Annotated in this window: 46 protein-coding genes and 3 tRNA genes (2 of these 49 running past the window's edge); 17 read left to right on the top strand and 32 right to left on the bottom strand. The window is 70.4% G+C overall.

Translation table 11 applies throughout. The features are described 5' to 3' along the window. Together MRBLMI12_RS11150 and MRBLMI12_RS11145 are read right to left on the bottom strand one after the other, a co-directional pair. A protein-coding gene (locus MRBLMI12_RS11150; RefSeq protein ID WP_414686218.1) for a gamma-glutamyl-gamma-aminobutyrate hydrolase family protein crosses the window boundary here: on the bottom strand, positions 1–895 show its 5' portion. It extends 107 nt beyond the left edge of the window; 895 of the gene's 1,002 nt are visible here — the first part of the coding sequence; the start codon lies at positions 893–895; the stop codon falls past the left edge of the window. Then, positions 876–2,231 (bottom strand): glutamine synthetase family protein, encoded by a 1,356-nt coding sequence (locus MRBLMI12_RS11145; protein WP_363356540.1) that lies wholly within the window; start codon positions 2,229–2,231, stop codon positions 876–878. The genes MRBLMI12_RS11150 and MRBLMI12_RS11145 overlap by 20 nt, the downstream gene beginning before the upstream one ends. Positions 2,232–2,417: 186 nt before the next feature. Between MRBLMI12_RS11145 and MRBLMI12_RS11140 the strand changes: the two genes are divergently transcribed. Continuing rightward, positions 2,418–3,986, top strand: coding sequence for an amino acid permease (locus MRBLMI12_RS11140; protein ID WP_363356539.1), 1,569 nt, complete (start codon positions 2,418–2,420; stop codon positions 3,984–3,986). A 78-nt stretch (positions 3,987–4,064) separates the two neighbouring features. Here the strand turns inward: MRBLMI12_RS11140 and MRBLMI12_RS11135 are convergent, their stop codons facing one another. The 3 genes from MRBLMI12_RS11135 to MRBLMI12_RS11125 all read right to left on the bottom strand — a co-directional run bounded on the left by MRBLMI12_RS11135 (position 4,065) and on the right by MRBLMI12_RS11125 (position 8,117). Then, positions 4,065–4,769 carry a hypothetical protein gene (locus MRBLMI12_RS11135; protein ID WP_363356538.1) on the bottom strand — a complete coding sequence of 235 codons (705 nt, stop codon included), beginning with the start codon at positions 4,767–4,769 and terminating at the stop codon, positions 4,065–4,067. An 87-nt stretch (positions 4,770–4,856) separates the two neighbouring features. Beyond that, positions 4,857–5,360 carry an amino-acid N-acetyltransferase gene (locus MRBLMI12_RS11130; protein ID WP_363356537.1) on the bottom strand — a complete coding sequence of 168 codons (504 nt, stop codon included), beginning with the start codon at positions 5,358–5,360 and terminating at the stop codon, positions 4,857–4,859. A 231-nt stretch (positions 5,361–5,591) separates the two neighbouring features. Next, positions 5,592–8,117, bottom strand: coding sequence for an ATP-dependent Clp protease ATP-binding subunit (locus MRBLMI12_RS11125; RefSeq protein WP_349426032.1), 2,526 nt, complete (start codon positions 8,115–8,117; stop codon positions 5,592–5,594). Positions 8,118–8,327: 210 nt separating this feature from the next. Between MRBLMI12_RS11125 and MRBLMI12_RS11120 the strand changes: the two genes are divergently transcribed. Genes MRBLMI12_RS11120 through MRBLMI12_RS11110 form a run of 3 tightly spaced genes read left to right on the top strand, consistent with a single transcriptional unit; the run spans position 8,328 to position 9,789 of the window. Then, on the top strand, positions 8,328–8,954 hold the full coding sequence (locus MRBLMI12_RS11120; RefSeq protein ID WP_363356536.1) for a hypothetical protein: 627 nt from the start codon (positions 8,328–8,330) through the stop codon (positions 8,952–8,954). After that, the gene (locus MRBLMI12_RS11115; RefSeq protein ID WP_363356534.1) at positions 8,954–9,562 is read left to right on the top strand and encodes a hypothetical protein; all 609 of its coding nucleotides are present in this window, start codon (positions 8,954–8,956) and stop codon (positions 9,560–9,562) included. The genes MRBLMI12_RS11120 and MRBLMI12_RS11115 overlap by 1 nt, the downstream gene beginning before the upstream one ends. Beyond that, positions 9,559–9,789, top strand: coding sequence for a helix-turn-helix domain-containing protein (locus MRBLMI12_RS11110; protein WP_363356533.1), 231 nt, complete (start codon positions 9,559–9,561; stop codon positions 9,787–9,789). Before MRBLMI12_RS11115 ends, MRBLMI12_RS11110 begins: the two co-directional genes overlap by 4 nt. 44 nt (positions 9,790–9,833) lie before the next feature. Here MRBLMI12_RS11110 and MRBLMI12_RS11105 read toward each other — a convergent pair whose 3' ends face one another. From MRBLMI12_RS11105 to MRBLMI12_RS11095, 3 genes are all read right to left on the bottom strand, one after another. After that, a complete protein-coding gene (locus MRBLMI12_RS11105) occupies positions 9,834–10,568 on the bottom strand; it encodes a hypothetical protein (RefSeq protein ID WP_363356532.1) in 735 nt (244 codons plus the stop codon). A 128-nt stretch (positions 10,569–10,696) separates the two neighbouring features. Next, the gene (gene cls / locus MRBLMI12_RS11100) at positions 10,697–12,163 is read right to left on the bottom strand and encodes a cardiolipin synthase (RefSeq protein ID WP_349426027.1); all 1,467 of its coding nucleotides are present in this window, start codon (positions 12,161–12,163) and stop codon (positions 10,697–10,699) included. Positions 12,164–12,345: 182 nt separating this feature from the next. Then, positions 12,346–12,540: a hypothetical protein gene (locus tag MRBLMI12_RS11095; RefSeq protein WP_349426026.1), complete on the bottom strand. Its 195-nt coding sequence runs from the start codon at positions 12,538–12,540 to the stop codon at positions 12,346–12,348. Between the two features lie 191 nt (positions 12,541–12,731). Between MRBLMI12_RS11095 and MRBLMI12_RS11090 the strand changes: the two genes are divergently transcribed. After that, on the top strand, positions 12,732–14,018 hold the full coding sequence (locus MRBLMI12_RS11090; protein WP_363356531.1) for a DUF4192 family protein: 1,287 nt from the start codon (positions 12,732–12,734) through the stop codon (positions 14,016–14,018). Positions 14,019–14,044: 26 nt separating this feature from the next. On the opposite strand, the gene lysS is transcribed toward MRBLMI12_RS11090, so the two are convergent. Then, the gene (gene lysS / locus MRBLMI12_RS11085; RefSeq protein WP_363356530.1) at positions 14,045–15,568 is read right to left on the bottom strand and encodes a lysine--tRNA ligase; all 1,524 of its coding nucleotides are present in this window, start codon (positions 15,566–15,568) and stop codon (positions 14,045–14,047) included. 216 nt (positions 15,569–15,784) lie between these two features. Here lysS and MRBLMI12_RS11080 point away from each other — a divergent pair, with 216 nt between their 5' ends. Continuing rightward, positions 15,785–17,017: an MFS transporter gene (locus MRBLMI12_RS11080; protein ID WP_363356529.1), complete on the top strand. Its 1,233-nt coding sequence runs from the start codon at positions 15,785–15,787 to the stop codon at positions 17,015–17,017. A gap of 60 nt (positions 17,018–17,077) precedes the next feature. Here MRBLMI12_RS11080 and MRBLMI12_RS11075 read toward each other — a convergent pair whose 3' ends face one another. The 16 genes from MRBLMI12_RS11075 to tilS all read right to left on the bottom strand — a co-directional run bounded on the left by MRBLMI12_RS11075 (position 17,078) and on the right by tilS (position 31,118). Further along, positions 17,078–17,872 carry an MBL fold metallo-hydrolase gene (locus MRBLMI12_RS11075; RefSeq protein ID WP_363356528.1) on the bottom strand — a complete coding sequence of 265 codons (795 nt, stop codon included), beginning with the start codon at positions 17,870–17,872 and terminating at the stop codon, positions 17,078–17,080. 27 nt (positions 17,873–17,899) lie between these two features. Next, entirely contained in the window at positions 17,900–18,745 is an 846-nt protein-coding gene (gene panC / locus MRBLMI12_RS11070) for a pantoate--beta-alanine ligase (protein WP_363356527.1), read from the bottom strand. Beyond that, positions 18,742–19,458, bottom strand: a complete 717-nt coding sequence (locus MRBLMI12_RS11065; protein ID WP_363356526.1) for a Rossmann-like and DUF2520 domain-containing protein — start codon at positions 19,456–19,458, stop codon at positions 18,742–18,744. The genes panC and MRBLMI12_RS11065 overlap by 4 nt, the downstream gene beginning before the upstream one ends. Further along, complete coding sequence (locus MRBLMI12_RS11060; RefSeq protein ID WP_363356525.1) at positions 19,455–21,233, bottom strand: PH domain-containing protein; 1,779 nt, start codon at positions 21,231–21,233, stop codon at positions 19,455–19,457. Before MRBLMI12_RS11060 ends, MRBLMI12_RS11065 begins: the two co-directional genes overlap by 4 nt. Further along, the gene (locus MRBLMI12_RS11055; RefSeq protein WP_349426018.1) at positions 21,230–21,811 is read right to left on the bottom strand and encodes a PH domain-containing protein; all 582 of its coding nucleotides are present in this window, start codon (positions 21,809–21,811) and stop codon (positions 21,230–21,232) included. Before MRBLMI12_RS11055 ends, MRBLMI12_RS11060 begins: the two co-directional genes overlap by 4 nt. After that, positions 21,753–22,250, bottom strand: coding sequence for a DUF3180 domain-containing protein (locus MRBLMI12_RS11050; RefSeq protein WP_349426017.1), 498 nt, complete (start codon positions 22,248–22,250; stop codon positions 21,753–21,755). The genes MRBLMI12_RS11055 and MRBLMI12_RS11050 overlap by 59 nt, the downstream gene beginning before the upstream one ends. Then, positions 22,247–22,807 carry a 2-amino-4-hydroxy-6-hydroxymethyldihydropteridine diphosphokinase gene (folK, locus tag MRBLMI12_RS11045; protein WP_363356524.1) on the bottom strand — a complete coding sequence of 187 codons (561 nt, stop codon included), beginning with the start codon at positions 22,805–22,807 and terminating at the stop codon, positions 22,247–22,249. The genes MRBLMI12_RS11050 and folK overlap by 4 nt, the downstream gene beginning before the upstream one ends. Further along, a complete protein-coding gene (gene folB, locus MRBLMI12_RS11040) occupies positions 22,804–23,199 on the bottom strand; it encodes a dihydroneopterin aldolase (RefSeq protein ID WP_363356523.1) in 396 nt (131 codons plus the stop codon). The genes folK and folB overlap by 4 nt, the downstream gene beginning before the upstream one ends. After that, complete coding sequence (gene folP, locus MRBLMI12_RS11035) at positions 23,172–24,005, bottom strand: dihydropteroate synthase (RefSeq protein ID WP_363356522.1); 834 nt, start codon at positions 24,003–24,005, stop codon at positions 23,172–23,174. The genes folB and folP overlap by 28 nt, the downstream gene beginning before the upstream one ends. Then, on the bottom strand, positions 24,002–24,607 hold the full coding sequence (gene folE / locus MRBLMI12_RS11030) for a GTP cyclohydrolase I (protein ID WP_349426011.1): 606 nt from the start codon (positions 24,605–24,607) through the stop codon (positions 24,002–24,004). Before folE ends, folP begins: the two co-directional genes overlap by 4 nt. A gap of 9 nt (positions 24,608–24,616) precedes the next feature. Continuing rightward, the gene (gene ftsH / locus MRBLMI12_RS11025; protein WP_363356520.1) at positions 24,617–26,623 is read right to left on the bottom strand and encodes an ATP-dependent zinc metalloprotease FtsH; all 2,007 of its coding nucleotides are present in this window, start codon (positions 26,621–26,623) and stop codon (positions 24,617–24,619) included. Between the two features lie 146 nt (positions 26,624–26,769). Then, complete coding sequence (gene hpt / locus MRBLMI12_RS11020) at positions 26,770–27,321, bottom strand: hypoxanthine phosphoribosyltransferase (protein ID WP_349426009.1); 552 nt, start codon at positions 27,319–27,321, stop codon at positions 26,770–26,772. A gap of 10 nt (positions 27,322–27,331) precedes the next feature. Next, positions 27,332–27,784 carry a hypothetical protein gene (locus tag MRBLMI12_RS11015; RefSeq protein ID WP_349426008.1) on the bottom strand — a complete coding sequence of 151 codons (453 nt, stop codon included), beginning with the start codon at positions 27,782–27,784 and terminating at the stop codon, positions 27,332–27,334. Positions 27,785–27,850: 66 nt separating this feature from the next. Further along, positions 27,851–29,749 carry an alpha/beta hydrolase gene (locus MRBLMI12_RS11010; RefSeq protein WP_363356518.1) on the bottom strand — a complete coding sequence of 633 codons (1,899 nt, stop codon included), beginning with the start codon at positions 29,747–29,749 and terminating at the stop codon, positions 27,851–27,853. Beyond that, entirely contained in the window at positions 29,746–30,015 is a 270-nt protein-coding gene (locus tag MRBLMI12_RS11005) for a hypothetical protein (RefSeq protein WP_363356517.1), read from the bottom strand. Before MRBLMI12_RS11005 ends, MRBLMI12_RS11010 begins: the two co-directional genes overlap by 4 nt. Positions 30,016–30,122: 107 nt before the next feature. Beyond that, positions 30,123–31,118: a tRNA lysidine(34) synthetase TilS gene (tilS, locus tag MRBLMI12_RS11000; RefSeq protein WP_363356516.1), complete on the bottom strand. Its 996-nt coding sequence runs from the start codon at positions 31,116–31,118 to the stop codon at positions 30,123–30,125. A 260-nt stretch (positions 31,119–31,378) separates the two neighbouring features. On the opposite strand from tilS, the gene MRBLMI12_RS10995 reads away from it, so the two are divergent. Further along, positions 31,379–31,912 carry an inorganic diphosphatase gene (locus MRBLMI12_RS10995; protein WP_308866032.1) on the top strand — a complete coding sequence of 178 codons (534 nt, stop codon included), beginning with the start codon at positions 31,379–31,381 and terminating at the stop codon, positions 31,910–31,912. Positions 31,913–31,979: 67 nt separating this feature from the next. Here the strand turns inward: MRBLMI12_RS10995 and MRBLMI12_RS10990 are convergent, their stop codons facing one another. Beyond that, positions 31,980–33,386, bottom strand: coding sequence for a M23 family metallopeptidase (locus MRBLMI12_RS10990; RefSeq protein WP_363356515.1), 1,407 nt, complete (start codon positions 33,384–33,386; stop codon positions 31,980–31,982). A gap of 217 nt (positions 33,387–33,603) precedes the next feature. On the opposite strand from MRBLMI12_RS10990, the gene MRBLMI12_RS10985 reads away from it, so the two are divergent. From MRBLMI12_RS10985 to MRBLMI12_RS10975, 3 genes are all read left to right on the top strand, one after another. Continuing rightward, positions 33,604–33,676, top strand: a tRNA-Glu gene (locus MRBLMI12_RS10985). Positions 33,677–33,696: 20 nt separating this feature from the next. After that, positions 33,697–33,770: transfer RNA gene (locus MRBLMI12_RS10980), tRNA-Asp, on the top strand. Between the two features lie 77 nt (positions 33,771–33,847). Next, positions 33,848–33,920, top strand: a tRNA-Phe gene (locus MRBLMI12_RS10975). A 39-nt stretch (positions 33,921–33,959) separates the two neighbouring features. Here MRBLMI12_RS10975 and MRBLMI12_RS10970 read toward each other — a convergent pair. Continuing rightward, complete coding sequence (locus MRBLMI12_RS10970) at positions 33,960–34,523, bottom strand: dihydrofolate reductase family protein (RefSeq protein WP_363356514.1); 564 nt, start codon at positions 34,521–34,523, stop codon at positions 33,960–33,962. Positions 34,524–34,665: 142 nt separating this feature from the next. Here MRBLMI12_RS10970 and MRBLMI12_RS10965 point away from each other — a divergent pair, with 142 nt between their 5' ends. The 4 genes from MRBLMI12_RS10965 to MRBLMI12_RS10950 all read left to right on the top strand — a co-directional run bounded on the left by MRBLMI12_RS10965 (position 34,666) and on the right by MRBLMI12_RS10950 (position 41,507). Further along, complete coding sequence (locus MRBLMI12_RS10965) at positions 34,666–35,142, top strand: DUF2975 domain-containing protein (RefSeq protein ID WP_363357046.1); 477 nt, start codon at positions 34,666–34,668, stop codon at positions 35,140–35,142. Next, complete coding sequence (locus MRBLMI12_RS10960) at positions 35,142–35,387, top strand: helix-turn-helix domain-containing protein (RefSeq protein WP_349425929.1); 246 nt, start codon at positions 35,142–35,144, stop codon at positions 35,385–35,387. Before MRBLMI12_RS10965 ends, MRBLMI12_RS10960 begins: the two co-directional genes overlap by 1 nt. Next, positions 35,384–39,364, top strand: coding sequence for an SCO7613 C-terminal domain-containing membrane protein (locus MRBLMI12_RS10955; protein ID WP_363356513.1), 3,981 nt, complete (start codon positions 35,384–35,386; stop codon positions 39,362–39,364). Before MRBLMI12_RS10960 ends, MRBLMI12_RS10955 begins: the two co-directional genes overlap by 4 nt. A gap of 178 nt (positions 39,365–39,542) precedes the next feature. Beyond that, complete coding sequence (locus tag MRBLMI12_RS10950) at positions 39,543–41,507, top strand: phosphatase PAP2 family protein (RefSeq protein WP_363356512.1); 1,965 nt, start codon at positions 39,543–39,545, stop codon at positions 41,505–41,507. Positions 41,508–41,692: 185 nt separating this feature from the next. Here the strand turns inward: MRBLMI12_RS10950 and MRBLMI12_RS10945 are convergent, their stop codons facing one another. Next, positions 41,693–42,205, bottom strand: coding sequence for a glycine cleavage system protein R (locus tag MRBLMI12_RS10945; RefSeq protein WP_349425927.1), 513 nt, complete (start codon positions 42,203–42,205; stop codon positions 41,693–41,695). 85 nt (positions 42,206–42,290) lie between these two features. Then, positions 42,291–42,656, bottom strand: a complete 366-nt coding sequence (locus MRBLMI12_RS10940; protein WP_363356511.1) for a hypothetical protein — start codon at positions 42,654–42,656, stop codon at positions 42,291–42,293. Positions 42,657–42,803: 147 nt separating this feature from the next. Between MRBLMI12_RS10940 and MRBLMI12_RS10935 the strand changes: the two genes are divergently transcribed. After that, entirely contained in the window at positions 42,804–43,964 is a 1,161-nt protein-coding gene (locus MRBLMI12_RS10935) for a polysaccharide deacetylase family protein (protein WP_363356510.1), read from the top strand. A gap of 257 nt (positions 43,965–44,221) precedes the next feature. Beyond that, entirely contained in the window at positions 44,222–45,787 is a 1,566-nt protein-coding gene (locus MRBLMI12_RS10930; RefSeq protein WP_349425923.1) for a sugar transferase, read from the top strand. 226 nt (positions 45,788–46,013) lie between these two features. Here the strand turns inward: MRBLMI12_RS10930 and MRBLMI12_RS10925 are convergent, their stop codons facing one another. Together MRBLMI12_RS10925 and MRBLMI12_RS10920 are read right to left on the bottom strand one after the other, a co-directional pair. Next, positions 46,014–47,501 carry a glycerophosphodiester phosphodiesterase gene (locus tag MRBLMI12_RS10925; protein WP_363356509.1) on the bottom strand — a complete coding sequence of 496 codons (1,488 nt, stop codon included), beginning with the start codon at positions 47,499–47,501 and terminating at the stop codon, positions 46,014–46,016. A gap of 67 nt (positions 47,502–47,568) precedes the next feature. Then, positions 47,569–53,580: a DNRLRE domain-containing protein gene (locus MRBLMI12_RS10920; RefSeq protein ID WP_363356508.1), complete on the bottom strand. Its 6,012-nt coding sequence runs from the start codon at positions 53,578–53,580 to the stop codon at positions 47,569–47,571. A gap of 545 nt (positions 53,581–54,125) precedes the next feature. Here MRBLMI12_RS10920 and MRBLMI12_RS10915 point away from each other — a divergent pair. Next, positions 54,126–55,469: a glycosyltransferase gene (locus tag MRBLMI12_RS10915; protein ID WP_363356507.1), complete on the top strand. Its 1,344-nt coding sequence runs from the start codon at positions 54,126–54,128 to the stop codon at positions 55,467–55,469. 140 nt (positions 55,470–55,609) lie between these two features. Here MRBLMI12_RS10915 and MRBLMI12_RS10910 read toward each other — a convergent pair whose 3' ends face one another. Continuing rightward, positions 55,610–56,640, bottom strand: partial view of a LamG-like jellyroll fold domain-containing protein gene (locus MRBLMI12_RS10910; protein WP_363356506.1) — the 3' portion only. 2,725 nt of this gene lie beyond the right edge of the window; 1,031 of the gene's 3,756 nt are visible here — the last part of the coding sequence; its start codon lies beyond the right edge, outside the window; it ends in the stop codon at positions 55,610–55,612.

Genomic DNA, 56,640 nt, shown 5'->3' with positions numbered 1-56,640 from the left:
TCGTCTCGCTCGTTCCTCGCTCGCTCAACGACCGGGAACCCGGCTGGGCGCGTTTCGTCTCGCTCGTTCCTCGCTCGCTCAACGACCGAGGACCCGACTCGGGGTGTTTCGTCTCGCTCGTACCTCGCTCGCTCAACGACCGCGAACCCGTCACGGCATACACCGACGCCTCGGCCACCAGACCGGCGAAGAGGCGGCGGTCCTCGCGGTTCTCCTCGGGGTGCCACTGCACGCCGAGGACGTACCCCTCGCCGTCGGACTCGAACGCCTGCACGAGGCCGTCGTCGGTGCGAGCGGTGGCGATGAGCCCCGCGCCCAGCTGATCGATGCCCTGGTGGTGGTAGCTGTGCACGTCGAGTCCCCCGGGTCCGACGAGCTCCGCGAGACGCGACCCCTCGTCGACGACGACCTCGTTCGTCGCGAACACACCGCCGCCGACGCGGAACCGCTCGGTGCCGAGCGCCTCGGGCAGGTGCTGGTGCAGCGTGCCGCCGCGCGCGACGTTGACGAGCTGGAGCCCGCGGCAGATCGCGAGCACCGGCATGCGGCGCTGCTCGGCCCCGCGGAACAGAGCCAGCTCCCACGCGTCGCGCTCGGGACGCGCCGGGTCGGTGAGCGGATGCCGCTGGGCGCCGTACAGCGACGGGTCGACGTCGAGCCCCCCGGTGAGGATCAGACCGTCGAGGCCCTCGAGCACCGCCGCCGCTGCGGCATCCGGCTCGGGCTGCGGCGGCAGCAGCACCGCGATGCCGCCCGACGCCGTCACCGAGTCGAAGTACTGCTGCGGCAGGAAGGCGGCGCGGACGTCCCACACCCCCTGCTTCGCCTGCTCGAGGTAGGTCGTCAGGCCGATGACCGGCCGGCGCCCTTCGCCACTAGAGCCGTTCGAAACCACGGACCCTCTCCCAATCGGTCACGGCCGCGTCGTAGGCCTCGATCTCGATGCGCGCCTGGTTCAGGTAGTGGTCGACCATGTCGTCGCCGAAGGCGGCGCGGGCGATGGCCGACTCGTCGAACAGCTGCGCGGCCTCGCGCAGCGTCGTCGGCAGGTGGTCGACGCCGGACGTGTACGCGTTGCCCTCGAGCCGGTCGGGCAGCGGGAGCTCATGCTCGATGCCGTGCAGGCCGCCGGCGATGATCGCCGCGATGCCGAGATACGGGTTGACGTCGCCGCCGGGCACCCGGTTCTCCACCCGGAGCGACTGACCCCGGCCGATGACCCGCAGTGCGCATGTGCGGTTGTCGATCCCCCACGCGATGCCGGTGGGGGCGAACGATCCCTTCGCGAACCGCTTGTACGAGTTGATGTTCGGGGCGAACAGCAGCGTGAACTCCCGCAGGGTGGCGAGGATGCCGGCGATCCAGTGCTCCATGAGCGGGCTGAAGCCGTGCTCGCCGTCGCCTGCCATCACGGGATCGCCGGCGACCGACCGCACCGAGAGGTGGATGTGGCAGCTGTTGCCCTCGCGCTCGTTGAACTTCGCCATGAAGGTCAGCGCCTTGCCGTGATGCTCGGCGATGGCCTTCGCACCGTTCTTGTAGATGGCGTGCTGGTCGGCGGTCTCCTGCACCTCGGCGTAGCGGAACGCGATCTCCTGCTGGCCGAGGTTGCACTCGCCCTTGACGCCCTCGGTGTACAGGCCGGCGCCATCCATCGACAGACGGATGTCGCGCAGCAGCGGCTCGAGACGGCCCGAGGCGAGCAGGTCGTAGTCGACGTTGTAGTCGGTCGACGGGGTGAGCCCGCGGTAGCCCTTGGCCCAGGCATCCCGGTACGTGTCGTCGAAGACGATGAACTCCAGCTCGGTGCCCGAGAATGCCACGAGACCGCGGTCGGCGAGCCGGGTGCGCTGGCGGTTCAGGATGTCGCGGGGCGACTGCACGACGGGCTCGCCGTTGTCCCATGTGAGGTCCGCCATGACCAGCGCCGAGCCCGGGAGCCACGGGATACGGCGGAGCGTCGCGACATCGGGTCGCAGCATCATGTCGCCGTACCCGGTCTCCCAGCTCGACATCGCGTAGCCGTCGACGGTGTTCATGTCGACGTCGACCGACAGGAGGTAGTTGCACGCCTCCGCGCCGTGCGGCAGCACCTCCTCCTGGAAGAGGCGCGCCGAGACGCGCTTGCCGACCAGACGCCCCTGCGCATCGGCGAAGGCGACGACGACGGTGTCGATGTCGCCCGCGGCGATTCCGGTGTTCAGCTGCTCGACCGTGAGGTTGCCCGGCATCCGTTCCTCCTCCTGTGTCGACGTGCGACGAGACTCGTGAGCGCGGTCCCCCGAACCGCGTTCACCCGCACACTCTAACCAAAATCCGTTTCAAAGGTAGACACAGCCCACCAATAGGCGTCACAATCGGCGGAAAGCGCGTCCGCGCACCCGAGCGCACCCCCTTCGCTAATCCTTGGAGGACCGATGTCCCAAGCGAGCAGTGCACCACAGCCGGAGTCACCGGCATCCCACACCGGCAGTTCGTCGAAGGTCGCAGGGGCGACCTATAGGCGAGCCGGTCAGGACTATTTCCAGAAGCGCACCCTGAAGCGCTCGGCCGGCGTCTGGGGCCTGTGGGGCCTCGCCGTCGCCGCCGTCATCTCGGGCGACTTCTCGGGATGGAACTTCGGCATCGGCTTCGCCGGCTTCGGCGGCATGCTCATCGCCTTCGCCATCCTCGTCGTCATGTACTACGGCATGATCTTCTCGATCGGCGAGATGGCGGCCGCGATGCCGCACACCGGCGGCGCGTATTCGTTCGCGCGATCCGCGATGGGGCCGTGGGGCGGCCTGGTCACCGGCGCCGCCGAGACGATCGAGTACGTCGCGACGACCGCGGTCATCGTGTACTTCTCCGCGTCCTACGCGGACGCCATCACCAGCGAGCTGCTGAGCTTCTCGATGCCGACGTGGGTGTGGTGGATCATCCTCTACGCGGCTTTCATCGCGCTGAACGCCGCCGGCGCCGCGATCTCGTTCAAGTTCGCGATCGTCGTGTCGATCATCTCGATCGCCATCATCCTGGTGTTCTCGGTGATGGCGCTCTTCTCCGGCCAGTTCAGCTGGGACAAGCTGTTCGACATCGCACCCGATCCCGGCCAGAGCGCCTTCCTGCCGCACGGCGTGATCCCGATCCTGTTCGCCCTGCCGTACGCGATGTGGTTCTTCCTCGGCATCGAGGAGCTGCCGCTCGCGGCGGAGGAGTCGCACAACCCCGAGCGCGACATCCCGCGTGCCGGCTTCATCGCCCGCACGACCCTCATCGTCACCGGCCTGCTCGTGCTGTTCTTGAATACCGGCGTCGTGGGCGCCGAGGCGACCGGCAGCGCGGGCGAGCCGCTGCTCGACGGCTTCCGGGCGATCGTCGGCGACGAGCTGGCGGCCGTGCTCGCCCTGTTCGCCCTCATCGGCCTGCTCGCCTCGCTGCAGGGCATCATGTTCGCCTACGGGCGCAACATGTACTCGCTGTCCCGGGCGGGCTACTACCCTAAGTTCCTGTCGCTCACCGGCAAGCGCGCGACCCCGTGGGTCGCGCTCGTGGTGGGGGCGGTGATCGGCTTCATCGCCCTCGTGCTCGTCGACTCGCTCGGCGGCACCGGCGGTGTCGCGGGCGCCATCGTGCTGAACATCGCGATCTGGGGAGCGGTCATCGCCTACGCGCTGCAGATGACGTCGTACGTGATCCTGCGCCGCAAGTACCCGAACGCGAACCGTCCGTACCGCAGCCCGTGGGGCATCCCGGGTGCCGTCATCGCGGGCGCCGTCTCGGTGCTGATCTTCTTCGGCTTCTTCATCAACGAGCCGGCGCGGCCCGCCATCGTCGCGATCGCCATCGTCTACGTCGTGATCCTCGTCGGATTCGCGGTCTACTTCCGCCACCGTCTCGTGCTCTCTCCCGAAGAGGAGTACGCCCTCTCGGGCGGGAAGCACGGCGACCCGCAGGCGGAGGGGTACGACGCGATGGAGACCGAGGTGTTCGGCGACAAGCCCTAGCGGAGTTCGGCCAGAACCTCACGTGGGGAAGAGGAGCGGGGCGGTCTGGGGGCCGCCCCGCTTCGTCGTTCGCGCTCCTCAGTACAGGAGGAACTGCTTCGGCTCGGTCGACGCGATGCCGCCGATCTCGACCGAGAGGTGGTACGACGCGCCACCGCCGGGTGCCAGCGGGCGGTTGCCGTCGGCACAGGTGCCGACGGCCGAGCGGGTCCGGTCCCACGTGAGAGGAGCGGCGCTCGACACCGTCTGGCCGGCGGCGATCAGCACCACCATGTCGCTTGGCTCGCTCTGGCAGTCGGTCGAGCGCCACCAGACGTCGTCGCCGCTGGTGACCGTGAACGACTGCGCGGTGGTGCCCACGTTGAGAGTGCAGTCGGCGCCGTTGTTGGTGAGGCTGATCGAGAACTGCGGGTTCCGGTCACCCGCGTAGGTGTCGGCGCTCGTCACGGCCTCGACCGTGATCTCGCTCGCGACGCAGGGCAGCGCTGCCGGGGTCGCACCAGGAGTCGGCGTCGCACCTTCGACCACCGCGCCCTCGACGGCGCCGGTCTCGGTGCCGCCGGTGGTCGCCTGCCCGGATGGCACCGGAAGGGATTCGGCCGTGTTCTGCTGCTGCCCGGGGTCGGGCTTGTCCGACGAGTCCGTCGCGGCGACCGCCCACGGCTGGGCGATGAGGAGCCAGACGACGCCCGCGATCACGAGCAGCGCGATCAGCAGCACGACAAGACGCCGTCGACGGTACACCGCCCGAGAGGGGCGACGTCGCGGAGTGGTGCCGGTCATGCTGACAGGTTAACCGCGGCGCCTGTGTTCTCCGGTCGGCGCGCCCCGCATCCGGCGAGCCGGTGCCTGCCGGCGTTGCGAACAGAGTCAGAGGCGCTTCATCATGCGGGTGTTGCCGAGGGTGTTCGGCTTCACGTGCGCCAGGTCGAGGAACTCGGCGACGCCCTCGTCGGGCGAGCGGATGAGCTGGGAGTACACGTCCGGGTCGACGACCTGCTCGCCGATCGGCTCGAAGCCGCGCCGCGTGAAGAATTCCACCTCGAATGTCAGGCAGAACAGCCGAGACAGGCCGAGGGCTCGGGCGTTCTCCTCGAGCGCCTCGACGATCCCCCGGCCCACGCCGTGGTGCAGCCAGCCGTCCGCGACGATCAGCGTGCGGACCTCGCCCAGGTCCTCCCACATGACGTGCAGCGCGCCGCAGCCGATGAGCTCGCCGTCCGCATCCTCGGCGACGAGGAACTGCTGCGTCGCCTCATAGAGGACGACCAGATCCTTGCCGAGCAGGATGCGCCGCTGCACGAACGGCTCGAGGAGCGCCTGGATGCGGCGGACGTCGCGCGTGCGCGCGGGCCTGACCGTGAACTCTGCCACCCGTCCAGCGTAGATGCCCACCCTCGGTCGTTGAGCGAGGGAGCGCCAGCGACCGAGACGAAACGTCGCTGGCCGGGGTGCGGAGCGTTCGTCTCGCTCGTTCCTCGCTCACTCAACGACCGGAATCGCGGTGCACGCCCCACACCCCGGACGACGAAGAGCGGATGCCGCGGCCTGTGGCCGCGGCATCCGCTCTTCGTGAACCAACCGGTCCCTGAGCTTGTCGAAGGGTTACGCGTTCGCCGCGAGGTCGGGCGTGGCGGTGATCTCGCCGTTGTGGACGACGCCCACAGCGACCTTGTCGCCGCGGGGACCGTGCTCGAAAGCGAACTCGCCGTTCTCGACGTCGACCTTCACGTGGTCACCCGCGTCCAGCTCGCCGTGCAGGATCTTCTCCGACAGGCGGTCCTCCACCTCGCGCTGCATGGCGCGACGCAGCGGACGGGCGCCGAGCGCCGGGTCGAACCCGATCTCGATCAGCTTGTCCTTCGCGGCATCCGACAGCTCGATCGTCATGTCGCGGTCGAGCAGCCGCTCGCCGAGGCGCTTGGTGAACAGACCCACGATCTGGCGCAGCTCATCCTTGTCGAGCTGCGGGAAGACGATGATGTCGTCGACGCGGTTCAGGAACTCGGGCTTGAAGTTGCGCTTGAGCTCTTCGTTGACCTTGCCCTTCATCCGCTCGTAGGTGGTGCCGCTGTTGCCCTCGACCTGGAAGCCGACCGGCCCGCCGGCGATCGCCGACGAACCGAGGTTCGTCGTCATGATGATCACCGTGTTCTTGAAGTCGATCACGCGACCCTGACCGTCGGTCAGGCGACCCTCTTCGAGGATCTGCAGGAGCGAGTTGAAGATGTCGGGGTGGGCCTTCTCGATCTCGTCGAAGAGCACGACCGAGAACGGCTTGCGCCGCACCTTCTCGGTGAGCTGGCCGCCCTCTTCGAATCCGACGAATCCGGGAGGGGCTCCGAACAGGCGCGACACGGTGTGCTTCTCACCGAACTCCGACATGTCGAGCGCGATCAGCGCGTGCTCGTCGTCGAAGAGGAACTCGGCGAGCGCCTTGGCGAGCTCGGTCTTTCCGACGCCCGTGGGGCCGGCGAAGATGAACGAGCCCGACGGACGCTTCGGGTCCTTGAGACCCGCGCGCTGACGGCGGATCGTCTTCGACAGAGCGGCGATCGCCTCCTCCTGGCCGATGACGCGCTGGTGCAGCGCCTTCTCCATGAAGACGAGACGGCTCGACTCCTCCTCGGTCAGCTTGAAGACCGGGATGCCGGTGGCCTGGGCGAGCACCTCGGCGATCAGGCCCTCGTCGACGACCGCGTGGGTCGCGACGTCGCCCGAACGCCACTGCTTCTCGAGGCGCAGGCGCTCGGCGAGGAGGGACTTCTCCTCGTCGCGCAGCGACGCGGCCTTCTCGAAGTCCTGCTCCTCGGAGGCGAGCTCCTTGTCTTCGCGCACCTTGGCGATCTTCTCGTCGAACTCGCGCAGCTCGGGCGGGCTGGACAGGATCGACAGTCGCAGGCGGGCGCCGGCCTCGTCGATCAGGTCGATGGCCTTGTCGGGAAGGAAGCGGTCCGAGATGTAGCGGTCGGCGAGGTTCGCCGCCGCGACGATCGCGCCGTCCGTGATCTGCACCTTGTGGTGCGCCTCGTAGCGGTCGCGCAGCCCCTTGAGGATGTTGATCGCGTGGGGCAGGCTCGGCTCGGCGACCTGGATCGGCTGGAAACGGCGCTCGAGCGCGGCATCCTTCTCGAAGTGCTTGCGGTACTCGTCCAGCGTGGTGGCACCGATGGTCTGGAGCTCGCCACGGGCGAGGAGCGGCTTCAGGATCGACGCGGCGTCGATCGCACCCTCGGCGGCGCCCGCACCCACCAGGGTGTGGATCTCGTCGATGAAGACGATGATGTCGCCGCGCGTGCGGATCTCCTTGGTGACCTTCTTCAGGCGCTCCTCGAAGTCACCGCGGTAGCGGGACCCGGCGATGAGCGAGCCGAGGTCGAGCGAGTAGAGCTGCTTGTCCTTGAGCGTCTCGGGCACGTCGCCCTTGACGATCGCCTGCGCGAGGCCCTCGACGACCGCCGTCTTTCCGACACCGGGCTCGCCGATGAGGACGGGGTTGTTCTTGGAGCGGCGCGACAGGATCTGCATGACGCGCTCGATCTCCTTCTCGCGCCCGATCACCGGGTCGAGCTTGTTGTCGCGCGCGGCCTGCGTGAGGTTGCGGCCGAACTGGTCGAGCACCTGCGAGCCGCCCTGGGTGGTGCCCTGGGTCTGCTCGCCCGCGCCGCTGGCGACGCCCGCGGGCTCCTTGCCCTGGTAGCCCGAGAGCAGCTGGATGACCTGCTGGCGCACCTTGTTGAGGTCGGCGCCGAGCTTGACGAGCACCTGCGCGGCGACGCCCTCGCCCTCGCGGATGAGGCCGAGCAGGATGTGCTCGGTGCCGATGTAGTTGTGGCCGAGCTGCAGCGCTTCGCGCAGAGACAGCTCGAGCACCTTCTTGGCGCGCGGCGTGAACGGGATGTGGCCGGTCGGCTGCTGCTGGCCCTGGCCGATGATGTCCTGCACCTGCTCGCGCACGGCGTCGAGCGAGATGCCGAGGCTCTCGAGGGCCTTGGCGGCGACGCCCTCACCCTCGTGGATGAGACCGAGCAGGATGTGCTCGGTGCCGATGTAGTTGTGGTTCAGCATCTTCGCCTCTTCTTGGGCGAGGACGACGACACGACGGGCACGGTCCGTGAATCTCTCGAACATCATTCACTCCTCCAGGGCGATGCGGGTCTGCTGAGCCCACTTCGCCATACATCGAGGGTAACGACGCGGTCGAGAGTGCATGGCCGTGTTCGCCGTGGGCATAGCGCGCCCCTCCCGACATACGAGACGGCAGGATGCCTTGCGCTGAGGCATTCGTGTGGCATATCGTTTCTCGATAACAACGTTTATCGATATGGAGTGGTGATTCCGATGTCCTCGACAACACGCCCTCACGTCTCGCGCGGCGAAGGCTTCAGCCTCGGCCTCATCGCGACGGGCGCGATCAGCGTCGCGGTGGCGGCCCTGGTGGCCGTCGTCCGCGGCGCCTACGCGATCTTCGGAAGCGCCCCGACGGTCCGGATGCCGGTGACCGGCGGCGACATGCCCGATCTCGCCGGCGTCGCGGAGATCTCCGCTGCGGCGTACGCGTCGGCCGACGTCACATTCACCGCGTTGCCCGGTGCGGTGAGCTGGATGCTGTGGCTGGAGCTCGCCCTGCCCGCGCTCGCCACGATCGGCGTCTGCATCGTCGCCTGGTGGCTGGGCGTCTCGCTCATGCGGGCACGCCCGTTCCGCCGCGCGATGTCGACCGCGATCGGCGTGGTCGCCATCCTCGTCATGGTCGGCGGAGTGCTCGGTCAGGTGCTCGGCGCGTTCGGGCGGGCGCTCCTGGTCGAAGACCTCGCCGCGACCTCGCCGGAGGTGACCGACGTCTTCGGCACGTTCATCCTGGAGCTGAATCTCGCACCCGTCGGCTGGGGCTTCGCCCTGGCGCTCGTCGCCGGGTCGTTCGCCATCGGCGCTCGCCTCCAGCGCGAGACGGAAGGCCTGGTGTGATGCCCGAGACGACGACCAAGGAACGCAACGACATCATCTCGACCCTCGTGGTCGCCGGCGTGGTCGCGGCGATCGTCGTCGTGGCGGCGGTGTTCCGGTGGCTCGAGACGTTCAGCCGCGAAGGAGTCTCGGTCCCGGTGCCCTTCGCCGGCGTACCCGCCGACTTCGCGCCGGGAGACGGCCTGCCCGTGACGACGGTGCGGGTGACGGAAGGCGACGTCATCGCCGTGGGCGTCAACGCGCTGTCCACGGTCTCGATCGGCGCGTCGATCATCGTGGGCACGGTCGCATGGCTCGTGGTGATCGCGCTCTTCGGCACCCTGGCGCTGCGGTTCCTCAGAGGACGCTTCTTCGACCCGACCAATCCGCGCCTGCTCGACACCGCAGGCTGGACGATGTTCGCCGGCGCCCTGGCGGTCTACTTCCTCGACACGCTCGGACGCAACGGCGTCCTCGCCGCCGCGGGACTCAGCGAGTTCCAGCCGAGTTCCTGGGCGATCACGGCGTCGTTCATCCCGATCTGGATCGCCGCGACGGTGCTCGGCCTGATCTCGCTCGCGTTCCGCCGCGGCATCCGCATGCAGCGCGACACGGATGGACTCGTATGAGTCCCGCCGAGGACGAGGGGCCCTCCGGGGTCCATTGCCGGCTCGACGAGCTCCTGCTCGAGCGCGGCATGACGCTCACGCGCCTGTCGGAGCTGGTCGGCGTATCGGTGGTGAACCTGTCGATCCTCAAGAACGACCGGGCCCGCGCCATCCGCTACTCGACGCTGTCGGCGATCTGCCGGGCCCTCGACTGCGAGATCGGCGACCTGCTCGTGCGCGCCGACTGAGGGATCCCGGATGCCGCGGCCCGCGGCATCCGGGATCACTGACGTCAGTTGGGGTAGATGGGGATGCGGACGTTGTCGAACTCGGCGCCGGTGAGGATCGCGAAGATCTCGGCGTCCTCGTCTTCGAGGCCGTTGACCGCCGTGACGACGCCGCGCGGCGCCATATCCATGGTGCAGACCTGGTCGGCGGGCGGGGTCACGAAGGTCACCGTGACCTCGGTGGCGCTCGTCGCCTCGGTGTTCTCGATCGCGGGAGCGCACGAGGATGAGCCCCACGACAGGATCACGAACTGGCCGTCGACGTCCGTCCAGCCGGCGCTCGGCAGGTAGTCGGTCTCACCGCCGACGGCGAGCCCGGGGACGCCTTCGAGGTCGGTGTCGCCGTGCCAGCCATCGCCGGTCACCTCGATCTCGACGCCCTCGGCGGGGTCGACGCCCTCGGGGGTTCCGACGAGGGAGACGCGCGGGACGAGGTCACGCGTGCAGGCGGTGTCGCCCTCGGCGTCGACGAGCGTGACCGTCATCACACCGTTCGCGTAGGTCGCCTCCTCGGCGATGGGCACGCAGGTGGAGCTGCCCTGCGTGACGATGCCGACCATGCGGCCGCCATCGAGCCACGCCGCGTCGACCTCCTGCTCGGTGCTGTCATCGTCCTTGGCGGTCGCGGACGACGACGGCGTTCCGCCGGAGCCGGCGGGCGACGCACAGGCGGTCAGGAGTCCGGCGGCGAGCAGCGCGAGGCCGATTCCGGCGACGAGGGAACGGGAGCGGATGGGCATGCGAGAGCCTCCTCGAGATTCGCGGAGGCCATCACCCGCGGCATCCGTCACCCTTATGGTGTCGCAACCGGGGCGGAAATCTCAGTAACGACGGTCACGCGCCGGTCACGATCCGCCGGGAGAACGCCTCATTGCAGCGCCGAGGTGAGCCGGGCCAGGTTGTCGAGCACGGTCGATCGGAGCGGCTGCTTCTCCCACTCCTCGAGAGTCAGCTCGCGGCTGAGCGAGCGATACATGTCCTCCACAGTCCGCATCTCGCGCACGAATTCCTCGCCGCGCACGAACAGCGAGATCTCCATGTTGAGACCGAAGGAGCGCATGTCCATGTTGCTCGACCCGATGATCGCCACCTCGTCGTCGATGGTGAGGCTCTTCGTGTGCAGAATGTAGGGCTTCTCGTACATCCAGATCTTGACGCCCGCCCGCAGCAGCGCCTCGTAGTAGCTGCGCTGTGCGTGGTAGACGATCGCCTGGTCGCCCTCCTCCGACACGAACAGCTCGACATGGATGCCGCGCTGGCACGCCGTCGTGATCGCGAGCAGCAATGCCTCGTCGGGCACGAAGTACGGGCTGACCACGATGATCTTCCGCTGCGCGGCGTAGAGCAGGCCGGCGAAGAGCTTGAGGTTGTTCTGGAATTCGAAGCCCGGACCCGACGGCACGATCTGGCAGTCGAGGTCTCCCGGCCCGCTCGTCACGTCGAAGAGGTCGATCTGCTCGGTGAGGACCTCGTCGGTCTCGCTGTACCAGTCGCTCAGGAAGACGGCGTTGACCGATGCCACGACCGGGCCCTCGATGCGCGCCATGAGGTCGACCCAGTGCAGACCGCGGCGGATGTTCTTGCGCAGGTTGTACGTGGAGTCGGTCACGTTCTGCGACCCGGTGAACGCGACGCGCCCGTCGACCACGAGCAGCTTGCGGTGGTTGCGCAGATCAGGACGCTGGTACTTGCCGCGCAGCGGCTGCACGGGCAGCATCAGATGCCACTGCGCGCCCATCGCGCTGAGCCGCTTCAGCGTCCGCCGGTAGTGCGGCTTGCCGCGGTTCGCCCAGTGGTCGAGCAGCACGCGCACCGTCACACCGCGTTCGGCCACCTCTTCCATGGCCCGGAAGAAGTTGTCGGTCGCGGCATCCGCCTGGAGGATGTAGAACTCGACGTGGACGAAGCGCTCCGCCTGACGGATCGCGTCGGCCATCGCATCCAGGCTCTCCTGGTAGACGGGGATCAGGTGCGCCGCGTTGTCGCCGGCGAGGGGCATGGCGCCGAGGTTGCGGTTCAGCGTGACCAGCGACGTGAACCAGGACGGGGCGTGCGGGCGCAGCGTGCCGAAGTCGAGCGACGCGCTGGTGTCGTGGATGTAGTCGTTGATGCGCTCCTGCTTGCGCCGCCGCTTGCGCGGCAGTCGTGGGTTGCCGATCAGCAGGAAGAGGAACACGCCCACGATCGGGATGAAGTAGATCGCGAGCAGCCACGCCATCGCGGCCGTCGGACGCCGGTTGCGCGGGACGATGATGATCGCCGTGACACGGATCACGATGTCGACGATGAAGACGAGCACCACCCACCACGTCGCATCGAACGTGATGGTGATCATCGAGCGGGGCCTCTCGGCGAGGGTCGGCGGACCGGATTGATCGAACGGACCGGCGGATCGGACAGTGTGCTCACACTATCGGGGGTGACGGACGCCGCCTCGCACGCGGGAGTGTCGGGCGCCCAGGTGCGGCGGCATGCAGCGTCGTCGCGCGCCGCATGCGGCGCGCGGCGGGGTGCGCGTCAGCCGTCTGCGGAGGTGGAGCCGGAGGCGACCGGCGGGAGTCCGCGCTTGGCGCGCTCCTCGGCCTCGACCTTCGCGTACACGCGCCGTTCGGTGCGGTCGGCGCGGATGATGCTGCGGAGCACGAAGAAGAAGATCAGCGACACGAGGACGGTCGGCAAGAGCGTCCAGAGCGCCGCGACCCAGTAATCCATGCCTCCAGGATACGCGGTGCGGGTATCCCCTTCCTCCCCAGGAGTTGCACGCAGGCGGACGACCGCACGTTCTCCACACACGCGGCTCCCTTCCTCCACAGAAGGCCCCGAGTGAGACGTACTCGCGGGCTTCGACAGCTCGGCCGCATCCGCCTCCCGCGCACGACCCTCATTCGTCAGGCTCGTCACTCATGACCCCCACCGTCGTGAAAGCCGCGGATGCCGCGCAGTTCCTGTCCTTCGTCCCGCGCATGCTGGGCTACCACCCGACCCGGAGCCTCGTGGTCATCCCGTTCCACGGTGCGCGGAGCCTCGGCGCCATGCGGTTCGACCTGCCCGATGGCGACGCCGAGTCGGTCGACAGCGTGGCCGCGACGGTGACCGGCATGGCGTGCCGACTGCCAGAGGCAGATGCCGTCGCCGCGATCGCGTACACCGACGTGCGGTTCCACGGGAGCGGACGGATGCCGCACCGCGAGCTCTTCGCCGCGCTCGAGCGCCGAGCCGACGCCTGCGGTCTGCGGGTCACCGACCTGCTGTGCGTCGCCGCCGACGCGTGGGGCTCGTATCTCGACCACGACTGCCCGCCGGAGGGCAGGCCCCTCGGCGACCTGGCCTGGAACGGACCGAGCGGCGTGCCCGCACCCGCCGGCGATCAGGGGACAGGGGCCGAACTGCCCGAGTGCTCGGCCGAGGAGCGCGCGAGCGTGGCGAAGGCGATGGTCGCGTTCGGCGACGCGGTGGCTGTGCTGTGCGGTCCGGATGCGGGCAGCGGTCCGAATGCGGGCGGGGAGCCGCCCGAACGCGCCGCACGGCGGACGGTGCGGGGCTCCGGGCCCGCACCGACGCGAGCCGCGGTCGGCACCGGCGACCTCGGGCCCGTTCCCGCACCGGTGACCGGCATCGTCGAGAAATCGGCATCCGTCGGCGGTGCCCCCTCGCGGGTCGACCCGCAGGCGCTCGCGGCCGTCTGCCGGCTCGACGATCTGCCGGGGTTCTTCGAGGACGCCCTCTCACGCCCGCTCGACGGTGCGGCCATGTACGACACCGCCGCCCTCGTGTGGTGCCTCGCCCGGCCGTCGCTGCGAGATGTCGCGCTGGTGCAGTGGAGCGGCAACCTCGCGCAGGGCGATGAGGCGTTCGACGCACAGCTGCGCTGGGAATCCGGCGAGGAGTACCCGGCGCATCTCGCGATGCGCATGTGGGGCGAGGGCGATCCGCCGGAGCTGTCCCGGCTCGAGACGGCGCTCGCGCTGTCGCGCCGGGCCGCTGCCGTCGCGCCCCGTGAGGCGCGGCCGGGCGCGCTCGCCATGTGCGCGTGGCTGTCCTGGGCGCTCGGACGCTCGACGCACGCCGCCGCGTACGCCGAGCGGGCGTGCGAGATCGAGGCCGAGCACGGACTGTCGCAGATCGTGCTGTCGTTCGTGCACGCCGGCCACCTGCCCGACTGGGCGTTCCGGCGCGCGGGCGCGCGGTGACGCCCCGCGAGGTGCGCGCGGGCGCGCTACTTGACGAGCGGGAAGAGGATCGTCTCGCGGATGCCGAGACCGGTGACCGCCATGAGCAGACGGTCGATGCCCATGCCCATGCCTCCGGTCGGCGGCATGCCGTGCTCGAGCGCCCGCAGGAACTCCTCGTCGATGCGCATGGCCTCCAGGTCGCCGCGCGCCGCGAGCTTGGCCTGCTCGACGAAACGCTCACGCTGGATCACCGGATCGACGAGCTCGGAGTATCCCGTCGCGAGCTCGAAGCCCCGCACGTAGAGGTCCCACTTCTCCACGACGCCGGCGATCGAGCGGTGCTCGCGCACGAGCGGGCTGGTGTCGAGCGGGAAGTCCATCACGAACGTGGGGCGGGTCAGGCCGGGCTTGACGAAGTGCTCCCACAGCTCCTCGACGAGCTTGCCGTGGATCGCGTGCGGCGGCAGGTCGACACCCTCGGCCTCGGCGAGCGCCACGAGCTCGTCGAACGGCGTCTCGGGCGTGATGGTGCGACCGGCCGCCTCCGACAGCGATCCGTACATCGAGAGGCGGTCCCACTGGCCGCCGAGCTCGTACTCCGTGCCGTCGGCCCAGGTGACGGTGGTCGACCCGGCGACCGCGATCGCGGCGTTCTGGATGAGCTCCTGCGTGAGGTCGGCGATGCCGTTGTAGTCGCTGTACGACTGGTAGGCCTCGAGCATGGCGAACTCGGGGCTGTGGGTGGAGTCGGCGCCCTCGTTGCGGAAGTTGCGGTTGATCTCGAACACGCGGTCGATGCCGCCGACCACCGCGCGCTTGAGGAAGAGCTCGGGCGCGATGCGCAGATAGAGGTCGGCGTCGAAGGCGTTCGCGTGCGTGATGAAGGGACGAGCGGACGCGCCGCCGTGCTGCACCTGCAGCATCGGCGTCTCGACCTCGATGAAGTCGTGCGACGCGAACGTCGACCGCAGGCTCGCGTTCACCTTCGCACGGGCGACGACCGTCTCGCGCGCGCGGTCGCGCACGATGAGGTCGAGGAAGCGGCTGCGGACGCGGCTCTCCTCGCTCAGCTCGCCGTATACGTTCGGGAGCGGCAGCACGGCCTTCGAGGCGATGCGCCAGTCCGTCACCATGATCGACAGCTCGCCGCGACGGCTCGAGATGACCTCACCCGACACGAAGACGTGGTCTCCGAGGTCGACGAGCTCCTTCCAGGCCTGCAGCGACTCCTCGCCGACGGCCGCGAGCGACACCATCGCCTGGATGCGGCTGCCGTCGCCGGCCTGCAGGCTCGCGAAGCAGAGCTTTCCGGTGTTGCGGCTGAAGACGACGCGACCCGCGATCGAGGCGGTCACGCCGGTCTCGGCACCGGCCTCGAGGTCGCCGTAACGCTCACGCAGCGCCGGGATCGTGTCGGTGATCGGCACGCCGACCGGGTACGCCCCGCCCGCGGCATCCGTCCGCTCCGCGATCAGACGCTCGCGCTTGGCCAGCCGCACGGCCTTCTGCTCGAAGACTTCTTCTTCGGTCGGCTCGGCGGTCTCGGCAGGCGAGGTCGTGTCGGTCACGGGATGGGCTCCTCAATGGGGTGTTCGCCGCGGAACGCGGACCCCCAAGTCTATCCGCGAGCGCTTCGCACCTTTCTGAGCGTCCGTCGCCGGGCGATCCCGCACCGCAGGACGCTCCCCCGACCGGACTGGGCACGACTCTTGGCCGGGTGGCCCCCGACGAGTAGGGTCGGGGGCGCTTCTCAGGGTGCTCCCTCGGCCGAACGGATCGAGACCATGTCGCGAGCTCACTCCACGATGTCGGATCGCAGCGGGTTCTGGGCCGTGGCGGCCGCCTTCACGACGGTGACCGCGTATGCGACGGTCCCGACGCCGCTGTACCCGCTCTACCAGGCGGCGGACGACTTCCCCGTCCCGGTGGTGACGCTCATCTTCTCGGCGTTCGCCGTCGGCGTCGTGTTCAGTCTCTTCTTGATCGGCCACATCAGCGACTGGGCGGGAAGGCGGCGAATGGCCATCGTCGCAGTTCTGATCTCGGCCGGTGCATCCGTCGTGTTCATCCTGTGGAGCTCCGTGCCCGGTCTCATCACCGCCCGCTTCATCGACGGCGTGAGTGTCGGAACGCTCACCGCCGCGGCGACAGCCCACCTCGCCGAACTGCGCGCGCGAGCACGACCCGCAGAAGCCGCGATCATCGCCGCCTCCGTCGCAGGAGCGGCCAATCTCGGCGGACTCGCCCTCGGCCCGCTCATCGGCGGGCTCTTCGCCGAGTTCCTCCCCGACCCCCTCGAGCTCCCGCACATCGTGTTCCTCGTGCTCTTCCTCGCCACGGCGGCGGTGCTCCGCGCCGTGCCGGAGACGATCGACACCTCCGCGGCTCGCCCGGCGTACCGCCCGCAGCGGCTCGCCTTCCCGTCCGGATCCCGCTCGGCATTCGCAGCGGCAGGCATCGGCGCGGCCGCATCGTTCGCTCTCTTCGCTCTGTTCACCTCGCTCACGCCGACCTTCCTGCACGAGACCTTCCACGTGTCGGACCACCTCGTCGACGGCGCGACGGTCTTCGCGATCTTCGGCGCTGCGGCAACCGCCCAGCTCGTGCTCGTGCGCGTCGCACAACGGACACAGCTCGTCATCGCGATCGTGTGCTTCATCGTCGGGCTCGTCTCGATCTCGGCAGGCGCGGTCACGCCTGTCCTCGCCCTCTTCATCGTCGGCGGCATCGTCGCCGGCGCCGGCGCCGGGATCATGTTCCGCGCGGCCATCGTCGGCGCAGGAGCGCTGGCCGCGCCCGGCCGGCGCGGTGAGACGCTCGCACTCCTCTTCCTCATCGCCTACGGAGGACTCGTCGTACCCGTACTGCTCGTTGGGTGGAGTCTGACGTTCGCGGACGAGACGACCGTGCTGCTCGTCTTCGCCGCGGTGGTCCTCGTCGCGACGCTCGGCGCCGGCATCGCCATGCGTCGTCAGCTGCCCGAGGCGCGCGCGCAGTCGGGGGAGAGCGCGCGGTGAGAACTCAGCCCAGAGAGCGCCTCCGGGCTTCCCGCACGCCCGATGGGCCCGATCGGACGCTCAGGGGAAGTCGATCGGCTCGCCGAGCGGCACCCACCGGACGCGCTCGCGCACCGCTCCCGGCGCTGCCGCCAGCACTCGGGTCGCCTCGTCCTCCTGCTGCGAGAAGTGGCTCCAGCCCTCGACGTGCACGGGCACGGCCGCACCCGGTTCGGCGAGTCCGATGAGCTCGATCGCGTCGTCGGCATCCATCGTGTAGGCGAGCGGTCCGGTGAGCGGGAACCTCACCGCACCGATGTGCACCAGGGCGACATCGGGGTGCATTCCGGCTGCGACGCGGCGCAGCGCGGGGTACATCACGGTGTCGCCCGTCATCCACAGCGCCGGGTGCGCGGCGCCCACGCCCGCCAGCGCGAAGCCGACGACCGGACCGACGATCGGACGCGTGAACGGGGCGCCGTGCCGGCACGGGGTCGCCGTGACGACGAGGTCGGGCTTGCCCTCGGCGGTGAGGGTGACCGTGTCACCGGCGCGCAGGCCGCGTGCGTCGGGGTGCGCACCCGTGGCCGACAGCCGCTTGGCGCCGGCGACCGTCGTGAGCACCGTGCGCCCGACTCCCAGGCCCGCACGGCCGGCGTCGTCGAGGTTGTCGGCGTGATGATCGTGACTCACCAGCACGAGGTCGACGTCGCCGATGTCGGCGAGGGCGATCGCGGGGCCCGTGGTCTTGCGCGACGTCGTCCCGAGCGCGAACGAGTAGGTGCGCCCCGGCGGGTCGAAGGTGGGGTCGGTGAGGATCCGCCACCCTTCCCATTCGACGAGAGCCGTCGGACCGCCGATCCGTGTGATGCGCATGTCGTCTCCTCGGTCCGGTGTCCGCGCTCAGCCGAGGTAGATCTCGGCGTTGTCGATCAGCCGGTGGCCCGCCACTGTCGCGGCGATGAGCGCGAGCGCGGGTCCGCTGGTGCCTTCGTCGACCGGGAGGAACGTCGCCGGATCGACGACGCTCAAGTACTCCAGGCGGATGCGCGGCTCACCCATGAGCGCCGACTGGGCCGCGGCTATGCACGCGTCGATGCCACGGTCGGCGTTCGCGGCGGCGGCGTCGAGCGCCGCCGGAAGGAGTGCCGCGGCAGCGAGGTCACGGTCCTCGAGCATCCCCACCCGGGTCGACACGGGAAGGCCGTCGTCACCGCGCACGGTCTCGACCGTAGCCACCTCGACGTCGAAGAACAGGTCGCGGATCATGCGGCGCACGAGGAACACGCGCTGCCGATCCCGCTCGCCGTACACGGCGACGTCGGGCTGCACGAGATGGAACAGCTTCGCCTCGACGGTGAGCAGGCCGTCGAAGTAGAACGGGCGCGACCGCCCCTCGTACCGCAGGCCGAGATCGCCGGCGGTGACCTTCGTCGTCGCCGAGCCGTCGGGGAGCAGCTCCTTGGCGTCTGGCGCGAAGACCACGTCGACCCCGAGCGACTCCAGCAGTCGGGCGTCGTCGTCGGGGGTGCGTGGATACGCGGCGAACTCCGCCGGCGAGGCGAAGCGCAGCGGATTGACGAACACCGACACGACGACGATGTCGGCGACCTCACGCGCTCGGTGCACGAGGTCGATGTGGCCGTCGTGGAGCGCCCCGATGGTCGAGATGAGTGCGACGCGGGCCTCTGGTGCGGCGGCGCGGACCTCGGCGAGCCGAGCACGCAGCTCGTCGATGGTGCTGATCATCCTTGGATCGTAGCGGGGGGTTCGCCGGTCACCGGACCAGAGCCGGCCTCGGCGAGCGCGTGGTCGAGCGTGGTGTGCGCGAGCGCCGACAGGAACGAGCCCGGATACGGGATGCCCGCCTCCGCCAGCAGAGCGGCAGCCTGGTGCACGATGGACCGCGAGAAGACCCGCGCCGTCGCGATCGCCTCGCCGTACGCCGGCCGTGCCGATTCGTCCACGACGACGGGCTCGCAGCCGAGTTCCACGGCGAGGGCCTGCGCGATCGGAAGAACGGGTCCGGGTGCGGTGACGGCCGCGTAGGCGCTGGCGAGGGCGCGCAGATCCATCGACGTGCCGCTGAACTCGATCGCTGGATGGACCGCGAGCGGGATCGCGCCCTTGGCCACCGCAGGAGCCAGGATGCCGGCACCCCAGGCCGGATCCGTGTGCAGCACGAGCTGTCCCGGCTGCCACGCCCCGACCTCGGCCAGACCCGTGACGAGCCCTTCGAGCTGGTCGTGCGGCACGGCGATGATCACGAGCTCGCTGCGCCGGGCGACCTCCGTCGCGTCGAGTACCGGGACGCCCGGCAGGATCGCCTCGACCCGCTCCTGGTCGGAGCCCTGCGTGATCCCCACGAGCGCGTGTCCGGCGCCGCCGAGAGCGGCACCGAGCACCGGTCCGACGCGACCGGCGCCGATGATGCCGACTCCGAGTCGTCCGTCACGGGTCATGTGCGATCCTCCCCCGCATCCGCGGCCGGGGGCGCGCCGGCACCCGCGGGCGCCGGCGCGGGGTCCGCGGGCATGAGGTCCGCCGGCTCCGGTGCGCCCGTGTCGTCCTGGGCCCAGCGGTGGGTGCGGTCGGTGAACGCCGCGCGCACCGAACCACGCGCAACGCCGTCGAACAGCGCCAGCGCGCTGTCGCGGTCCACCGCCGCCAGGAACGGCGACACCGGCCCCGCGACGACGTGCGCACGCACGTTCGTCACGCCCGATGCACGGTCGAGCGGCCCCTGGTACAGACCGATGCTCTGCAGGCGGGCGAGCGGCAGGATCACGAGTTTGCGCCACACGATGCCCCGACGCATCAGGAGCACGTCGTCCGTGAGACGGAAGCCGTTGCGCCGGTAGGACAGCGGCACGATCCACCACGCACGCTTCGGCGTGTTCGTGAAGGTGTCGGTCTCGCCGGGTCCGAACATGCCCTCCTGCACGACGAGCGCCCGCTCCTCGTCGGGCAGCCCCGGCTGCAGCAGCCGCAGCACGCGCTCGACGTCGGCGGCCGTGCCGACCGGCAGCGTCGTGGTGAACTGGTCCGTGCTGCCGTCGGCCGCGCTGCGGCCGGTGAGCCGGTTGATGCGGACGGTCCACCAGCCGGCGGGGCGCCACATGATCGGCTGCGTCACCTCGACCGCATGCACGCGGCCCGGGGGGACGATCTCGGTGATGGTGGTGAAGAGGCCGAACGTGATCCGGACGCCGTCGGGCGTCGGGGCGATCGCGTACCGCAGCGAGCGGACGATCGAGCGCAGCCAGTAGGCACCGAAACCGATGATCGCGGGGACGAAGCCGAACAGCAGCCACGTGATGCCCTGGCTGACCCCGATCACGATCGCGATGATCGCGAACAGGAGCCCGAGCGTCGACATGCTGAGGATGTGGGAGGCCACGAGCCGGCCCACCGGGATGTGGACGACCGACTCGAGCTCGGTCACCGGCGCTTCGGGGCCCTCGATGAGGCCGGTGATCTCACGCCCTACCGTCTGGCTCAGCGTCGCGACCCTGCCCGCGCGCCGGGGGCCGGGGGCGCCCGCGGGACCGGCGGCCGCCGACAGGCGACGCCCGGAAGCGAGGCGCAGGATGTCGGCGCGGACGGCTTCCGCGTTGGCCGTGGACAGGTACTCGAGCTTGACGTTGGCGTCGGCCCCCGCGCCGACGACCTCGAGCTTCGCCATGCCCAGCAGCCGCGCGATCATGGGACGGGTGAGGTTGACGCCCTGCACGCGGTCGAGCGGGGCGCGGCGCTGCGTGCGGAACAGGATGCCGCTGCGCACCTCGACGTCGTCGTCGGTGATCCGGAACGTGTGGAAGCGCCACGAGGTGTAGAACACCGCGACGAGCACGATGAGGGCCGCGAGCACCGCGAGTCCTGCCAGCACATAGAGGTTGTTCGCGATGATGAAGTCGATCGGGTCGCCGCCTGCGCCTTCCCACTCGCCGACCTCTTCCTCGATGTCGGGGGCGAGCCACGGCAGGAAGATGAACACGAGGCGATCGCGAAGGTTCGCGAACACGATGCCGATGACGACGATCAGGAACAGCCCGCCGCGCAGCAGCGGCGTGAGCGGGTGGAGACGATGCCACTCGCCGTCACTGAGCGGAGAGCGCACAAGCTGCGACGGGGGCGCGCCCGGGACGCCGGGCGAAGCGCCAGGGGCGCCGGGCGACGCGCCCGGGACGCCGGGCGACGCACCGCTGCCTTCGACGGGGCCGGGGATCGAGGTCATAGACCCGTGCGCCGACTCTCGGCGACCTCGACGAGGTGGTCGCGGAGCGTCTCGGCGGTGGACTGCTCGAGCCCGGGGATGACCACGCCGGTCGCCGCGGCCGCGGTGACGAACTTCAGCTGGGCGATGCCGAAGCCCCGGTCCAGCGGGCCATGGGTGATGTCGATCAGCTGCATGCGGCCGTAGGGGACGGCCACGAAGCGCTGCCACAGGATGCCGCGGCGGAACACCAGGTCGTCGTCGCGGAGCTGGTACCCGATCGAGCGGGCCTGGCGCGGCAGGATCACGAGGGTCCACGCGAGGATCACCGTGAGGATGCCGCCGGGGATCCACGCCCACAGCTGGTGCATGAGCAGCGTGAGCACCAGAGTGGCCGCGATGACGAGCAGCAGGAACGAGCCGGTGGAGATCAGCTGCACCGTCACGTACTTCGGCGAGATCTGATGCCAGACACCGCTTTCGAGCACGAGCCGGTTCTCGGAGCGCGGCTCGGCGATCCGCCCGAACGTGCTCCCCGCCTCAGTGGTCGTGGAGGCGGGGCTCGAGTCCGGGGTCGTCGCCTCCGGGCTGTTCGTCATCGTCGTCCTTCCGGATGGTGCACAGGTGCTCCGCGACAAGACCCGCGGCGACCAGCAGGGCGCCGCTCACGGTCGTCGCGATGACCGCTCCCAACGAGCCTAGCGAGGGCGCGACGGGCCGGGTCGCCAGGAAGACCCACAGCCCTGCTCCCACCCCGCCGACGGCGGCGCCCACGATGCTGGAGGCCTTCGCCAGCATCGCGATGCGCACGGCGCGGAAGGGGTCCACCTTCGACGTCGAGGTGCCGCGCGTGGCGCGGCGGATCGGGATCGCGAGCGCGATGACGAGAGCTCCGAGCAGCACGAGGAGGATCGGCAGAGTGACGGCCGGAGTGAAGGTGGGGCGTCCCGCCGACGTCAGGAGCTGATCGACGATGAAGCCGGCCGCGACGCCGAGGATGGCGGAGATGGCCAGCACGCCGGCACCGGTGCGCTTCATCGTCCTCCCGCCTCACGCAGCCGCCGGAGGGCGTCGTCGACACGCCCCATGCCGGGGAGCACGGCATCGGGGTCGACGGCGAGCCACGGTCCGAGCACGAAGTCGCGCTCGGCGGCACGCGGGTGGGGCAGCAGCAGTCGCGGGTCGTCGCTGACGACATCCCCGTACGCGATCAGGTCGAGGTCGAGCGTGCGATCCTCCCAGCCGGGCTCGCTCGCCGTGCGCGCCGCGGAGCGCACGCGGCCGTACCGCTGCTCGATCGCGTGGAGGTAGCCCAGCAGCACCGACGGGGCCAGGCGCGTGGTGAGGATCGCCACGGCGTTCAGATACGCCGGCGCGGCGGCATCCGGCCCGTCCGGCTTCATCGCGACCGACTCGATCGGCTCCGACACCCGCACGGCGTCGACGAGCGGCACGCGGGCCAGGTCCTTGATCGCGGCCGTCATCGTCTCGGCGCGCTCGCCCAGGTTCGCCCCCAGGGCCACGACGGCCTCGACGGGTCCGCGCGGATGACGCTCGACGTCGCCGTCGAAGCCCTGAGCCAGGCGGCGGTTCATGCGACCTCCCCATCGAGGAGCTCTTCGCGCCGGGCCCGCCGGATCGTGACCGACACGTCGGCGAACGGCACCGTGATGGGCGCCTGGGGCTTGTGGACGGTGACCGCGACCATCCTCACGCCGTCGCGTGCGAGCAGGTCGTCTGCGATGCGGGCCGCGACGCCCTCGATGAGGTTCAGCGGCTCGCCGCCGACCATCTCGACGATGCGTTCGGCGACCTCGCCGTAGTGAACCGTGTCGGCGACGTCGTCGGACTCCGCCGCCTGCGCCGTGCTGACGTAGAGGGTCGCGTCGATCACGAACTCCTGGCCTTCACGACGCTCCTCGGCGAATACGCCGTGGTACCCGAATGCACGGACACCGGTCAGCGTGATCTCGTCGATGAAGTCCATCGGCTTCCTTCCTGCCAGGCGCGCGCAACGGTGAGAGCATCGCGCGTGCCGGCGACATCGTGCACGCGCACCGCCCACGCTCCCGCCTGGGCGGCGAGCGCGCTCGTCACCGCCGTCGCGAGATCCCGGCGGGCTTCGGCGGCATCGGCGGGGTCGTCCGCGAGCGCCTCCGCGAGGAACTTCTTGCGGCTCGTGCCGAGCAGCACGCGCGGCCCGACACCGACGAGCCGGTCGAGCCCGCGCAGCATCGCCCAGTTCTGGGCGCCCTTCTTGCCGAAGCCGATACCGGGGTCCAGGATCACGCGCGACGGGGCGATGCCGGCGGATGCCGCCGCCTCGATGCGCGCGCGGAGCTCGGTGACGACCTCGTCGACGACGTCGCCGTACTGGGCCCGCGCGTACATGTCGGTCGAGTGTCCGCGCCAGTGACTGAGCGCGATGTCGGCGTCCGTGGCAGCGACCGCCGCAAGCATCTCCGGGTCGGCCAGGCCGCCCGACACGTCGTTGACGATGCGCGCCCCTGCCTCGACGGCGGCGACGGCGGTGGAGGCGTTCATGGTGTCGATGCTGACCACGACTCCCGCGTCGGCCAGCGCCCGCACGACGGGGAGCACGCGCTCCCGCTCGACGCGCGGGTCGACGCGCTCCGCGCCGGGGCGGGTCGATTCGCCGCCGACATCGAGCAGGTCGGCGCCGTCGGCGCGCAGCCGCAGCCCGTGGGCGACCGCGTCGGCGGCATCGAGGTAGCGTCCGCCGTCGCTGAACGAGTCGGGCGTCACGTTGACGATGCCCATGATGAGCGTCATCCGCGGATCCCCGAAGGCCGCGATGCCCCGATCAGCGCGACCAGCTCGGCACGCGCCGCGGGCTCGGCCAGCTCGCCGCGTGCGGCGATCGTCACGGTCGAGGCATCCGGCTGGCGCCCGCCGCGCATCGTCACGCACTCGTGCGTCGCCTCGAGGACGACCAGCACACCGCGCGCGTCCAGGGAGGCCGCGATCACATCGGCGATCTGCTCGCCGAGACGCTCCTGCACCTGCGGCCGCGACGACAGGATCTCGACGACCTTGGGCAGCGCCCCGAGCCCGACGACCTGCTCGCCGGGCAGATACGCGAGGTGCGCATGACCGCGGAACGGCAGCAGGTGGTGCTCGCACACCGAGCGGAACAGGATGTCGCGCAGCATGACCGCACCGGACGGCAGCGTGTCGGGTGCCGGCCCGCGCGACACCGAGATGGTGCGCGCGAGCGGGGCTGCGGCATCCTCTCCGACTCCCGCGAAGAACTCGGTGTACGCGTCTGCCACGCGCTCGGGCGTCTGCCTCAGGCCGGGGCGCTCGGGGTCTTCGCCGATCGCCTCCAGCAGCTCGCGCACGAGCGCGGCGATGCGCTCACGGTCGACGGCCACGGGCCGAGCCTACGCGGTCGCGGGGCGCGCCTGTCCGGACGGACGACGCTTGGGCGCCTTCTCGGCGGCCGGCTGCTCGGCCTCGACGCTGGCCGCGAGGCCCGCGTCGTCCCGGCGCTGCGGCACGTCGATCGGGGGCAGGGTCGACGGCGGGCGCTGCTCGCTCGACAGCCACTGCGGGCGCGGCGGGAGGCGCTTGACGTCCTTGAAGATCTCGGCGAGCTCCAGGTGATCGAGCGTCTCCTTCTCGAGGAGCTCCAGGGCGAGCTTGTCGAGCACGTGGCGGTTCGCGTTGATCACCTCGTAGGCCTCGTTGTGGGCCTGCTCGATGAGGTCGCGCACCTGCGTGTCGACGCGCTCGGCGATCCGCTCCGAGAACTCGCGGCCGTGACCCATGTCGCGGCCCATGAACACCTCGCCCGACGACTGCCCGAGCTTGACCGGTCCGATGTCGCCGGTCATGCCGTACTCGGTCACCATCTTGCGGGCGATGCCGGTCGCCTTCTCGATGTCGTTCGACGCACCGGTGGTCGGATCGTGGAACACGATCTCTTCCGCGACGCGGCCGCCCATCGCGTAGGTGAGCTGGTCCTGCAGCTCGTTGCGGGTGACGGAGTACTTGTCGTCGAGCGGCAGCACCATCGTGTAGCCGAGGGCCTTGCCGCGCGGGAGGATCGTGACCTTCGTGACGGGGTCGGTGTGGTTCATCGCCGCCGCCGCGAGCGCGTGACCGCCCTCGTGGTACGCGGTGATGAGCTTCTCCTTGTCCTTCATCACCCGGGTGCGGCGCTGCGGGCCGGCGATCACACGGTCGATGGCCTCATCGAGCGCGCGGTTGTCGATCAGCTGCGCGTTCGAGCGCGCGGTGAGCAGGGCGGCCTCGTTCAGCACGTTGGCGAGGTCGGCACCGGTGAAGCCGGGGGTCTTGCGGGCGACGACCTCGAGGTCGACGCCGTCGGCGAGCGGCTTGCCGCGGCCGTGCACCTCGAGGATCTTGGTGCGGCCCTTGAAGTCGGGCGCGTCGACGCCGATCTGGCGGTCGAAGCGGCCCGGACGCAGGAGTGCGGGGTCGAGGATGTCCGGGCGGTTGGTCGCCGCGATCACGATGACGTTGACCTTGGGGTCGAAGCCGTCCATCTCGACGAGCATCTGGTTGAGCGTCTGCTCGCGCTCGTCGTGACCGCCGCCCATGCCGGCGCCGCGGTGGCGGCCGACGGCGTCGATCTCGTCGATGAAGATGATCGCCGGGGAGTTGTCCTTGGCGTTGTTGAACAGGTCGCGCACGCGGCTGGCGCCGACGCCGACGAACATCTCGACGAAGTCCGATCCCGAGATCGAGTAGAACGGCACGCCCGCCTCGCCCGCGACGGCGCGGGCCAGGAGCGTCTTGCCGGTTCCGGGAGGGCCGTACAGCAGCACGCCCTTCGGGATCCGGGCGCCGACCGCCTGGAACTTCGACGGGTCCTTCAGGAAGTCCTTGATCTCTTCGAGCTCTTCGATCGCCTCGTCGGAGCCCGCGACATCCTGGAAGGTGACCTGCGGCATCTCCTTCGTCACGAGCTTCGCCCGCGACTTGCCGAACTGCATGACCTTGCTGCCGCCGCCCTGCGCGCTGGACATCAGGAACCAGAACAGCAGGCCGAGCAGCAGGATCGGGAGCAGGAGCGACAGGAATCCGTCGAACCAGGTGGCGCGCGGCACCGCGTCGTTGAAGCCGTCCTCCGGGTCGGCCGCGTTGACCGCGTCGACGACCTCGGCGGCACGAGCGGTGACGTAGTAGAACTGCACGTCCGTCGCGCCCTCGTACTCCTTCGAGAGCTTCATGTCGACACGCTGATCGCCGTCGGTGTTGACGACCTCGGTGACGGTGTCACCGGAGAGCAGCTCGAGGCCCTCCTGCGTGGAGATCTGCTTCGCACCGTTCAGGCTCGAGATGAGCGAGAACCCCACGATGAGGAAGACCCCGATCAGCAGGACGTAGAAGAGCGGGTTGCGGGTGATCTTCTTGAAGTCCATGGCGCGGGCGAGAGCCCGACCCCTTTCGTCGACGTGCCATCGAGGACAGGAGAGCGCCCGTCGACGGTTGAATCAGGGTATCGCGCGCTTCCTAGGCGTCGACTGTGCATTCGCCCCGGGCGTAATCCCCGCGTCGACGGCGCTGACTACGAGTAGACGTGAGGTGCGAGGACCGCGACGTCGCGGAGGTTGCGGTACTTCTCGGCGTAGTCGAGGCCGTACCCGACGACGAACTCCGTCGGGATGTCGAAGCCGACGTACTTGCAGCGCACCTCGACCTTGGCGGCCTCGGGCTTGCGCAGCAGTGCGAAGACCTCGACGGATGCCGCGCCGCGGGCCGCGAAGTTCTCCAGCAGCCAGCTGAGCGTGAGGCCCGAGTCGATGATGTCCTCGACGATCAGCACGTGCTTGCCCAGGATGTCGGTGTCGAGGTCCTTGCGGATCTGCACGACGCCGCTGGACTTGGTGCCCGCGCCGTACGACGAGACCGCCATCCAGTCCATCGTGATGTGCGTGGTGAGCGCACGAGAGAAGTCCGCCATCACCATGACCGCGCCCTTGAGGACGCCGACCAGCAGCAGATCCTCGTCCGCATAGTCCGCGTCGACCTGCGCCGCGATCTCGTCGAGCTTGGCTCGGATCTCCTCCTCTGTGACGAGGACTTCCGTGAGGTCGCTGGAGACGTCGGCCGCGCGCATGGGGACGAGTCTACGTGCCGGAGGCGTCGGCGCCGCGGACGGTCTGCGGGCTCACCACGAGCACCTCGACGACTTCGGCCATCTCCGGCCGCGTCTGCACCCACGTCACCTCGATGTACCACTCGCCTCCGTCGAGGTCCTTGCGGTACCCGTCGGTGATGCGGGCGCCGCCCTCGGTCTCGCGGACCTTCGACTCACGCCAGCCGTCGGCGGTGAGCCCGGCGGCGATCGCCGCGGCCGCGTCGGCCGAGGCATCCGTCTCCGCCGCGAGGTTGAGGCTCTCGCGGGCCTGCCACCAGGCGGGGTCGGATGCCGACGCCGATCCCTCGGCCGGGGCGTATCTCGGTTCGGACTCGGCGAAGCCGGACTCGGGATCGAGGTCCGCCGGAATCAGCGCCACCGTCTCGCTGAGGAGGCGGTCCGCCTCGGTCTGGTACTCGTCGAGCCGGCTTTCGGGCGTCATGCTGCATCCTCCCAGGGCGAGCGCGAAGAGGGCGACGGCGACGGCGGCGAGGAGTCGGCGCACGGCTCAGTCGACCTCCGTGTAGACGGGTTCGTAGTCGTCGCGGTCGATGCCGTCGATCACGATCGGCTGCCCGCCCGCGACGATGATCTCGTTCTCGGCGTACACCTCGGCCTGTCCGCCGGTGATCACCGCGACCATGTTCTCGAACGCCGTCGATCCGGGTGTGTACAGCGAGCTGTGGCTGTCGATCGCCGACGGCATGCCGTTGCCGGGGACGTTGTAGTCCTCGATGTCGTCGCTGTCGGCGCGCGCGGCGTCGATCACGCCCGTCTCGAGGCGCGTGACCCCGCCGGCGGTGAGAGTCGACTGCCCGTGGAGGGCGTGCAGGTCGCCCTCGCTGCCCTGGATGAGCCCGACGACCATGTCGTTGCGGCTCATCATCGCGTAGTGGGGCACGTCTGAAGTATGGGGGAAGTCGTCCACTCCCGAGACACCGTCGCCCATGCCCGCTGCGGCGACGTAGAGCACCCGGTCGGCGCGCAGCCCCGCCGCTTCGGCGAGCCCGACGGCCGCTCCGCCGTAGCTGTGGCCGAGCACGGTCAGCGTCGCGCTGCCGGGGACGGCGATGCCGGCGGCGAAGTCGCGCAGCCGCGGCGCGAGGTCGTGCGAGTACGACGTGCTCATCGCCTCGGGGATGGACTGCGGGAACGCCCCGCCCGCCCACTGGAACACCGCGGTGCTGGGGCCGGCGGCCGCCTGCAGGTCGGCGGCGCGGTCGTCGCCGAAGTCGGTCATGTTGGATCCGGTGCCGGGAACCGAGACGGCCACCGAGCGCACCCACGACGGAATGTCGCCGGTCACGGGGTCGAGGGGCCCGTGATAGGTCGCGATGGCCTGGTGCGCCGGGTCGAAGACCACCACCCGGGCGCCGGTCTCGGTGCGCACCGCCCCGGTCTCGTCGACGACCTGGATCTCCTGCGTCAGCAGACCCTCGTAGTAGTCGATCAGGCGCTGCTGCTCGGCGATGAGGTCGTCGTACACCTGCTCGACGGCGCCCTGGCCCTGGTAGGAGCGGTCCACAGCAGCGTCGCGCAGTCGTTCCAGCCGTTCGATCTCCGCCTCGCGGGCCGCGATCTCGTCCTCGATGTTGAGGCGGTTCGCGGCGACGCGGTCGCCGATGGGAATGCCGTCGAGATTGCCGATGACGTGCGGCGATGCGGCGATCAGCGCGTCCTTCTCCGCCCGGTCGAGGCTGTCCCAGACCTGCCTGATGAGCTCGGGGTCGCCGAGCGCGGCGATCTGCTCGGCTGTGACGGCGTCCGTGTCGCCGGCCCACAGCGCCGTCGCCGCGACGAAGCCTCCGGCACCTACGACACCGTCGTGGGTGATCTCCGCGATGAGCGGGATGCCGGCCAGCCGAGCAGCCGTGTCGTGGTCGAGCTGGTCGCGTTCGTCGCGCAGCGCGTTGTACGCGTCGCGCGAGCCGCGGTAGTCGTCGATCGCCCCCTGCCAGCGGTCGAGGAGCGAAGGGTCGTCGAGATAGAGCCACGACGGGAGCACGTCGTCCCATTCCAGCGCCCAGCCCACGGCGAACTCCGACGCCGCGTTGAGCGCGATGGAACGCCGGGTCTGGATCGCCGCGTGATCGGACTCGGCCTCGTCCCGCGCCGACGCGGCGCGGCGCTGCAGGTCGGCCAGCGCGTCGGCGTACTCATCGAGCACCACGGCCGCCTCGTCGGCGGCGTCCGCGACGTCGGTGAAGCGGCCGGCGGCCACGGTGATGGGCGGCCTCAGCGCGTCCACGCTCACGGCCGTGACAGCGGTGAGCGCGCGCAGCGCGCTGTGCGCGTGGGTGCTGCGGTCGCGCTCGGCACCGGCTCGGGCGCGGAAGAACGCGGCGAGATCACGGATCCCGTCGACGCTGCCCTCGCCAGGGTCAGCCGCCAGGCCCGGCAGCGTCATCCGGAGGCCCCGGCCAGCTGGGCATCGAGTGCGCGGAGTTCGGTGTGGACCGTGTCGACGTCCACCGACAGGTCGTGGCCGACACCGGCGAGAGCGCTCATGGCGTGACGGATGACGGCGTCGACATCGCCGAGGGCCGACTCGACGACCGGCGACCCGAGGACGCCGAACGCGGGACAGAACCCGTCGACCGAGGCGTCGCCCGCCTTCTGCAGGCTCAGTACCGCCTCGGCGAAGTCCGAGTCTGCGAACTCGACGTCTGCCATGATCGCCACCCTATCCGGGCGCGGGCAGGGGCCCGGAGGGGACAATTCCCCATGCTCAGGCGGGGCCTGCGTGCGTCGCCGTGTCTGAGCCTGCGGCTGTCCGCAGGTCAGTGCGCGGTGAACTCGATGCGGCCGCCGACGCGGCGAGCGCGGCATCCGGGCAGATCGATGGGCCCCTGGCCCGACCAGTCGGTGGCGAGGCGCGCCACCTCGATCGTCTGCGACCGCGTGAGGCTCTGGTGGAACTCGCTGGCCACCACGTGCCGGATGATGCGGTTCCGCAGCGCGGCAGGGTTGGCCGCGAGAGCCGCTACCGACACCGAGATGCCGGCTTCGGCGTGCTCGACGATGTCTTCGATCGTCTCGTCGATCATCTCGTCGAAGGCGTCGGCGTCTTCGCGCAGCTGCGCGGCCGTGCGGGCGAGCGCCTCGGCGATTCCCGGCCCGAGCTCGGCCTCGAGCACCGGCAGCACCGTCTCGCGCACGCGCACCCGCGCGAAGCGGGGATCGCCGTTCTGCGGGTCGTCCCAGGGGTCGAGCCCCTCGGCCGCGCACGCCGCGCGCGTCGTCGTCCGTCGCACGTCGAGCAGCGGGCGCAGCAGGAGAACGCCGTCGAGATCGGCGCCTGCCGCCATGCCCTGCAGGCTGGCGGCGCCGGCGCCGCGCGCGAGTCCCAGCAGCACCGTCTCGGCCTGGTCGTCGAGCGTGTGGCCGAGCAGGATCGCCGCCGCGCCGGCGGCGCGGGCCGCGTCGAGCAGTGCGGCATAGCGCGCCTCACGAGCGGCGGCCTCCGGCCCGCCGGCTCCGGTGACCTCGACGCGGACGACGTGGGCGCCGAGTCCGAGCGCCTGCGCTCTCGCCACGGCGGCGGCCGCGGCATCCGTCGACCCGTCCTGCAGTCCGTGGTCCACCGTGACCGCTGCGGCACGCAGACCGAGCTTCGGCGCCTCGAACGCGGTCGCCGCGGCGAGGGCGAGCGAATCGGCGCCGCCCGACAGCGCCACGACCAACGTGGCACCCGGCTCGAGGCCGGTGAGTGCCCGCCGCACCGCGAGGCGAACCTCGGCGACGGCGGGGTCGAGTCCGGGTCTGCGCTCCTCCACCCGCCCACCGTACCCGGCGACCGAGGCGAATCGCCTAGAGCCTCACGACTCCGCCCGGTGCAGCGCGTTTCGTCTCGCTCGTTCCTCGCTCGCTCAACGACCGGACACCTGGACCCCGCTTTGTCTCGCTCGTTCCTCGCTCGCTCAACGACCGGGATCACCCGTACCCCGGTCGTTGAGCGAGCTTGCGAGACGAAACGCCCAGAACCTCCGGACTAGGCTTGTCGCGGCATCCCACGTCTTTCCGAAGGAGTACCACTATGGGCGCGTACGACGCCGTCATCGAGATCCCGCGCGGCAGCCGCGTGAAGTACGAGGTCGACCACGGCACCGGCCGGGTCTTCCTCGACCGCATCCTCTACACCGCGTTCGGGTACCCCACCAACTACGGGTTCTTCGAGAACACCCTGGGCGAGGACGGCGACCCGCTCGACGTGCTCGTGCTGCTCGACTTCGACCTCGCCCCCGGCGTGCTCGCGAGCGTCCGCCCCGTGGGCGTGCTGAAGATGAGCGACGAGGCAGGCGGCGACGACAAGGTCGTCGCCGTGCTCGGCAAGGACCCGCGCTGGGCGCACATCCAGGACGTGAACGACATCCCGGAGTTCACCCGCAAGGAGATCGAGCACTTCTTCGAGCACTACAAGGACCTCGAGCCCAACAAGTGGGTCAAGGTCGACGAGTGGGCGAGCGCGGCCGAGGCCGAGCGTCTCGTCGGCGAGGCGTTCGACCGCTTCAAGGAGCACGAGGGCCAGACCGCGACCCAGGGTGAGGGCGTCGCGCCGAACACCCTCTGACCACTGCTGTCACAGCGAAGAGCGGATGCCGTCGGCATCCGCTCTTCGTCGTTTCAGAGTGTGTGGGTCAGACCGAGACTCCGCGGTCGGCCATGAAGTAGATCGGGTTGACCGGGGAGTTGTTGACGTACGTCTCGAAGTGGACGTGGCAGCCGAACGAATTGCCGGTGTTGCCCTCGCTCGCGATGAGCTGGCCCGCATTGACCCACTGCCCCACGCCCACGAAGATTCCGCCGCTGCGGATGTGGCCGTAGCCGCTGCCGATGCCGCCGCCGTGGTCGATCTTGATGTAGTTGCCGTAGCCGCCGTTCCAGCCGGCGTACACGACGCGTCCGGCGGAGGCGGCGTAGATGCCCGCTCCGCAGCCGGCGGCGAGGTCGACGCCGTAGTGGAAGCCGCTGGAGCAGTAGCTGTTGCCGCACTGCACGGTGCGGGGGCCGTAGCCCGAGCTGCGCCAGCCCGACGACGGACGCGCCCAGCCGGATCCGACGACGGCTCCACCGCCACCGCCGCCGCCACCACCGCCGCCACCACCGCCGCCGTTCTGCTGGGCGAGGCGATCGGCCTCGGCCTTGGCCGCTGCGGCGGCCGCAGCCGCGGCGGCGGCTTCGGCCTCTTTGCGGATGCGCTCGCCCTCTTGATAGTCGGCGACCGTCTTGGCGACCGTGTCCTGAAGGGCGGCGAGCTGCGCCTCGAGCTCGCCGCGCTTGGCGTTCTGCGCGTCGAGAGCGGCCTGCGCCTCGTCGGCGGCCTTCTGCGCGGCCACCATCTTCTCTTCGGCGACCTTCTGCAGCCGGTCGCGCTCGGCACGCTGCACCGCGGCCTGATCGCTCAGGCTCTGTGCCGAGTCGCGGGCGGTCACCGCCTGCGCGTAGACGTCCTGGTTGCGCTGCACGAGCTTGTCCATCGTGCCCAGGCGAGCGAGCAGGTCGTCGGCCGACGAGGCCGAGCCCGCGAAGAAGAGCTCGAGCGACGTGTCGTCGCCACCGTTGCGATACAGCTGGGCGGCGACGCGGCCGGCCTTGTTCGCGGCATCCACCGCAGCCGCCCCCTGCGTGTCGGCCTGCTGCTGCAGCTGGTCGGCACGCAGCGCCGCGTCGAAGTACGCCTGCTGCGCGACGTAGAACTCGTCGGCCAGCTGCTGCGCGATCTGCTGCTTGGCCGCGACATCGGCCTCGAGTCCGGCGATCAGCTGCTGGATCTTGGTGACCTCGGCGGCCTTGGCCGCCTCGTTGTTCTTCGCGGCGACGACGTCGTCCCACGACGGGTAGTCCGCGGCGTACGCGGGGCTGACGAGCGGGCCGATCGTGCCGGCGGTCGCGCTCAGCGCGGCGACGCCCAGGATGCCCAGTCCCAGCGCCGTGCGCCGGTTCATCGCGGGCCAGAGCCGCCGCTGCTCACTCGCGGAAGGGGCGCACCCGCACTCCGCGCCGTCGTCGGCAAGGGTCTTCACGGTGACGTTTTCGGGCTGCACCGGGTCCTCCCCTCGCGGCGTCAACTCGTTTCACACTAGCAACATCAGTAACATGCGCAACCCCCAGTGGCGCATGTCGGCCGCCGCCTCGGGCAGCGGTCACCCGGTCAGTCTGCGCCCGGGCGACGGGATCCACAAGGGCGCCACGCCCTCGATTCGCGTTTTGCCCAGTGATTACGTATGCTTGGTCCTCGGCAGTGAGCCCCAGGGTTCACCCGGCCCCATCGTTTAGCGGCCTAGGACGCCGCCCTTTCACGGCGGTAGCACGGGTTCGAATCCCGTTGGGGTCACTCCCATAATTCAAAAGCATGGCCCTGTAGCGCAGTTGGTTAGCGTGCCGCCCTGTCACGGCGGAGGTCGCGGGTTCAAGTCCCGTCAGGGTCGCTCCGAGCGACGGGCCCTTTTTTCGAAGAGGGCCTTTCGTCTAGGACGCGGCAGGTCTTGTATAAGAGATGCCGCGCGGCTCTGTAGCTCAGTTGGTAGAGCGTTCGACTGAAAATCGAAAGGTCACCGGATCGATGCCGGTCGGAGCCACTGAAACCCTCTCCTAGCTTCTACATGGAGGGGGTTTCTTCATTTCCCCCGCCGCACGCGGTAGCCGAGGTACACGAACCCGTTCGCGAAGCGGCGCTCGCCGATGAGCTCCAGATCGAGTCGCAGGCCGGCGTCGAGGAAGCGGACTCCGCCGCCGATGTGCGCGGGCGCGATCACCACGTGCACCTCGTCGAGGACGCCGGCGCGCGCCGCCACGGATGCCAGCTGCCCGCCGCCGATCGCGATCGGGCCGGCGGCGGCATCCGCCATCGCTCTCACCGCCACGGGATCGAAGTCGGTGCGCAGCTCGGTGCGGCGTGTCGTCACCGCGTCGAGCGTCTTCGAGTAGACGATCTTGCCGGCGTCGCGCCACTGCAGCGCGAACTCACGCTCGGCCGGCGACAGGTCCTCGAGCGACAGGTCGTCCCACACCTTCATCACGTCGTAGACCTTGCGTCCGTAGAGGTGAGTTCGCGCGGGCGCAACGAGCTCGTTCACGAACGCGTGCACCTCGGCATCGGGCGTCGCCCAGTCCCACCGCCCGTCGGGTCCGGCGATGTAGCCGTCGAGCGAGGCGGAGTTGAAGTACGTCACGGAGCCCACGCCCGCACGCTACTCGGCGCGCCTTCCGCGGGCCACCCCGCGCCCGTTGCCAGTCGATCCTCAGCAATCCCTCTTGCGCGGCACACGGATGCCGCAGCTATTGTTTTTCGATAGGTCCTTGCCGTTTATCGATAGGTTCGTGATGCGCCCCACAACGATCGTGGTCCTCAAAGCACTCATCGCGGTGCTGATCGCACTGCTGCTGCTGTGCCAGGTCGCAGTGCTGCCCGGCATGGCGCGATCGCTGGCCGGGATGTATCCGTACCTCGCGTATCTGGAGGTCCCGGGAATCGTCATCGGCGTGATCTTCACCCTCTGCGCCCAGGTGGTGCTCGTCTGCGTCTGGCAGCTGCTGACCCTCGTGCGCGCCGACAGCATCTTCACGCCGCGCGCGTTCGTGTGGGTGGACGTGAGCCTGGCCGCTGTCGTCTTCGCCACGGTGCTGGTCGTCACGACCCTCGCGTTCCTGATCACCGCGCCGGCCGGATCGCCGTCGATCGTGCTGCTGTGCCTGCTCGGCATCGTGGTCGGCGCCGGCCTGTCGCTGCTGCTGGTGGTGCTGCGCGGACTGCTGCGCAAGGCGTCGCAGCTCGAGCACGACCTCTCGGAGGTGGTCTGATGCCGATCATCATCAACCTCGACGTGCAGCTGGCGAAGAAGAAGATGTCGGTCACCGACTTCGCCGCCGCGATCGACATCACCCCCGCGAACGTCTCGGTGCTGAAGAACGGCCGCGCCAAGGCGGTGCGCTTCACGACGCTCGACGCCATCTGCCGGGTGCTCGACTGCCAGCCCGGCGACATCCTGGAGTGGGTGCCCGACGACCATCCGGCCGCCATCGCCGCACGGGAGGGCGACGCGTGAACGGCGCGAGCGTGAGCGGCGCGAGCGTCAGCGGCGCGAGCGTGAGCGAACGGCGCACGCACGCCTGGAGCGACACCGCGATCGCGGAGCTGCTCGACGTCGTCCGCTGCCCGGTGTGCGCCGCGGGGATCGTCGCCGAGCAGCGGTGCCCCGCGTGCGGTGCGGACTTCGCCGGCGCCGTCGGCCGCGACCTCTGGCTCGCGTCGCGGAACGCCGCCGACGCGCTGCGCGCCCGCCAGGCGCTGCTCGCGCAGGTGCCGCTGAGCCAGGTCACGGCGGCGACGGGCAGCTCCGCCGCAGCGCGTGCGGAGACATCACCGGAGGCTGCCGCGCCGGGTGTGGCGCCCATTCCGGCCGTCGGCGTCGACGCGACCGCCGGCGTCCCCCGGGCCTCCGCGACGGTGCAGTCCGTGCTCGCGGTCGCCGGTGCGGCGCTGGTCGCCGTCGCCGCGGTGGTGTTCACATTCTTCAATCCCGATCTCACCGACCCGTGGCCGCGCGCAGCGATCGTCGGTGCCATCGCGGCCGCTTTCCTCGGCGGATCCGCCTTCCTCGCCCGCCGGCACCTGCGCTTCTCCGCCGAGGCGATCGGAGCCCTCGGGATCGTGTTCCTGGCGCTCACGATCACCGCGGCGCTGCCCCTGCTCCCCCGGGATGCGAACGGCTGGGTCTTCACCGCGCTCGCGACGCTGCTCGCGGGCGGCGCGCTGGCAGTGCTCGGCCCACGCGCCGGCATCCGTGCCTGGCTCTGGACCGGTCTGCTCGCTCTCGCATTCGTGCCGCTCCTCTTCGGCCTGGGTGCCGGCTCGGCGCTCGCGACGACGGCCGGATGCCTCGCCTCGGCGGCCGCCGCCGGCGCGCTGGTCGCCCTCGCCTCTCGCATCGGCTGGGGCGGACGCGGCGCGGGCATACGCCACCCGCTCAGCGCGGAGCGCACGGCGCTGACGGTGGCGCAGTTCGGGTTCGCCGTCGCCGCGCTCTCGGCAGTGTGGGCGACGGATGCCGCCACCGCCGTCCCGACCGCGTACCTCGCGAGTGCGACGCTCGTGGCCATCGCGGCGATCGCGGTCGCCTCGGCGCAGCACCCGGCGGGGCGCGTGTGGAGCGGCGTCGCGGGTGCGGCGATGGTCGGCGCCGTGGCGGTGCTGCCGATCGCGATGCCCTCGCTCGGGATGGGCACCTGGTTCGCGGCGTTCCCGGTGGCCGCCGGCCTCGGGCTCGTCGCCGTCGGCGCGATCGCCCCGCTGCACCGCGTGGTCGCACGCGGCGCCCTCTTCACCGGCGCGGTCGGCGTGGTCGCCCTGATCGCCGTGATCCCGACGCTCACGGCGTTCCTGTCGATCGCCGGCGCTCTCGCCGGCCCGTCCGCCGACCGCTTGTTCCTGCTGCCCGGCAGCGCGACGGGGCTGACCGTCGGTATCGCCGCGATGGCGCTGTCACTCGGTTCGTTCGCCGCGATCACCGCGTCCCGCGGCGTCGAAGCCGGCGCGGCGACGGGCGCGGCATCCGTCGACCCCCACGGGTTCGGGGCGCACGACGCTCAGCCGGGGCGCGATGCGCACGCCCCGTACGCGCCGGGCACGCCCCGAACGCCCGGCGCGCCCCACGCGCCGGGTGCACCCCGAACAGAGGCCGGCACGACCCCGCCGCGCTCCGCCGCGCTGCCGACGGGCGCCGGTGGCGAGCCGATGCCGCAGCCGCTCGGCACGCGATGGCTCGGGTTCCTCGGCGCCTGGTACGCCGTGCTCGCGTTCCTGACGGTGCTGTCGCTGCCCGGCCTCGAGGTGTGGGCGCGGGTCGCGATCGCACTCGTCGCAGCCGTCGGCGCGGGTGCCGTCGTCACCACCGGGCTGCGCGATGCCTCGGCCGCAGCCCGCATGCCTCTCGTGACCGGAGCCCATGCTGCCGTGGTGTTCGCCGCGGTCCTGTCGTGGCGCGACGACGACCTCACGGTGTGGGCGGGGACCGCGGTCGTCGCATCGATCGGCGTGCTCGCGCTGACCGTGCCGCGCGCGGGCCGTTTCGTGCATGTCGGCGTCGGCTTCGGGTATGCCCTCGTCGTGCTCGCGACCGCGCTCGCCCGCGGGGGCGCCGATCCGCTCGTCGTGGTGTGCCTCACCACCTGCGCTGCCGGTGCGGTCGCCATCGCGACGACGTTCGCGCGCCGCATCCCGTCGCGGGAATGGCACGCGGTGCTCGTCGTGACGGCGGTGCCCTTCGCGATCGGCGTGCTGCAGGTGATGTTCGAGCGCAGCGGCTGGACCGCCCTCTCGACCGCCGTCATCTTCGGCCTCGCGCTGACGCTGGTCACCACCGCACGCGCGGGTCTCGGCGTCGTGGTGCGCACGCTGGCGGCGGCGACGCTCGTTCCCGCGGTCGCCGTCGTGGCGGTGTGCCTCGGCGCGCAGCTGCTGCCCATGAGCGGGTCGCCGGTGGTGCTCCCGGTGATCGCGGCGATCGTCGCGGGCGTCCTGGCGTCGGCCGACCTGATCGGCGACGCGCTGGGCCGGCGACTGCCGCAGGCGCAGGCGCGCGCCGCCGGACTCGCGGTCGAGGCATCCGCTCTCCTGACGGCCGCGATCGCCGTCGCGCTCGCGCTGGTGCGCACGTCGGCGGGGCTGCCCACCACCCTGCTGGTGCTCGTGATCCTCGGCACCGGGTTCGCCGTGACGGCGCTCAGCGCGCCGCGCCGCTACGCGTGGCCGCTCGCCGGCGCGGCATTCACCGGCGCCCTCTGGAGTGCCTGGGGCATCGTCGGCGTCACCGGTCTCGAGCCCTACCTGCTGCCGCCCGCCCTCGGCGCCGCGGTCGTCGGCGCGCTGCTGACCGCGCGCGGTCGCCCTGCGGCCGGCCTGTACGCCGCCGGACTCGCGACAGCGGTCGTCCCCGTGGTCCTCGCACTCGCCCTCGATGGGACGGATGCCGCCCTGCCGGCGTTCGCTGCCGACGCCGTCGCTCCCGGCCGGGCCGTGGGACTCGTGAGCGCCGCGTGGGCGCTGGTGGCGGCGTCCGTCATCGTCTCGCGAGCGTCCGCCCCACGGATTCGGCGCCTGCGCGTTCTGCGCGTTCCGACGCTCGCCGTCGCGATCGTCGCCGCCGCAGCGGCCGCCGTCCAGGGGCTTCGCTGGGGCATCGGCCTCGATCCGGCGCCGACGGATCCGGCGATCCTCGCGGCCCTCGCGTTCGGGCTGCTCGGTGCCGGTGCTGCGGCGAGCGCCGCACGCGGTCTGCACCGGCACGCCGCTGAGGGGACGACTCTCGCCCGCACGCGGTGGCTCGGTGCGCCCGCGGTGCTGATCGTCGGCGTGGCGACCTGGCCGGCGATCGAGCGCGACTGGTTCGTCGTCTGGACGATGTGGGGGCTGCTGCTCGGCTTCCTCGCCCTCATGGTCGCCGTCGCCGCGCGCGGGCTGCGCGGGCCGACGGGGCTGCCACCGGTGCCGTTCCTGTTCGCCGTGTCGTTCGTGACGGCCGTGGTCGCGTGGAGCCCGCGCGACCTCCGGGTCGAGTGGTTCTCGCTGCCCCTCGGCCTCTTCCTCCTCGCGGCGGGTGCGCTGGCGCTCCGTCGGCCGGCCGTCGACCCGCCGGGTCGCAGGCTGGAGGCGTGGCCGGCGGGCTGGAGCGGTTCGTGGCCGCTGCTCGCGCCCGGGCTCGTCACGATGCTGAGCGCCTCGGTCGCCGCCACCTACACCGACCCGCGCACGTGGCGGGCGATCCTCGTCATGGCGATCGCCCTCGTCGCGATCCTCGTCGGCGCCACGCAGCGCCTCGCCGCGCCGTTCGTGATCGGGATCGTCGTGCTCCCGATCGAGAACATGCTGGCGTTCATGGTGCAGATCGGGCGCGGCATCGACGCCATGCCCTGGTGGATCACGCTGTCGGTGGTCGGTGCGGTGCTGCTCATCATCGCCGTCGGCTACGAGCGGCGGGCGGGCGACGACACCGGGCTCGCGGCCCGGTTGCGCGATCTGGCATGACGAATCGCAGCATTTGTCAGGACTATTGCACATAAGGACAAAGCACGGTTAGGTTGACGGAAGCAACCTGCCGAGGCAGGACGACGCGGTCGCATCTCCCTCCCCCGTGAAGACTGCGTCGGGCGTCGCTTCGGTGCGCCGTCGTGCGCCACGGGATCTGTCGAACAAAGGAGTTGACGTGGTGAACGCCACCCCCCGCAGACCTCGCCTCGATCGGAGAGCAGGCACGACCGCCGTCGCGTGCGCGATGGTGACCGCGCTCGTCCTGGCACCGGCGACGGCCCAGGCCGGCACGACGACCACCGCTGACCGGTCGGATTCCGCACGCCAGGCCGGTTCCGGCGACCCGCGGGCCTTCACTCCCGCGAGTGCGATCGAGCCGCAGCGAGGCGCGTACGGCACGTTCGCGGACACGTACCGGCAGAACACCAATGCCTACACGACGCCCGACACGAACCCGGCCATCGGCGTCCTCGCGCCCATGCTCGAGTACTTCACGCCGGGCGCATCGTGGAACGACGGCACCGTGCTCGATGCGCAGCTGCACGCGGAGAACATAGGCGTCGTCGAGCGCCTCACCCAGAACCGCACGGACGCTGAGAGCGCAGAGGCGTGGATCGACGACCGCCGCCACCAGAGCTACTCCATGATCGCCGGGCTGGGAGAGGACGCCGCGGCTTTCGCCTCCCTCACGGGAGCGGGCACGACGATCACCGAGGTCCCCGCCGACGCGCTCGAGGTGGCGTACAGCGATGCCGGCAACGCGAACGGCGTCTGGGCCGATGCCGACTCGGCCCTGGGATCCGCCGTTCGGCTCGTCGACACACTGCGAGGACAGTACGCGTCCTCGAACAACGCCAAGATGTTCTACCAGTACATGCGTCCGTTCCGCTGGAGCGACGACGTCTCGGTGGTGCCGGAGCTCGTGGTGCGCCTCGTTCCGGAAGAGAATGCCATCACCGACGGCGGGTTCCCCAGCGGCCACACCAACGCCGCCTTCCTCGCAGGCCTGGGACTCGCATCCTCGGCTCCGGAGCACTACGACGAGCTGCTCATGACTGCCGCCGAGCTGGGCCGCAGCCGCATGGTCGCGGGAATGCACTCGCCGCTCGATGTGATCGGAGGGCGCATCCTCGCGACGGGCCTCGCGGGTGCGACCCTCGAGGATCCCGCGAATGCACCGTTGATCGCACAGGCGCGCACGGACGCGCAGTCGCTGCTCGCGCTCGACACCATGTCGGATGCCGATCGCGACGCGTACCAGGCCGATCTCGCGCGTTACCGTGAGCTCACGACCGCCGGCCTCACGCCGGTGGGGGCGACCGGAGAGCCGGCGCATGTGCCCGCGGGTGCGGAATCGCTGCTGCGTTCGCGATTCCCCTACCTCAGCGACGAGCAGCTGCGATGGGTGCTGTACTCGACCGCCCTCGACTCCGGTCTGCCCCTGACCGACGACGCCGAGGGCTGGGGGCGCATCGATCTGTACTCCGCCGTCCACGGCTACGGCACGCTGGACCGCGACGTGGATGTGACGATGGATGCCGCGGCCGGCGGATTCTCGGCAGGCGACGTGTGGCTCAACGACATCGACGGCGCCGGTGGGCTGACGAAGGGCGGTTCCGGTGCCCTCACGCTGGCCGGGGACAACTCCTTCGAGGGCGGAGTGCTTGTCGCGGGAGGCGACGTGGTCGCAGGCCACCCCGACTCACTGGGGACGGGCCCGGTGGAGGTGCGCTCCGGCGATCTCGTCGACGGCGCGGGAGAGACCGTCCACATCGGCGCGGCATACAGCCAGCGCCGCGACGGCACGCTGCGGCTCACGCAGGAGAGTGGGACGGCCCCGGCTCTCAGCGTGGGCGGCGCGGCGCACTACGCCGGCACGCTCGAGGTGGACCTGAGCAGTCTGGCCGCCTCCGCGGACGGCGTGCGCGTCATCGCGCACGATCGCTCGAGCGGACGGTTCTCGGCGCTCGTCGTCACCGGTGCTGCCGACAGCGCGGCCTACGAGCTCGACTACCGCAAGGACGGCGTCTACCTCGTGGCCGAGCAGTCCCACGGCTCCCGTCCGGATGCCGGGACGGCAAGCGGGCTCGACCTGCCGCTCAGCCTCGCGCCGGCACGTCCGGGTCGCGCGATCGTCTGATCGCGCGCCCGCCGGCAGCCGTTGCGAACCGGCCCTGCCCCTCGAGACCGAGGGGCAGGGCCGTGCACACGTTGCGATCGAGCCGCGGGCTCAAGCGCTGCTCGCCTGTCACGAATCGTGGCGCCGACCCACCGTTTGTGACAGCTGAGCGGCCCCAACGGCTCGGCCGCAGCGCGCCGCGCCGCTCAGGTGTCGAGGGTGACGTCGACCTGGATCTCGGTCGCCAGGCGCTCGAGCTCGCTCGTGAGGTCGTCGAGGTCGACGGATGCCGGAACCCGGGCGACGACCGTCGCCTCGAAGAGGCGCCCGCCGTACATCGCGGCATCCGCGGTGTGAGTGGTCAGCTTGTCGATGCTCACGCCGTGGGCGCCCAGCACCGACGAGATGTCGCGGACGATGCCCGGACGGTCGTTCCCGATCACCTGCATCGTGAGCGGCCGCGCCGTACCGAGCGGCGGCTCCACCGTTCCGGTGTGCACCGCGACCTTCAGCAGGCCGTCGAGCACGGTCAGCGCCGCGCGCAGCTCGTCGGCCCGCTCGGCCGGCACCGATACCTCGATGATGCCAGCGAAGGCGCCGGACAGCTCCGCCAGCTGGCTGTTCTCCCAGTTGCCGCCGTGGTTGCCGACGACGTCGGCGACCGCCGCGACCAGTCCGGACCGGTCGTCGCCGACCACGGTGAGCACGAGCGTCGTCATGCGGACACTGTACCCATGCGGCCCGGCTCGGCGGACCGGAATGTCTCAGCGCTGCCGGCGGCGGGCGGCTCCGGCCGGGATGGGATCAGCGGGGGGAGAGCTCGTCGATCACCGGGAAGGACAGGCGGAACCGTTCCGGGTCACCGCCGACGGCGGAGGCCGCGCCGAACTCGTCGGCGACGACGGTGACTCCCCGGGCGCTGGCCTCGGCGATCCGCACCGGGCGTTCGCTGCCGTCGGGGAAGTGCAGGGTCCACCGGTCGGCCAGGTAGCCGATGCCGAGCTCGTCGAGCAGCTCCTCGGCGGCGAGCCACTCGAGCGGGCCGGCGCCGTCGGGCGTCCGTTCGCGGCCCAGCAGGTCGAACACGCGGAAGCCGTCGCCCTCGGCGAGCATCCATCCCAGGATCTCGCTGTCGGAACGCCGGTACTCGATCCAGTCGGCAGGCAGCATGGGACCCGAGCGTAGCGAACGCGTCGCCGTCGTGGCACACGGTTCATCCACAACCCGCGCGCGGGTCGGGCGATCGGCGGCCGCATCCCGGTAGCATCCGAGCAGAGATCGCACGTGGGGATGCGCGGTCCGGACTCGGGGAGTCGCATGACCAGTTTCGGCACGGATCCCGCGCGGCCCTCCGCGCGGCGACGTCGGCGCCGCGTGTTCGCGGGCATCGCGGGCGCCGTCGTCGTGCTCGCCGTGATCGGCGGCACGGTGGCCGCGATCGGGTTCGCACGCGCGGCCGCCGGAGACCGGCAGGCGGATGCCGCGCCCAGCGCCACCGCGGCGGCGACACCCACCCCCGTCCCGACCCCGCTCACTCCGGAGGAGCAGCTGCTGGCGAGCGCGCCGGACCCCGCGGCCTGCGCCGTCAGCTTCGCAGGCGAGGGGGTGGCCGACGCACCGATGCTCCAGACGCAGGGCACGCTCTATGCCGCGCTGCCGATCCCCTCGCGGGAGGGACTCGTGTTCGCCGGCTGGTACGCGACGCCGGAGGATGCCGCGGCGCTCGCCATTCCCGGACGCGTCAACGGCTCCGAGCCCGTCGTCTGCACCGATCGGCGGGTGACGCTGCACGGCGCGTGGATGAGCCCCGAGCAGAACGCCGCCGAAGACGCACGCATCCCGATCCTCATGTACCACCAGTTCACCGCGAATCCCGAGGGCGAGAGCGGGTGGCTGCGGGGCAATTACGCGTACATCGGCGACTTCGATGCGCATATGAACCACATCGCGACCACGGGGTTCTACCTGCCGACCTGGGATGAGCTGTCGGCCTTCATCGACGGACGGCTGTTCCTGCCGAACCATTCGGTGATCGTCACCGACGACGACGCCGACCAGACGTGGTTCGACCTGGCGGTGCCCGTCATAGACACGTACAAGGTGCTCGCCACATCGTTCATGATCACGGCGTACCGCCAGGATCCCCCGCCGAACATGTACGTGCTGCGCCGGTCGCACACCCACGACATGCACCGCGCGGGCGCCAACGGCGATGGTCTCATCACCAACCTCGGGGTGCCCGAGATCGTCGCCGACATGGAGGCGTCCGCCGGCGTGCTCGGCGTGAAGGAGATCGTGGCGTATCCCTTCGGTCACTACAACGACACCGCAAAAGAGGGGCTCCGGCAGGCCGGCTGGGAGATGGCGCGCACCATCGAGCCCGGCTACGTCACGATCGGAACCGACAAGCTCGCGCTGCCGACGGTGCGCATCAACTACGGCATGGGGCTCGACGCGCTGGTGAACCTGATCGGCTGAAGCGAAGCTGCGGCACACGGCGCATTACAGGTTTCGATTTGGTCTTGTCAAGTTTTTCGGGGGCAAAGTCTTCCGATCGACGGGCTGCCGCAGTACATTTACAGGGCGCAGGGGGAGTTCGAACCCGAATCGAACGACCCCACGACCCGACAACCCGGCCGGGTCTGCGCATTGGGGTTGTATGGCCTGTTCGGCGTGCCGTCGTGCGGGCTTCTGGGGAAGTACATGTCTGCTAGGGACGCGTCATCGTGCGCGCGGTGGACCGCGGTCTGAAGCCGACCGCGATCGAAGCGGCGCCGACGGGCGCCGGAGGAGTGACCCGAACGCTCCTCCGACGCCCAACTCCGACGCGCCCACTTCTGGATGTCCTCCCCGACGCGATCGCCCCTCGCGCGCAGCCGTCGCTGGAGCGCCGCCACCTCTGGGAGAGGCGCTACCGGCGACGGCTGATCGCGACCGATGCGGTCTGCATCACCGCGGCCGCCGCCGCGGCCATCGTCTTCGAGGCCGCAGCCGGCGTGCCCATCGCACAGCTCGCCGGACCCGCCCGCATCGGACTCTTCGTCATCTGCGCGTGGATGACGCTCCTGGCGCTCGCCCGTACGCGGGAACCCTCCGTGCTCGGCGCGGGAGCCGCCGAGTACATGCGCCTCGGGCATGCGACAGGCTTCGCGTTCGGCATCCTGTCGGTTGTCTTCATCCTGGCGCAGCTGCCCGGACTGCGCGCGCAGCTCATCATCGCGCTGCCCGTCGGGCTCGTCGCCCTGGTGCTGAGCCGCTGGCTCTGGCGCAGGTGGCTCATCCACGAGCGCGAGCGCGGCGAATGCGTATCACGGGTCCTCGTCGCGGGCACGCGCGACGACGTCGAGTACGTCATCGAGAAGCTCGTGCACGACCCTCATCACGCCTTCCTCGTGATCGGAGCGACGACGACGGACGGCGTGTTCGAGCCGATCGACATCGAGGATCATCTCTACCCGGTGATCGGGTCGATCCGCTTCACGGCGGCCTACGGTCGCGAGGCCGGCGCCGACACCATCGTCGTCGCGAGCACGCCGGACGACGACCGCGACTTCGTGCGGCGGCTGGGCTGGGAGCTGGAGGGCAGCGCGGCCGAGCTCGTGCTGTGCAACCGGCTCACCGACGTGGCAGGACCCCGATTGTCGCTGCGGCCCCTCGACGGGCTGCCGCTCGTGCAGGTGAAGATCCCCGAGTTCGAGGGCGGCATCCACGCCATCAAGCGGGGGATGGATGTGGTGCTCTCACTCCTCGCCCTCCTGCCGATCGCGCTCATCGCGCCGTTCGTGGCCGTCGCCATCAAACTCGACTCGCGCGGCCCTGTGCTGTTCCACCAGCTGCGGGTGGGTCGCGACGGCCGTCAGTTCTCGATGCTCAAATTCCGCACCATGGTGGTCGATGCCGAGGAGCGGCGCGCTGAGCTGCTCGCCCAGAACGACGGCGCGGGGCCGCTGTTCAAGGTGAAGCGCGACCCGCGGGTGACGCGAGTGGGCGCGATCCTGCGCAGGTTCTCGATCGACGAGCTGCCGCAGTTCGTCAACGTGCTGCGCGGTGACATGAGCATCGTGGGCCCGCGCCCGCCGCTTCCGAACGAGGTGACGTCGTACGACGGCAGCGTGTACCGCCGGCTCTACATCAAGCCCGGTATCACGGGGCTCTGGCAGATCAGCGGTCGCAGCGACCTCACATGGGCCGACAGCGTTCGACTGGACCTGCGCTACGTCGAGAACTGGTCGATCGCCACGGACGTCATGATCATGTGGCGCACGGCGAAGGTCATGATGGCACCGAAGGGGGCCTACTGATGCTCCCCCAGAAGACTTGGCCGGCGACAATGGCGTCGCCGGCCGCCAACAGCTGGACCCGCGGTCGTCACCCGCCGCTGCCCGTCAGGTGCACACTGGCGCTGGCGTCACCGGTGGACGCCCGTTCCCCAAGCGGGCGTGACCGCGGGTCCTTGGGACCGACGCCCGGGCGGACGGAGACGGTGCGAGCCGTACATTCCGATAATGGAATACGTGGGGCGGTCAGCTAGCTCGACACCACTCGCACCTGGGAGAACTCGACCGCCTCGTTCGACGCGTAATCCTTGAACAGGCGGATCCAGGGCCCCCTGCCGTCGGGCTCAGCGAGCTCGGCCTCTATCGGCTCACCACCGTCGGCGGTGGCGCGCACCCGGTCGTCGGACACGTCGATCCGAATCCGCACCGGGTCGCCTGCGGTCGGCGCGTCGACCGTGCCCGTCGCCAGGTCGGATCCGGTGACACCGCGCTCGCAGCGAGCGAGTGCGATCGTCCCGTCGGCGTGAAGCGAGAACTGATAGCCGTCGGCGTCGCCCCGCCCGCCCTGCCCTCCCGGCGCGTCGCCGGTCAAGGCGAACACCGCGCCGGCAGCGCCGCGCGGAGGGACGGCATCCGGCCAGACGATCGTCATGTCCAGACGGCTCAGCTGCGCTCCCGGAACGGCCAGTGAACCCATCAGATAGCTGGTCGGGTCCATCCGCTGGATGCGCAGGGCTGCCCGGTCCGGGACGAACGAGGGCTGAGAAGACCAGCCGAGGGTGGCGATCGCCGTAGGAAGGTCGCCGGGTGCTCGTCGGCCGGTCGCGAAAGCGTCCCGGTCGGCAGGGCTGCCGTCGACGAGGTAGCCCACGTTGGAGCACATCAGCCCGGCGACCCCGAGGCCCGCGAGCCGTTCCACGTCGTCGTGGAACCGCACCTCCCAGCACATCACCGGGACCCCCGTGGCCACGACGCGCCTGATCACGTCGTCCGGCATCGTCACCGGCACGCCCAGGATGTCGAAAGTCGTCGCGAACTCGTCCAGGCGGTCGATCTGCTCCACGTCGAAGTATCCCCACGCGCAGTAGCCTCGCTCTTTCGCAGCGCGCACCTGTGAGGCCGGCGCCCACTGCTTCCAGACGAAGCGCTCCCTCGCCCGGGGTTGAGCATCGAGGAGGTCCAGGAGCGGACGTGTGTTCGTGCCCTGCTTGTCCTCGATGAACACCAGCGTGTCCGGGCCGATCTCACGCAGGACGTCCTCGAGCCTCGAGACAGGCTCGAGCGGGGTGTCGACGCCCAGCCAGCTCCGGGCGTCCACAGACAGGGCGCTCACCTCGCTCCACGTCATGTCGGCGATCTTCCTGTCGACGCCCAGCACCCGTTCGCCTGACAGATCGTGGTGACAGATCAGCACGCCGTCCGACGTCGCGCACACCGAGATCTCGATCGCCTCGGCGCCCGCCTGCAGCGAGTTCCGATAGGCGGCGAGAGTGTGCTCCGGCCAGTTGTCGCCGCTGCCGCGATGACCGACGTAGAACCTCGGCCGGCCGATGAGCTCGCGGACGTCGAACGGGATGGGTGCGCGCGAGGGCGACGGAACGCCCGAAGGAGAGGGAGCGGCGGGGATCGTCTCGGACGGGTTCCTGTTCGCCGGGGGCGGCGCCGAGCAGCCGGCCAGGACCACGGTCGACAGCCCGCCGATGAGGAAGACACGACGCGATATCGGAGACGTGGCCATCGCGTCACCTCCCGTTGTTCGCGGGCGCCTCGGCCGCCGAGGCGCTCCTCTCGGCGATCTGGGTGCTCTACGGCACCGCTGTGTAGGTGAGCGTCAGCGTGGGGCGATACGACGCGTTGGTGGCCTCTCGCGACCAGATACGCACGTTGTCCGTCCCGGCCGTGCTCGACATCCGCATCGTGATCGTCTGACCCGACAGCCCCGCGAGGTCGGCTGCCTGGATGCTCACCGTGTAGGCGGTGTTGGTGGCGCCGGCCCCCGTCAGCTCCCCGATCACTCCGGACGAGGTCTGAGTGAGACGCGTGTTCCACGTCAGGGTCGCCTCGTCCCATGGCCCGGTCATCAGGTGGAAGACATGTGCGTTCGCGGAGGCCGCTGTGGAGTCCGTGGACGTTCGCACCGACAGCGAGGCGGACGTCAGCTGCATCCCTGCCGGTGCGGCAGGGAGGGCGAACGACAGGAACGACTCGATCCCCGTGCTGAAGCGGGACGACAGCTGGTTGGTCGTGCCGTACGTCGCCGCAGCGTTGCTCGCCGCGGCCATCGTGTCGGCGCTGGTCACGATCGCCTGCACGACGGGCGGCACGACCGGCGGAGCGATGGTCGCCGAGACGGCGGACGAAGCCGCGCTCACGTTGCCGGCGGCATCGCGCGCGGTCACCCGGTAATACCAAGTGCCCGTCGGGCGCCCGTTGTCGGTATAGGAGGAAGCGGTGACGTCGGACAGCCGCGACGACGGGTCGGCGGCGAAGTCCGCAGTGGTCCCGCGGTAGACCGTGTAGCCGGTCACACCGCTGTTGTCGGTGGATGCGTTCCATGCGAGCCCGACGTCGGCGTTGCCGGCGACGGACGCGACCAGACCCGTGGGCACCGAAGGCGCCTCCGTATCGGGGCCGGCGACGGGTGTGAAGGTGAGTCTCACAGACGGCCGATACGTCGCCGATGTCGCCTCCGCCGACCAGAGCCGGACGTTGTCGGCGCCCGCGCTCGACATCCGGAGCGTCACGGTCTGGCCGAGGGCCGATGCGAGCGGGCCCGTGGTCAGCGCGACCGTGTAGGGGGTGTTCGTGGCCGTCGCGCCGGTGAGGCTGCCCAGTGCCCCCGACGTCGCCGTCAGCGGCCTGTTGTTCCAGTTCACGGTGGCTTCGGTCCACGCTCCGGACATGAGACGGAACTCGTGCGCGTCCACGGAGGCCGCCGTGCCGTCGGTCGACGTCCGCACCGAGAGGACGGCGCCCGTGAGCGCAGTGCCCGCGGGAGCGGCCGGAAGCGGGACGGCGAGGAACGACTCGATCGCACCCCCGGTCCCGCGCGACGACAGTTGATTCGACGTGCCGTAGAGCGTCGTCGGAGCCGACTGCGCCACCATGGCGTCGTCGGTGATCGGCACCGTGATCTCGACCGGTGTGCCGCCGTTGGCGAGGATGGTCGCGTATACGCTTGCCGACGCACCGCTCACGTTGTTCTCCGCGTCCCGCGCCGTCACCTTGTAGTACCAGACGCCCGGCGTCCGGCCGTTGTCCGTGTACGACGGCGCGGTCACGTCGGCGATCTTCGAGGAGGCGTCCGGCGCGAAGCCCGCACTCGTCCCTCGATACACGGTGTACCCGGTGACCCCGACGTTGTCCGCCGCGGGCGACCAGGTGACGGTCACATCCGCGTTGCCGGCGACGGAGGTCGCCAGCCCCGTCGGCACCGTCGGTGCCTGCGTGTCAGGACCGGAGGCGGGCGTGAACGTCAGCCGCAGCGAGGGCCGGTAGGCCGCCACCGCCTCGGCGGACCACAGGCGTACGTTGTCGCTGTTGGCGCCCGACATCCGGAGGGTGACCGTCTGCCCGAGGAACGAGGACAGTCCGTCGGCGCCGAGGCTGACGGTGTAGGCGGCGTTGAGCGCTGTCGCGCCCGTGAGAGTGCCGAGCACGCCGGTCGCCGTCGTGGTCGGGCGGTTGTTCCACGTGACGGCGTCCTCGGTCCAGGCGCCTGTCACCAGCCGGAACTGAGGAGAGTCCGTCGTCGCGGCGGTGCTGTCGTTCGATGTCCGGACCGACAGCACGGCGCTCGTCAGCACTGTCCCGGCCGGCGCGGCCGGCAGCGGCAGTCGGATGAACGACTCGATCGTTCCGCTGGTTCCCCGCGCCGACAGCTGGTTCGACGAGCCGTACAGGGTCGTCGGAGCCGACTGCGCCACCATCGCGTCCTCGGTGGGTGAGAGGGTGACCTCGACCGCCTGCGACGGCGGCTGGATGGTCACCGAGGCGGACGCTGGGGCGCTGACGTTGCCCGCGGCATCCTGTGCGGTCACTCGGTAGTACCACGTGCCGGCGGCACGCCCCGTGTCCACGTGCCCCGGCGTCGTGACCTCCGCGATGCGGTTGCCCGCGCTCGGCGTGAAGTCCGCCACGAGGCTCCGGTACAGCACGTAGGAGCTGACGCCGCGGTCATCGGTCGAGGGGTTCCACGAGAGCGTCACGGTGGTTCCGCTGGACAGCGTCGCCGTGAAGCCTCCCGGTGAACTCGGGGCGGTCACATCCGGCGGGACGATCGTCAGCATCGCGGTGTCCGAGGGCTGACTGACGTTGCCCGCCGCATCTCGCGCGACGACGCGATAGTAGTGCGAGCCCGCGGAGAGCCCGCTCTCGCTGAACGACGTGCCGCTGACGGTGCCGACCAGCGTCCCGTCGGCGATCGAGAAGCCCGGGGCATCCCCCCGGTAGACCATGTAGTCGATCACATCGACGTTGTCCGCGGACGGCGCCCATGTGACGGTCGCGCCATTCGCCCCCGCCTGCGTCGCGGCCGGGCTGGCGGGTGCCGTGGGGGCGTCGATGTCGGTGACGAGGAGCTGCCTGGGCGCCGACGGCAGGCTCTCGTTCTCGGCGCCGTCGACCGCGGTCACCCGGTAGTAGTACGTGCCCAGCGCGGGGGCGTCCTCGTGGTACGAGGTCGTCGCCGTTGTCGCGAGGAACGAATCGGCGTCGGGCGTGAAGTCGGCCGACGTGCTCCGGTAGACGCGGTATTCCAGCACGCCGGTGCTGTCTGTGGATGCCGCCCACGACACGTCCACCCCGCCGGAGCCGTGGGTGGCGGTGAGGCCGGAGGGCGTGCTCGGGGATGCGGCGTCCTGCACCCCGAGCGCGTAGTGGCGGGCGATCTCGTTGGCACTCAGGCCGCCGTTGTACACGGCGAACTCGTCCAGCGCCCCGCGGAAGTACGAGTTCGAAGTCGCGCCGGGCCAGCTGCCGAGGTTGCCGCCGCCGATGCGCCAGTACCCGCTCGTCGTATCCGCGCCGGTGACGCTGCTCTGGGCGACGAGCACGCCATCGACGTAGAGCTTCCGGCCGGAGGAGTCCAAGACTCCCACCGCGCTGTGCCAGTCGCCGTCGGCGTAGCCGAGCGGGCTGGTCACGACCGCCGCCGAGCCGACCCACGAACCGAAGACGAGATTGCCGCCCGCGGTCATGTACAGATGCTTGTCGTAGTTCGTGCCGTTGCCGGTCTGTGCGTTCTCGAATCCGAACAGCTTGCCGCCGGCGGTCGTGGTGTTGAACCAGATCTCGCCGGTGAAGGCCGCCGAGGGCGTGAGCGTGGCCTGCGTGGCGACCGTGCCCTGCTGTGTGCCGGGGGTCGTCACCGCCGTGTCGCCCGGGATGATGCCCGGCTGGCCCTTGGTGACGCCGTTCCGGTACACCCCCGGATAGGTGCCGAAGCGGGCGGCGTCGGCGGCAGTGGTGCCGGATGCGTCACCGAGGCGCCAGTAGAGCGTCGGGTCTGCGGCGAAGACGCGAGTGCCGTAGGCGTCGGCGGGAGCGTGGTTGAGATCGAGTTCTCGGCCCGCCGCCTCATAGTGGTCGGCCACGTCGCCCGCGCCGAGTGCCGACGAGTAGACGGCGGTCTCGTCGATCGTGCCCGCGAAGAAGTTGCTCGTCGGGCGGTTCGGCCAGCTGGAGAGGTTGTCTCCGCCGACGTGCCACACCCCGTGGTAGGACTGGGCGACCGCGTTCGAATTCTGCGCCACGCGGACGCCGTCGACGTACAGCGCCATCCCGCTCGCGCCCTGCGTGCCCACGACGTGGTGCCACGACCCGTCGTTCAGCGCACTGAGCGAGGTCAGGGTCACCGTCGAGCCGGTGTATGCGCCGAAGACGACGCGGCCCGTGTTGGTCATGTAGAGGTGCCGGTCGTAGCTGCCGCTGAGCACGGTCGCCCCTGTGTCGGTGCGGGGGCGCCCGCTTCCGAATCCGACGATCTTGCCGCCTCGAGTGGTCGTCGTCCTGATCCACGTCTCGACGCTGTAGGTCGTCGGCGCGGGGGCCAGTCCCTGGTGCCAGACGTAGTCGTTGGCCCCGTCGAAGACGAGTGATCCGCTGGGGTCGCCGGCGACGGGGGTATCGGCCGAGACCGCCGCGCCGTTCTCGAGCACGCCCGGCTGGCGGCTGGTGTTCGTCGTCGCGGCGGAGCCGTCCTGTACCCACGAACCCGTCGTGTTCCCCTGCCAGTAGATCGCGGGCGCGTCGGAACGGACGGATGCCGCGTAATCGGCCGCGGGTGCGACCGCGGTGGCGGTCGCCACCTGCGAGAGCACCGAGCTGTTCGTGCCGTCGGTCGCTCGCACCCGGTAGGTGTAGGTCTGTCCCGCGACCACATCCGTGTCGACGAACGTCACCTGCGGGCGGTTCCACCACACCGATGACGAGGCGCCGCTCCAGATCGGGCTCGAGGAGTTGTTGCGGAAGACCTGATACGTGAGGTTCGAGTCGTCGTCGTCGATCGAGGTGCGGATCCGGACGTCGATCGACCCGCTGCTCTGAGCGACCGCCGACACCGTCGGCGCCGGCGGATTGCCGGTGTCGGTGGTCCCGAAGCGCGTCAGGTGGTCCTGCGGCGCACCGTTGATCGTGGTGAAGTCGCCGCCGCTCCACATGAACTGCTGCCCGGTCGACCTGCCGGTCGCGATGACGAGCGCGCGCGGGCCGATGTTCTCGCCGATGCCGTCGTTGGACTTGGGATCCCACGCGAAGTGCGACCCGTCGACCGCGCTCTGCGCGAGGAAGTAGTGACGCGTGCCGTCCTGCTGCGCATTCACCGAAGCGCAGTCATGACCGTGGCTCACGGAGTAGAGGGTCGTCTGGTGCTGCACGGTCATCTGGGTGGCGCCGAGGCACGTGTCGCGCCAGAGCTGGTCGCCCGTCGCCCACGAGAACGCCGCGCGCCCGTCGAAGACACCGCCGCCGCTGCCCTCGTTCGAGATGTAGAACCTGCCGTCGTCTGCGCTGAAGATGTGCTTGGTCACCGAGGTGTTCGCAATGAACCCGGCCGGATAGGTGCGGATGTTCGCACCCGTGACCGCGTCGACGATGGCGATCGAGTGCGAGTACGCGCCGTTGACCGAGAAGAAGTCTCCGCCGATCGCGACCTTGGAGCCGTCAGGCGAGACGCCGATCCCTCGGCCGATGTCGTCGACGTTTGCCGTCCACGGAAGCAGCGCCCCGGTCGTGACATCGACGGCGGCGAACCGCTGGCGTGCCTCGCCGCCCACCGTGAGGAACATACCGCCGAAGTACATCGTCGTGCCCTTCACGGCGATGGTGTGCACGATCGAGGAGATGCTGGGTGGCCGGAAGCCCGTGACGGTGCACGTGCGGACGTCGATCTGGGCGATACGCCCCGTGGACACACCACCGACGTTCGAGAAGTTCCCGCCGATGTAGACGGTGTTGCCGTCGGGCGCCGCGATGGCCGCATAGACCGCCGGTGTTCCCCCGGCCAGCGAGAGACTCAGCTGGCACGCGTCGGCGCTGCCTGTCTCGGCGTCGAGGATCGCGAGGGCGTTCACGGCGACCGGCGAACCCGAACCTCCTTCGGGCGGACGCAGCTCGCTGAACGTGCCCCCCGCCACGACCTTGCCGGCCGATTGCGCGAGCGCGTACACCGTTCCGTTCGTCTGCCATGTCGGCAGCTCGTCGGCGCTGAACTGAACGCCGGGCGAGAGAGCTGCAGCCGGTTCGGGCGGCGTGACCGCGACAAGGCCGACCACGAGCGCCGAGGCTACGACGACACCTGCCCAGACACGTGAGACCATCGGTCACACCCCCAACGCCCACAGACGTATCCGTGGGCCATCCCAGAAGCACCGCCGGGTTCCCAGTCGTCGAGCTCGGACGCTTCCCAGTGCGTCTCTCGGCATTCGGGACGATGCAAGGCACACTGTACGCCTCCGTTCCGGCTTTGTCTCCAGGGATCTGCAGCGCGGGGGCTCTGGCGCGTGACGGGGCCCGCGCCTCCGACGGAACGCCGAGTGGATGCGTCGCGTTCGGACCGGCTATTCCGCGCGACGCGGTTGCGTTGTATGGTGTGCCCGAGAACGTCCCTCACCGGCAGGCGAGGGACGCTGACGGCCGTTGAACCCGAAACCGACGGCCGAAGAGACCGCGTTCCGCGCCGGCAGGCGAGGGACGCTGACGGCCGTTGAACCCGAAACCGACGGCCGATGGACCGCGCTGGGGAGCGCTCTCCGAGATGCGTCGTGACGATGTCGTCGCGCGCCCGCTGGGGGGAAGTATGGCTGGGGAATGGCGCCTCGGCGCCCGATCGTCACGCGTATCGGCGTCGCCGGAGACGGCGAAGATGCCGCGACCGTCGACGACGGCTGCGAGCGCCGCCGCGTCGGGGGGTGCGACGAGACGTCGAACAGCGCCCGGAGTGCTCTTCGTCGGCATCAACTACGCACCCGAACCGACGGGCATCGCGCCCTACACGGAGGGCATGGCGCGCGCCCTCGCGGCGCGAGGATGGCGCGTGCGGGTCATCACCACGCATCCGCACTATCCGTGGTGGAAGGTTCAGGACGGCTACGGCGGCTGGACCCGCACCGAGACGCGGGATCTGGTCGACGTCACGCGACTGCGCCACTACGTGCCTCGACGTCACACCATGCTCCATCGGGCGCTCTCGGAGCTGACCTTCGGGCTCAGGGCGACCTTCGCCGGTTGGCACCGCCCGGATGCCGTCGTACTGGTCAGCCCCGCGATGATCTCCTCCCGGCTGGCCGCCGTCCGTGCTGCATTGACGGGCGTACCGACGATCGTGTGGGTACAGGACATCTACACGCTCGGCGCGCGGGAGACAGGTGCCGTGTCGCATGGCGCGGCGGGGATCGCCGCGCTCGAGCACGGGCTGGTGAACTCCGCCGACCGGGTCGTGGCGATCCATGACCGATTCCGCCGGGTGCTCCAGGAGGACCTGTCGGTCGCCACGCCCGTCGACGTCGTGCGGAACTGGTCGCACGTGAGAACGGACGGCGCCGGACGGGACAGCGTGCTCCGCCGGCAGCTCGGCTGGGCGGACGATGACGTCGTCGTGCTGCATGCCGGCAACATCGGGGCGAAGCAGGGACTCGACAACGTCGTCCATGCCTCCCTCGAGGCGGCTCGCCGCGGATCCCACGTGAAGTTCGTCCTGCTGGGCGACGGGAACCAGCGCCACGCGCTCGAGGCGATGGCGTCATGCTCACGACTGCAGTTCCTCGATCCGCTGCCGGACGGCGCCTTCGAGCGTGCGCTGGCCTCAGCCGACATCCTCCTGGTCAACGAGCGCCCGGGTGTCACCGAGATGGCCGTCCCCAGCAAGCTGACGACGTACTTCGCCACAGGGCTTCCGGTGATCGCCGCGGTCGACCCGTCGAGCATCACTCACGACGAGGTCTGCGCCGCCGGAGCCGGTCCGTGCGTCCCTGCGGGCGACCCGGACGCACTGGTCGACGCCGCCGAGCGGCTTGCGGCTGACCCCGTCGCCGCACGGGCGTTCGGCCGCGCCGCGCAGAGCTATCGGGATGCGCATCTCGGCGTCGACGCCGCCGTCGCCTCCTTCGAGGCGACGATCCAGGCGGCGATGGTGTCGGGTCGGCGCGCGTCGGCCGGCGCACTCGCCGGCTCGCGGAGCCGCGGGCACCGCCCGGTCCTCCACCACTGACGGACGACGGACCCGGACGCGGCGTCCTTCCACCGGACGACGGACCCGGACGCGGCGTCCTTCCACCGGCCGGCGGCCCGCGGGTCGCCCACGGCCGAGCCGGCGGCGGAGCGCTCGCTCCGCCGTCGCCTCTCCCCCGCTCAGGGTGTCGTGTACGTCAGCGTCAGCGTCGGTCGATAGTCCACTGGCGTCGCCTCACGAGACCACAGCCGCACGTTGTCGCTGCCCGCCGGACTGGACAGTCGCAGCGTGACCGATGTGCCGGCCAACGGTCCGAGGTCGGCGGCGGACAGGTTGGCGATGTAGGGACTGTTCACCGCCGTCGCTCCCGTGAGCTGCCCGAGGACAGCCGCGCCCACGCTGGTAGGACGGTTGTTCCAGGTGATCGTGCCCTCCTGCCACGTGCCGCTGACGAGCCGGAACTCGTGGATGTCGGTCGATCCGGCCGTCGAATCGTTGGACGTCCGCAGCGAGATCGTCGCCGAAGTGAGCACCTGCCCGGCCGGCGCTGCCGGCAGGTCGAACCGCAGGAAGGACTCGATCGTGGTGTTGAAGCGCGACGATATCTGGTTGGTGGCTCCATAGGCGAAGGCCGGGTTGATGGCCGCGGCCATCGAGTCGGCGGTCGTCACGATCGTCTGCGTCGTGGGTGGAGCCGGTGGATTGGTCACCGTGGCGCTCGCGGCGGCCGAGGCCGCACTCACGTTCGACGATCCATCCCTCGCGGCCACCTTGTAGAACCACGTGCCCTGCGGCCGAGCGCTGTCGGTGAAGGTCGTCTCCATCACGTCGCCGATCCGAGAAGCGTCGTTCGCGGTGAAGCCGGCCGTCGTGCCTCGATAGACGAGGTATCCGGTGACCCCGACGTTGTCCGTCGAGGCACTCCAGTTCAGGGTGACGTTGTTGGCGCCCTCGACGGTGGCCGTCAGTCCCCCGGGCACGCTCGGCGGCGTGTTGTCGGGAGCCACGATGACGACGGATGCCGCGTTCGACGCACCGGAGACGTTCCCGGCGGCGTCGCGAGCGGTCACCTTGTAGTACCACGTGCCCTCCGAGAGCGGCGTGTCGTGATACGAGGTGCCGGCGATGTTCGGCTGGATGAGGGTCTCCATGCTCGGCACGAAGCCCGCATCCGAGCCCCGGTACAGCGCATAGCCCGTCACCCCGGCAT

Source organism: Microbacterium sp. LMI12-1-1.1 (assembly GCF_040676455.1).
In the GTDB taxonomy this organism is placed as follows: Bacteria; Actinomycetota; Actinomycetes; order Actinomycetales; family Microbacteriaceae; genus Microbacterium.
The sequence above is the reverse complement of the archived record's forward strand: the minus strand, read 5'-3'. Positions and strand labels throughout refer to the sequence as shown.

Excerpts from the sequence above, each read along its gene's own strand:
- MRBLMI12_RS11115 (WP_363356534.1), top strand. The coding sequence starts at position 8,954 with ATGCCCGAGACGACGACCAAGGAACGCAACGACATCATCTCGACCCTC.
- folK (WP_363356524.1), bottom strand. The coding sequence starts at position 22,807 with ATGAACCGCCGCCTGGCTCAGGGCTTCGACGGCGACGTCGAGCGTCAT.
- MRBLMI12_RS11005 (WP_363356517.1), bottom strand. The coding sequence starts at position 30,015 with ATGGCAGACGTCGAGTTCGCAGACTCGGACTTCGCCGAGGCGGTACTG.
- folB (WP_363356523.1), bottom strand. The coding sequence starts at position 23,199 with ATGGACTTCATCGACGAGATCACGCTGACCGGTGTCCGTGCATTCGGG.
- MRBLMI12_RS11140 (WP_363356539.1), top strand. The coding sequence starts at position 2,418 with ATGTCCCAAGCGAGCAGTGCACCACAGCCGGAGTCACCGGCATCCCAC.
- MRBLMI12_RS11095 (WP_349426026.1), bottom strand. The coding sequence starts at position 12,540 with ATGGATTACTGGGTCGCGGCGCTCTGGACGCTCTTGCCGACCGTCCTC.
- MRBLMI12_RS11080 (WP_363356529.1), top strand. The coding sequence starts at position 15,785 with ATGTCGCGAGCTCACTCCACGATGTCGGATCGCAGCGGGTTCTGGGCC.
- MRBLMI12_RS11010 (WP_363356518.1), bottom strand. The coding sequence starts at position 29,749 with ATGACGCTGCCGGGCCTGGCGGCTGACCCTGGCGAGGGCAGCGTCGAC.
- MRBLMI12_RS11145 (WP_363356540.1), bottom strand. The coding sequence starts at position 2,231 with ATGCCGGGCAACCTCACGGTCGAGCAGCTGAACACCGGAATCGCCGCG.
- MRBLMI12_RS11015 (WP_349426008.1), bottom strand. The coding sequence starts at position 27,784 with ATGACGCCCGAAAGCCGGCTCGACGAGTACCAGACCGAGGCGGACCGC.
- MRBLMI12_RS11135 (WP_363356538.1), bottom strand. The coding sequence starts at position 4,769 with ATGACCGGCACCACTCCGCGACGTCGCCCCTCTCGGGCGGTGTACCGT.
- MRBLMI12_RS10935 (WP_363356510.1), top strand. The coding sequence starts at position 42,804 with ATGACCAGTTTCGGCACGGATCCCGCGCGGCCCTCCGCGCGGCGACGT.
- MRBLMI12_RS11050 (WP_349426017.1), bottom strand. The coding sequence starts at position 22,250 with ATGAAGCGCACCGGTGCCGGCGTGCTGGCCATCTCCGCCATCCTCGGC.
- MRBLMI12_RS11055 (WP_349426018.1), bottom strand. The coding sequence starts at position 21,811 with ATGACGAACAGCCCGGAGGCGACGACCCCGGACTCGAGCCCCGCCTCC.
- MRBLMI12_RS10920 (WP_363356508.1), bottom strand. The coding sequence starts at position 53,580 with ATGGTCTCACGTGTCTGGGCAGGTGTCGTCGTAGCCTCGGCGCTCGTG.
- MRBLMI12_RS11110 (WP_363356533.1), top strand. The coding sequence starts at position 9,559 with ATGAGTCCCGCCGAGGACGAGGGGCCCTCCGGGGTCCATTGCCGGCTC.
- panC (WP_363356527.1), bottom strand. The coding sequence starts at position 18,745 with ATGATCAGCACCATCGACGAGCTGCGTGCTCGGCTCGCCGAGGTCCGC.
- hpt (WP_349426009.1), bottom strand. The coding sequence starts at position 27,321 with ATGCGCGCGGCCGACGTCTCCAGCGACCTCACGGAAGTCCTCGTCACA.
- MRBLMI12_RS10965 (WP_363357046.1), top strand. The coding sequence starts at position 34,666 with ATGCGCCCCACAACGATCGTGGTCCTCAAAGCACTCATCGCGGTGCTG.
- MRBLMI12_RS11120 (WP_363356536.1), top strand. The coding sequence starts at position 8,328 with ATGTCCTCGACAACACGCCCTCACGTCTCGCGCGGCGAAGGCTTCAGC.
- MRBLMI12_RS11090 (WP_363356531.1), top strand. The coding sequence starts at position 12,732 with ATGACCCCCACCGTCGTGAAAGCCGCGGATGCCGCGCAGTTCCTGTCC.
- MRBLMI12_RS11105 (WP_363356532.1), bottom strand. The coding sequence starts at position 10,568 with ATGCCCATCCGCTCCCGTTCCCTCGTCGCCGGAATCGGCCTCGCGCTG.
- MRBLMI12_RS11060 (WP_363356525.1), bottom strand. The coding sequence starts at position 21,233 with ATGACCTCGATCCCCGGCCCCGTCGAAGGCAGCGGTGCGTCGCCCGGC.
- folP (WP_363356522.1), bottom strand. The coding sequence starts at position 24,005 with ATGACGCTCATCATGGGCATCGTCAACGTGACGCCCGACTCGTTCAGC.
- MRBLMI12_RS10960 (WP_349425929.1), top strand. The coding sequence starts at position 35,142 with ATGCCGATCATCATCAACCTCGACGTGCAGCTGGCGAAGAAGAAGATG.
- MRBLMI12_RS10945 (WP_349425927.1), bottom strand. The coding sequence starts at position 42,205 with ATGACGACGCTCGTGCTCACCGTGGTCGGCGACGACCGGTCCGGACTG.
- MRBLMI12_RS11125 (WP_349426032.1), bottom strand. The coding sequence starts at position 8,117 with ATGTTCGAGAGATTCACGGACCGTGCCCGTCGTGTCGTCGTCCTCGCC.
- MRBLMI12_RS10925 (WP_363356509.1), bottom strand. The coding sequence starts at position 47,501 with ATGGCCACGTCTCCGATATCGCGTCGTGTCTTCCTCATCGGCGGGCTG.
- cls (WP_349426027.1), bottom strand. The coding sequence starts at position 12,163 with ATGATCACCATCACGTTCGATGCGACGTGGTGGGTGGTGCTCGTCTTC.
- MRBLMI12_RS10915 (WP_363356507.1), top strand. The coding sequence starts at position 54,126 with ATGCCGCGACCGTCGACGACGGCTGCGAGCGCCGCCGCGTCGGGGGGT.
- ftsH (WP_363356520.1), bottom strand. The coding sequence starts at position 26,623 with ATGGACTTCAAGAAGATCACCCGCAACCCGCTCTTCTACGTCCTGCTG.
- MRBLMI12_RS10940 (WP_363356511.1), bottom strand. The coding sequence starts at position 42,656 with ATGCTGCCTGCCGACTGGATCGAGTACCGGCGTTCCGACAGCGAGATC.
- MRBLMI12_RS10995 (WP_308866032.1), top strand. The coding sequence starts at position 31,379 with ATGGGCGCGTACGACGCCGTCATCGAGATCCCGCGCGGCAGCCGCGTG.
- MRBLMI12_RS11075 (WP_363356528.1), bottom strand. The coding sequence starts at position 17,872 with ATGCGCATCACACGGATCGGCGGTCCGACGGCTCTCGTCGAATGGGAA.
- MRBLMI12_RS11065 (WP_363356526.1), bottom strand. The coding sequence starts at position 19,458 with ATGACCCGTGACGGACGACTCGGAGTCGGCATCATCGGCGCCGGTCGC.